Annotated in this window: 43 protein-coding genes and 1 tRNA gene (1 of these 44 running past the window's edge); 19 read left to right on the top strand and 25 right to left on the bottom strand. The window is 69.5% G+C overall.

Annotated features, from left to right (window positions below):
• Positions 1–14 precede the first annotated feature (14 nt).
• The 3 genes from VJ693_RS14185 to VJ693_RS14195 all read right to left on the bottom strand — a co-directional run bounded on the left by VJ693_RS14185 (position 15) and on the right by VJ693_RS14195 (position 3,943).
• Positions 15–1,781: an acyl-CoA synthetase gene (locus tag VJ693_RS14185; protein WP_324155106.1), complete on the bottom strand. Its 1,767-nt coding sequence runs from the start codon at positions 1,779–1,781 to the stop codon at positions 15–17.
• Between the two features lie 117 nt (positions 1,782–1,898).
• Complete coding sequence (locus VJ693_RS14190) at positions 1,899–3,407, bottom strand: hypothetical protein (RefSeq protein WP_324155107.1); 1,509 nt, start codon at positions 3,405–3,407, stop codon at positions 1,899–1,901.
• 41 nt (positions 3,408–3,448) lie between these two features.
• Positions 3,449–3,943 (bottom strand): GNAT family N-acetyltransferase, encoded by a 495-nt coding sequence (locus VJ693_RS14195; RefSeq protein ID WP_324155109.1) that lies wholly within the window; start codon positions 3,941–3,943, stop codon positions 3,449–3,451.
• A gap of 60 nt (positions 3,944–4,003) precedes the next feature.
• Here VJ693_RS14195 and VJ693_RS14200 point away from each other — a divergent pair, with 60 nt between their 5' ends.
• Positions 4,004–4,960, top strand: a complete 957-nt coding sequence (locus VJ693_RS14200; protein WP_324155110.1) for an alpha/beta hydrolase — start codon at positions 4,004–4,006, stop codon at positions 4,958–4,960.
• On the opposite strand, the gene VJ693_RS14205 is transcribed toward VJ693_RS14200, so the two are convergent.
• Genes VJ693_RS14205 through VJ693_RS14235 form a run of 7 tightly spaced genes read right to left on the bottom strand, consistent with a single transcriptional unit; the run spans position 4,961 to position 11,662 of the window.
• Positions 4,961–5,350 (bottom strand): response regulator transcription factor, encoded by a 390-nt coding sequence (locus VJ693_RS14205; protein ID WP_324155111.1) that lies wholly within the window; start codon positions 5,348–5,350, stop codon positions 4,961–4,963.
• An 8-nt stretch (positions 5,351–5,358) separates the two neighbouring features.
• Complete coding sequence (locus tag VJ693_RS14210) at positions 5,359–8,163, bottom strand: sensor histidine kinase (protein ID WP_324155112.1); 2,805 nt, start codon at positions 8,161–8,163, stop codon at positions 5,359–5,361.
• A complete protein-coding gene (locus tag VJ693_RS14215; RefSeq protein ID WP_324155113.1) occupies positions 8,163–8,378 on the bottom strand; it encodes a hypothetical protein in 216 nt (71 codons plus the stop codon). Before VJ693_RS14215 ends, VJ693_RS14210 begins: the two co-directional genes overlap by 1 nt.
• Before the next feature lie 4 nt (positions 8,379–8,382).
• Positions 8,383–8,640, bottom strand: a complete 258-nt coding sequence (locus VJ693_RS14220) for a DUF4212 domain-containing protein (protein ID WP_324155114.1) — start codon at positions 8,638–8,640, stop codon at positions 8,383–8,385.
• Positions 8,631–9,224, bottom strand: a complete 594-nt coding sequence (locus VJ693_RS14225; RefSeq protein WP_324155115.1) for a tetratricopeptide repeat protein — start codon at positions 9,222–9,224, stop codon at positions 8,631–8,633. The genes VJ693_RS14220 and VJ693_RS14225 overlap by 10 nt, the downstream gene beginning before the upstream one ends.
• A gap of 5 nt (positions 9,225–9,229) precedes the next feature.
• Positions 9,230–9,526 carry a hypothetical protein gene (locus VJ693_RS14230; protein ID WP_324155116.1) on the bottom strand — a complete coding sequence of 99 codons (297 nt, stop codon included), beginning with the start codon at positions 9,524–9,526 and terminating at the stop codon, positions 9,230–9,232.
• Between the two features lie 6 nt (positions 9,527–9,532).
• On the bottom strand, positions 9,533–11,662 hold the full coding sequence (locus tag VJ693_RS14235; protein ID WP_324155118.1) for a sodium:solute symporter family protein: 2,130 nt from the start codon (positions 11,660–11,662) through the stop codon (positions 9,533–9,535).
• A gap of 137 nt (positions 11,663–11,799) precedes the next feature.
• Between VJ693_RS14235 and prfB the strand changes: the two genes are divergently transcribed.
• The 3 genes from prfB to VJ693_RS14250 all read left to right on the top strand — a co-directional run bounded on the left by prfB (position 11,800) and on the right by VJ693_RS14250 (position 16,681).
• A protein-coding gene (gene prfB / locus VJ693_RS14240; RefSeq protein ID WP_324155119.1) for a peptide chain release factor 2 occupies positions 11,800–12,904 on the top strand; the annotation gives its coding sequence in 2 pieces (ribosomal slippage) (positions 11,800–11,880 and positions 11,882–12,904; 1,104 coding nt in all).
• Positions 12,905–12,967: 63 nt separating this feature from the next.
• Complete coding sequence (gene pepN, locus VJ693_RS14245; RefSeq protein WP_324155189.1) at positions 12,968–15,640, top strand: aminopeptidase N; 2,673 nt, start codon at positions 12,968–12,970, stop codon at positions 15,638–15,640.
• Positions 15,641–15,667: 27 nt separating this feature from the next.
• Positions 15,668–16,681 (top strand): class 1 fructose-bisphosphatase, encoded by a 1,014-nt coding sequence (locus tag VJ693_RS14250; protein WP_324155121.1) that lies wholly within the window; start codon positions 15,668–15,670, stop codon positions 16,679–16,681.
• 42 nt (positions 16,682–16,723) lie between these two features.
• Here VJ693_RS14250 and VJ693_RS14255 read toward each other — a convergent pair whose 3' ends face one another.
• From VJ693_RS14255 to VJ693_RS14270, 4 genes are read right to left on the bottom strand one after another with little or no spacing between them, the layout of a single operon-like run.
• Entirely contained in the window at positions 16,724–18,151 is a 1,428-nt protein-coding gene (locus VJ693_RS14255; protein ID WP_324155123.1) for a bifunctional serine/threonine-protein kinase/universal stress protein, read from the bottom strand.
• Positions 18,141–18,884, bottom strand: coding sequence for a metallophosphoesterase family protein (locus tag VJ693_RS14260; RefSeq protein ID WP_324155124.1), 744 nt, complete (start codon positions 18,882–18,884; stop codon positions 18,141–18,143). Before VJ693_RS14260 ends, VJ693_RS14255 begins: the two co-directional genes overlap by 11 nt.
• Before the next feature lie 42 nt (positions 18,885–18,926).
• Positions 18,927–20,600, bottom strand: a complete 1,674-nt coding sequence (locus VJ693_RS14265) for an MFS transporter (protein WP_414652282.1) — start codon at positions 20,598–20,600, stop codon at positions 18,927–18,929.
• A gap of 38 nt (positions 20,601–20,638) precedes the next feature.
• The gene (locus VJ693_RS14270) at positions 20,639–21,016 is read right to left on the bottom strand and encodes a response regulator (protein WP_324155126.1); all 378 of its coding nucleotides are present in this window, start codon (positions 21,014–21,016) and stop codon (positions 20,639–20,641) included.
• A gap of 130 nt (positions 21,017–21,146) precedes the next feature.
• On the opposite strand from VJ693_RS14270, the gene VJ693_RS14275 reads away from it, so the two are divergent.
• From VJ693_RS14275 to VJ693_RS14295, 5 genes are all read left to right on the top strand, one after another.
• Positions 21,147–21,860, top strand: coding sequence for a hypothetical protein (locus VJ693_RS14275; RefSeq protein WP_324155127.1), 714 nt, complete (start codon positions 21,147–21,149; stop codon positions 21,858–21,860).
• A gap of 42 nt (positions 21,861–21,902) precedes the next feature.
• On the top strand, positions 21,903–22,403 hold the full coding sequence (locus VJ693_RS14280) for an adenylyltransferase/cytidyltransferase family protein (RefSeq protein WP_324155128.1): 501 nt from the start codon (positions 21,903–21,905) through the stop codon (positions 22,401–22,403).
• A 105-nt stretch (positions 22,404–22,508) separates the two neighbouring features.
• Positions 22,509–23,120 carry a DUF1134 domain-containing protein gene (locus VJ693_RS14285; protein ID WP_324155129.1) on the top strand — a complete coding sequence of 204 codons (612 nt, stop codon included), beginning with the start codon at positions 22,509–22,511 and terminating at the stop codon, positions 23,118–23,120.
• 43 nt (positions 23,121–23,163) lie between these two features.
• Positions 23,164–23,239: transfer RNA gene (locus VJ693_RS14290), tRNA-Thr, on the top strand.
• A 184-nt stretch (positions 23,240–23,423) separates the two neighbouring features.
• A complete protein-coding gene (locus tag VJ693_RS14295) occupies positions 23,424–24,119 on the top strand; it encodes a hypothetical protein (RefSeq protein WP_324155131.1) in 696 nt (231 codons plus the stop codon).
• A 16-nt stretch (positions 24,120–24,135) separates the two neighbouring features.
• Here the strand turns inward: VJ693_RS14295 and VJ693_RS14300 are convergent, their stop codons facing one another.
• Positions 24,136–24,792: a UPF0149 family protein gene (locus VJ693_RS14300; RefSeq protein WP_324155132.1), complete on the bottom strand. Its 657-nt coding sequence runs from the start codon at positions 24,790–24,792 to the stop codon at positions 24,136–24,138.
• Positions 24,793–24,894: 102 nt separating this feature from the next.
• Between VJ693_RS14300 and VJ693_RS14305 the strand changes: the two genes are divergently transcribed.
• Positions 24,895–25,890, top strand: coding sequence for a Bug family tripartite tricarboxylate transporter substrate binding protein (locus tag VJ693_RS14305; RefSeq protein ID WP_324155134.1), 996 nt, complete (start codon positions 24,895–24,897; stop codon positions 25,888–25,890).
• Positions 25,891–26,032: 142 nt separating this feature from the next.
• Positions 26,033–26,584: a methylated-DNA--[protein]-cysteine S-methyltransferase gene (locus tag VJ693_RS14310; RefSeq protein ID WP_324155135.1), complete on the top strand. Its 552-nt coding sequence runs from the start codon at positions 26,033–26,035 to the stop codon at positions 26,582–26,584.
• 17 nt (positions 26,585–26,601) lie between these two features.
• Here the strand turns inward: VJ693_RS14310 and VJ693_RS14315 are convergent, their stop codons facing one another.
• Positions 26,602–27,207 carry a hypothetical protein gene (locus VJ693_RS14315; protein WP_324155136.1) on the bottom strand — a complete coding sequence of 202 codons (606 nt, stop codon included), beginning with the start codon at positions 27,205–27,207 and terminating at the stop codon, positions 26,602–26,604.
• Between the two features lie 175 nt (positions 27,208–27,382).
• On the opposite strand from VJ693_RS14315, the gene VJ693_RS14320 reads away from it, so the two are divergent.
• From VJ693_RS14320 to VJ693_RS14330, 3 genes are read left to right on the top strand one after another with little or no spacing between them, the layout of a single operon-like run.
• Positions 27,383–28,093: a BPSS1780 family membrane protein gene (locus tag VJ693_RS14320; RefSeq protein ID WP_324155137.1), complete on the top strand. Its 711-nt coding sequence runs from the start codon at positions 27,383–27,385 to the stop codon at positions 28,091–28,093.
• Positions 28,094–28,106: 13 nt separating this feature from the next.
• Positions 28,107–30,044 carry a B12-binding domain-containing radical SAM protein gene (locus VJ693_RS14325; RefSeq protein WP_324155139.1) on the top strand — a complete coding sequence of 646 codons (1,938 nt, stop codon included), beginning with the start codon at positions 28,107–28,109 and terminating at the stop codon, positions 30,042–30,044.
• A gap of 60 nt (positions 30,045–30,104) precedes the next feature.
• On the top strand, positions 30,105–33,170 hold the full coding sequence (locus tag VJ693_RS14330; RefSeq protein ID WP_324155140.1) for an ATP-binding protein: 3,066 nt from the start codon (positions 30,105–30,107) through the stop codon (positions 33,168–33,170).
• Here the strand turns inward: VJ693_RS14330 and VJ693_RS14335 are convergent.
• Positions 33,165–37,850, bottom strand: a complete 4,686-nt coding sequence (locus tag VJ693_RS14335; RefSeq protein ID WP_324155141.1) for a hypothetical protein — start codon at positions 37,848–37,850, stop codon at positions 33,165–33,167. The two genes, VJ693_RS14330 and VJ693_RS14335, sit on opposite strands and share 6 nt — an antisense overlap.
• 181 nt (positions 37,851–38,031) lie before the next feature.
• On the opposite strand from VJ693_RS14335, the gene gshA reads away from it, so the two are divergent.
• Positions 38,032–39,594 (top strand): glutamate--cysteine ligase, encoded by a 1,563-nt coding sequence (gene gshA / locus VJ693_RS14340; RefSeq protein WP_324155142.1) that lies wholly within the window; start codon positions 38,032–38,034, stop codon positions 39,592–39,594.
• A 58-nt stretch (positions 39,595–39,652) separates the two neighbouring features.
• Here the strand turns inward: gshA and VJ693_RS14345 are convergent, their stop codons facing one another.
• Both VJ693_RS14345 and VJ693_RS14350 read right to left on the bottom strand, forming a co-directional pair.
• Positions 39,653–40,885: an anion transporter gene (locus VJ693_RS14345; protein WP_324155143.1), complete on the bottom strand. Its 1,233-nt coding sequence runs from the start codon at positions 40,883–40,885 to the stop codon at positions 39,653–39,655.
• Between the two features lie 108 nt (positions 40,886–40,993).
• Positions 40,994–41,356: a PilZ domain-containing protein gene (locus VJ693_RS14350; RefSeq protein ID WP_324155144.1), complete on the bottom strand. Its 363-nt coding sequence runs from the start codon at positions 41,354–41,356 to the stop codon at positions 40,994–40,996.
• Positions 41,357–41,704: 348 nt separating this feature from the next.
• Between VJ693_RS14350 and VJ693_RS14355 the strand changes: the two genes are divergently transcribed.
• Entirely contained in the window at positions 41,705–44,758 is a 3,054-nt protein-coding gene (locus tag VJ693_RS14355; protein WP_324155145.1) for a ligand-binding sensor domain-containing protein, read from the top strand.
• Complete coding sequence (locus VJ693_RS14360; RefSeq protein ID WP_324155146.1) at positions 44,755–46,566, top strand: response regulator; 1,812 nt, start codon at positions 44,755–44,757, stop codon at positions 46,564–46,566. The genes VJ693_RS14355 and VJ693_RS14360 overlap by 4 nt, the downstream gene beginning before the upstream one ends.
• A gap of 31 nt (positions 46,567–46,597) precedes the next feature.
• On the opposite strand, the gene VJ693_RS14365 is transcribed toward VJ693_RS14360, so the two are convergent.
• The 6 genes from VJ693_RS14365 to VJ693_RS14390 form a co-directional block, all read right to left on the bottom strand.
• Positions 46,598–46,852, bottom strand: a complete 255-nt coding sequence (locus VJ693_RS14365) for a DUF1653 domain-containing protein (protein ID WP_324155147.1) — start codon at positions 46,850–46,852, stop codon at positions 46,598–46,600.
• A complete protein-coding gene (gene paaZ / locus VJ693_RS14370; RefSeq protein ID WP_324155148.1) occupies positions 46,849–48,897 on the bottom strand; it encodes a phenylacetic acid degradation bifunctional protein PaaZ in 2,049 nt (682 codons plus the stop codon). Before paaZ ends, VJ693_RS14365 begins: the two co-directional genes overlap by 4 nt.
• Positions 48,894–49,994, bottom strand: a complete 1,101-nt coding sequence (locus tag VJ693_RS14375) for an ABC transporter substrate-binding protein (RefSeq protein WP_324155192.1) — start codon at positions 49,992–49,994, stop codon at positions 48,894–48,896. Before VJ693_RS14375 ends, paaZ begins: the two co-directional genes overlap by 4 nt.
• A gap of 41 nt (positions 49,995–50,035) precedes the next feature.
• A complete protein-coding gene (locus tag VJ693_RS14380; RefSeq protein WP_324155149.1) occupies positions 50,036–50,707 on the bottom strand; it encodes a TetR/AcrR family transcriptional regulator in 672 nt (223 codons plus the stop codon).
• 600 nt (positions 50,708–51,307) lie between these two features.
• Positions 51,308–52,498, bottom strand: a complete 1,191-nt coding sequence (malE, locus tag VJ693_RS14385; protein ID WP_324155151.1) for a maltose/maltodextrin ABC transporter substrate-binding protein MalE — start codon at positions 52,496–52,498, stop codon at positions 51,308–51,310.
• Positions 52,495–53,601, bottom strand: coding sequence for a sn-glycerol-3-phosphate ABC transporter ATP-binding protein UgpC (locus tag VJ693_RS14390; protein ID WP_324155152.1), 1,107 nt, complete (start codon positions 53,599–53,601; stop codon positions 52,495–52,497). The genes malE and VJ693_RS14390 overlap by 4 nt, the downstream gene beginning before the upstream one ends.
• A gap of 376 nt (positions 53,602–53,977) precedes the next feature.
• Between VJ693_RS14390 and VJ693_RS14395 the strand changes: the two genes are divergently transcribed.
• Positions 53,978–56,443 carry a glycogen/starch/alpha-glucan phosphorylase gene (locus VJ693_RS14395; RefSeq protein ID WP_324155154.1) on the top strand — a complete coding sequence of 822 codons (2,466 nt, stop codon included), beginning with the start codon at positions 53,978–53,980 and terminating at the stop codon, positions 56,441–56,443.
• A 153-nt stretch (positions 56,444–56,596) separates the two neighbouring features.
• A protein-coding gene (gene glgB / locus VJ693_RS14400; protein ID WP_324155155.1) for a 1,4-alpha-glucan branching protein GlgB crosses the window boundary here: on the top strand, positions 56,597–57,671 show its 5' portion. It continues 1,106 nt past the right edge of the window; 1,075 of the gene's 2,181 nt are visible here — the first part of the coding sequence; the start codon lies at positions 56,597–56,599; its stop codon lies off the right edge, out of view.

Below are 57,671 nucleotides of genomic sequence, written 5' to 3' on the forward strand. Positions count from 1 at the left end.
GGAGATCAGCGGGTTCATGCTTCGGGTTTCCGGGCGCGGGCGCGCTCCTCTTCCTGCAGGCGCAGCACGCGGCGCTGCACCTTGCCGGTGGTCGTCATCGGCAGCGCGTCGATGAATTCGATGTCCTTCGGGTACTCGTACGGCGCGAGACGGCCGCGCACGTGCTGCTGCAGCGCATCGACCAGCGCCGCGTCGCCCGCGTACCCGGGTGCGAGCACCACGTAGGCCTTGACCACCGCGCCGCGCGCCGGGTCGGGCTTGGGCACCACCGCGGCATTGGCCACCGCCGGGTGCTTGACGAGGCAGTTCTCCACCTCGCTCGGACCGATGCGGTAGCCGGCGGCCTTGAACACGTCGTCGCTGCGCCCCTGGTACCAGAGGTAGCCATCGTCGTCCATCACCGCGGTGTCGCCGGTGCGGCACCAGCTGTCGTCGGGGTCGCCAGTGAACTTCGCGCGCGTGGCGTCGGCGTTCTTCCAGTAGCCGAGGAAGAAGACGGGATCGAGGTCGCCGTGGATGTCGCGCCGGTGCACGGCCACGTCGCCGGGCGTGCCGCGCGGACACTCGCGGCCGTCGTCGTCGATCACCGCGACACGGTGGCCCGGGTAGGCGCGGCCCATGCTGCCGGGGCGCGCCGGCCAGCCCGGCGCCGGGCGGCCGGCGGCATCGAGCGACTGGCCGCAGTTGCCGACGACGTAGTTGATCTCGGTCTGGCCGAACATCTCGTTGACGACCACGCCGAGCTCGTCGCGGCACCAGGCGAACACCGCGTCGCCCACGGCCTCGCCGGCGCTCATCACCGAGTGCAGGTTCAGGCGGTAGCGGCGCCGCGGCTGCGGCACCGCCTTCATCATCGCCTTCAGCGCGGTCGGGAACAGGAAGCTGTTGGTCACGCGGTGACCCTGCATCAGCTCGAACGCGCGCTCGGGCGCGAAGCGGCCCTGGAAGGCGACGATGGGCACGCCGAAGTACAGCGAGGGCAGCAGCGCGTCCATCAGCCCCCCGGTCCAGGCCCAGTCGGCCGGGCTCCAGAACACCGCGTCGGCGGGGACGCCGCCAGGGCCGAGCTTCTTCTTCGGCGGTTTGCCGCTGCCGCTGCGCAACCAGTTCTGGCTGCAGACGAATCCGGTCAGGTTGCCGATCAGCGCCCGGTGCGGGATCAGCGCACCCTTGGGCGGGCCGGTGGTGCCGCTGGTGTAGATCAGCACCGCCGGGTCGTCGGCCTTCGTGCGGCGGGCGGTGAAGGTAGCTGCCTCGCGCGCCAGCGCGGCGTCCCAGTCGATGTCGCCCCGCCCGGCCGCGCCGCCAACCGCGATCACCGTGGCCAGGCCCGGGCACTGGCCGCGCACCGCGAGCAGGTTGGCGATCGCCGATTCGTCGACGATCGCCACGCGGGCCTCGCTGTCGTTCAGCCGGTACTCGAGCGCATCCGGCCCGAACAGCATCGACAAGGGCATCGCGACCGCGCCGAGCTGGTACAAGGCAATGTTGGCCACCGCGGTCTCGGCGCGTTGCGGCATCACCACCGCAACGCGGTCGCCGGGCCCGACGCCGAGCCGCTTCAGCGCATTCGACAGCCGGTTGGCCGCGGCCTGCAGCTCGCCGTAGCGATGCAGCGTCAGCGACCCGTCTTCGCGCTCGGCGCGGATCGCCACCGCGCGGGGCCGCTCGCGCGCCCATCGGCCGCAGCACACTTCGGCGATGTTGAAGTGCGCCGGCACGCGCCAGCGAAATTGGCCATGCCAGATCGCATGGCGGTCGAATGCCTGCTTGTCGTTCATGGCCCGAGCGTAAGTCCCGGGGCCGCGCCGCCCCATTGGGCGTAGCCCTGCCTAGCGCTGGCGGCCGACAGGCATTGCCGGCAGAGGTGGGCAGGTCGCGCAGCTTGATGACAGCGCTCAATGAGGCAGGTCGCGCCTTGCGATGGTCCAAGTCAGCTTGCGCCGTTCCCTCGCCTCGCCGCACCAGCCGACACCGACCAAGGAAATCTCATCCGCGCCAGCGTCCAACTGAGTCGGGTTGTGCCAGCTGCATTCCAGATCCTCCTGCTCTCCCGTCGGTTCGAGCCGAACCGCCCAGTCCAGCGCGCCATCGCGGCGGTAGTGCGCGAAAGTCATTGGAGGCTTCTGAACGCCCGGATGCCACAGCGACCACATGTAGTAGCCGTCATGGGCTGCTTGGAAAGTCCAGCGGCCATAGCTTGATTGCTCGGCGTCGAACGAGATTCGCTTCATCTCTCGCGTTGACCAGTCGAGCGTCCAAGGTCCATAGGCTGCACGCCCGTTGCGCTTAGCGGCCTCGACAGCTGCTTGCCATGCAGGCAACCCGTCCGCCCCCAAATCGATGCTCGAGAGCGCTTCCGATGGGCCGACTTCCGATTGCAGTTTCACGCGCGCGGGCCGCTGAGGCGCAAGCGCATCGGGCTGCACCTGTGCCGGCACGGTGTGCATGCGAACGACCTGGGGTGATGCAGGTGCGTTCGTGGCATGCACCAAGCGGCCCGCCAGAACATTGCGAGGTTCTGAGCAACTGTTTCGTCGGCCCGGATCGCGACTCGGAAATTCATTGCTGTACGTCGTCACGAACCGGTCATCGGAATACTCGGTGGAAGATGTGAGGCCAGCCAGAATGCGGCCCGTCGCCCGGTCGACCAACTGCCAACGGTGAAATGGGGCGGTAGGTTGATCCGGTCCACTCAGTAACAACGCAAGTTCGGCCTCTGGCTGCGCCGGGAAAGTCACGGCCACGCAGGTATCGGGGAGAAACGGCGGCGTTCTGAACCATTCTGCAGCCCTGCTTCCATAGCGCTCGTCGGAGATACAGGCAGGATCGCTATCGGACGATAGGGACACGCGCACCAAACTGCCGCTTGGCCTGTCGATCGGCAGGCTGCCCCCCGCGCCGGAGCCGTCGGCATAGACCAAGAGGCGGCCGGTGTTGCCCGACTCGCGGAATCGAAATTCAATGAATCCGATGTCACGTTGCCCGAGCAGCCCACGCCACCCGTCCATCAGCACGCCCCTGCCGTCGTCGAGCAGGCCGCGAGCAGGCACGGACTCAGGGAGTCTGGCGAGTTCGCCTTTGCACATCTGTCGAGCAGCCATCCAGCGTGCCTTCTTTTCACTTTCAGCCTGCTTCTCGGTTGCAGCACGGTTGGTCCAATCCCACAGCGGAACGACCCACCCAGCTATGGCCAGCGGCACGATGACCCAACGAACAATGCCCCGGCCCTTGGCCAGGCCAACGATGGAAGCCGCGACGAGCAAGAGCAAGACGAGCGCGACACCACCGATGACAAGGTAGGCGATGGCATCGACGGCGCCGGTATAGACGGCCCCTCTCTGAGCGCGACGCGTGGCTCTCCTGAATGCAGCAGCGTGCAGTCGCAGCCTGACCTTCCTCTTCACTAATCCTCCCTTCTTGTCCGGCGTTTGGCGCAAACCAGTCTCTATGGCACAGCGCCGAAGCGGGCCAGCGCCTCGCCCGTCACCCGGCAGATGCGCCAATCCGGCATCACCGTCGCGCCCATCTTCTCGTAGAAGCGGATCGCGTTCTCGTTCCAGTCGAGCACGCTCCATTCGAAGCGGCCGCAGCCACGCTCGACGGCGATGCGGCCCAGGTGCTGCAGCAGCGCCTTGCCGATGCCGGCGCTGCGGTGCGCGGGCTGCACGTACAGGTCTTCCAGGTACAGCCCCGGCCGGGCGAGGAAGGTGGAGAAGTTGGTGAAGGTCAGCGCGAAGGCGACGACCTCACCGCCGGGCAGTTCGGCCACCCAGCACTCGGCCACGGGCTTCGGGCCGAAGAGGTGGGGCGCGAGCGTCTCGGGCGTCACCTGCAGCAGATGGGTCAGGTGCTCGAACTCGGCCAGCTCGCGGATCAGGCCGACGATGGATCCGGTGTCGCGCGGCTCGGCGGCGCGCAGGGTGAAAGGGGCAGCGGTCATGCGAACGATTCTGTCACCCCCGCGGCAGCGCAGCGGCGGGCCAGGCCCTACAGTGGCCGGATGAGCACGACCGCCGCCTACACCCCTCGCCGCCCCGGCACCGATCGTTTCGTGCCGGTGCGCGGGCTGGATTACCACGTGATCACCTGGGGCGATGCGTCGCTGGTCACACCCGAGCGGCCGGCGCTGTTCATGGTGCACGGCTGGATGGATGTGGGCGCCTCCTTCCAGTTCGTCGTCGACGCGCTGGCGGCGCTCGAAGGCGAGTCTCGCTACATCGTGGCGGCCGACTGGCGCGGCTTCGGGTTGACCCGCGTGCCACCGACCGACAGCTACTGGTTCGCCGACTATCTCGGCGACCTGGACGCGCTGCTGCACCACGCCGATCTCGGCCTGAACGGTGATGCGCCGCTCGACCTGCTCGGCCACAGCATGGGCGGCAACGTCGTGATGAGCTATGCCGGCGTGCGGCCCGAGCGCATCAGGCGGCTGGTGAACCTCGAAGGCTTCGGCCTGCCCGAGACCAGGCCGCACCATGCGCCCAAGCGGCTGCGCCAGTGGCTGGACGAGCTGCGCACCGAGGTGTCGCTGCGCGACTATGCGAGCGTCGAGGCGGTGGCCGAGCGGCTGCTGAAGAACAACCCGCGGCTCGATGCCGCGCACGCGGCCTGGCTCGCCCAGCACTGGGCCGAGGAACGCCCGGGCCAGGATGGCGAGAGCCGCTGGCACATCCTCGGCGACCCGGCCCACAAGCGCGCCAACCCGATCCTCTACCGCAAGGACGAGATCCTCGAGGCCTGGAAGCTGATCACCGCGCCGGTGCTGTGGGTCGAGGGCAACGAGACCGACGTGACCAAGTGGTGGGGCCACCGCTACCCGCGCGATGATTTCGAAGCCCGCCTCGCGGTGGTGCCGAAGGTCGCGCGGGTGCTGCTGACCGAATGCGGCCACATGTTGCACCACGACCAGCCGCAGCGGCTGGCGCAGCATGTCGCCGCCTTCCTGGATCAGCGCTGATCAGCCCGCGCCGGGTGCCGCCTCGTCGCCCAGCAGCGTACGCACCCGCGCCAGCAGCTCGCGCGTCGAGAACGGTTTGGTCACGTAGGCATCGGCGCCCAGCGCCAGGCCCTTGGCCACCTCGATCTCGCGGCCCTTGGCGCTGATGATCAGGATCCGCATGTGCAACCAGTCGCGGTGGGTGCGCACACGCTGGCAGACGTCGAAGCCGCTGACCCGCGGCAGCATCACGTCCAGCAGCACGAGGTCCGGCACGTCGCGGGCGATCGCATCGAGCGCCTCCTGCCCGTCGCGCGCCACCAGCACTCGGTAGCCGGCCTGCTCGAGCAGGTATTCGAGCGACAGGACGATGCTCGGCTCGTCGTCGGCGATCAAGATGGTCTTGGGCATCGGGATGCTCACCTCAGCGGCAGCGTGAACGAGAAGGTCGCCCCTTGCCCCGGCTGGCTTTCCACCCAGAGTTTGCCTCCGAAATGCTCGACGATCTGGCGGCTGATCGGCAAACCCAGGCCGGTACCCTGGGGCTTGCCGGTCAGCGGGTCGCCGACCTGGCGGAACTTCTCGAAGATCAGGTCCTGGTCGGCACCGGCGATGCCGGCCCCGTTGTCGCTCACGTCGACCTGCAGTGCGCCCGGCAGCACCTTCAGCGTGATGCCGATGCGGCCGGCCTCGCGGTCGCAGAACTTCACCGCGTTCGAGATCAGGTTCAGCATCACCTGCATCAGCCGGTCGCGGTCGGCGCGCACCGGCGGCGCATCGTCGGGCAGCGCCAGCGCCAGCGCCACGGCGTTCTCGCGCAGCAGCGCGCCGGTGGCCGACACGGCCTCCTCGATCAGTCCCTTCACGTCGACATCGGCCGGGTGCCACTCGGCCCCCCCGGATTCGAGCTTGGCCAGGTCCAGCACCTGGTTGATCAGCCGGGTCAGGCGCTCGCTTTCCTTCACGATGATGGAGACGAACTGGGTGCGCCTGGCCTCGGCCATCGCCGGGTCGGCCTGCAGCAACTCGGACAGTGCGCGGATCGAGGTCAGAGGCGTGCGCAGCTCGTGCGTCACGGTGGAGATGAAATCGTCCTTCAGCCGATCCAGCTCCTGCAGGCGGGCGTTGGCAGCGCGCAGCTCGGCGGTGGCGGCCTCGAGTTCGCGCGACTTCTGCTCGAGCTGGTGGCTGTAGGCGATGAGCTGCGAGGCCTCGTCCAGGATGTTGAGCACCTCGTCCATGCCCAGCGGCTCTTCCTTGACGACCGAAGCGAGCATCACCCGCGCCGACGAGGCGCCGATCGCGCCGGCCAGCAGGTTCTCGACAAACCGCAACAGCTCGGCATCGGGCACGATCCGGTCGATGGACGCCAGGCCGCCCACCTTCGCGTAATCGGCCAGCGCCTCGTCGGTGCGCGCGCTGCCGAGAAAGCGCGCGAGCAGCTGCCGCACCTCCTGCACCGAGGCACTGCCGCGCCAGGGCGCCGAGCGGGCCACGGCCATCCCGACCGCCCCCGGGGCCGGGCTGCTCCCGGCCCGCCCCCCGCGGGGGGTCGAGGAACTCGGGAACGGCACTTCGTTCCTCGAGAACACGTCGACGAACAGCACCGCCTGCGCCCGCTCGCGCAGGCCCTGCGTACCGGCCAGCGACACGGCCACGTAGCCGCCCACGTTGGCCAGCATGCTCCAGAACATCGCGTGGCTGATGTCGTCCAGGCCGGTCAGGCCGAACAGCGCCAGCGGCTTCAGCAGCGCGATGCCGAAGGGCCCTTCCCGGATGAACGAGATCGGCAGCCAGGCGGACTTGGCGAACGAGGGCAGCAGCAGCGTGTAGGCCCAGACCGCGAAGCCGAGCGACAGGCCGACCAGCGCGCCGCGCCGCGTGCCCTGCTTCCAGTACATGCCGCCCAGCATGGCCGGCGCGAACTGCGCCACCGCGGCGAACGAGACCAGCCCGATCGAGACCAGCGCGTAGGCCTCGCCGGCCGCCCGGTAGTACAGGTAGCCCAGCATCAGCAGCGCGACGATCGCGCCGCGGCGGATGCCCAGCAGCAGCCCGGTCAGGTCGCGCCGCTCGGCCAGCGCGAGTGCGCGCCAGCGCAGCAGCACCGGCATCACGAGGTCGTTGCAGATCATCGTCGACAGGGCGATGGTCTCGACGATCACCATGCCGGTGGCCGCCGACAGCCCGCCGATGAAGACGAACAGCGCCAGCGCCTCCTGCCGGTGGGCCATCGGCAGCGTCAGCACGAAGGTGTCGGCGTCGACCTGGCCGGGCGCGAACTGCAGCAACCCGGCGAAGGTGATCGGCAGCACGAAGACGTTGATCGCCAGCAGGTAGACCGGAAACAGCCAGATCGCCTTCGCGACATGGTCTTCGTTGACGTTCTCGACGACGCTGATCTGGAACTGGCGCGGCAGGAACAGGATGGACAGCATCGACAGGAACACCAGCGACGCCCAGGAGCCGTAGGTGCCGGCCGGCCCGCCGAGCGTGAGGATCTCGTTGAGCTTCGGCAGCGCGGCGGCGTGGGCGAAGAGATCGCCGAAGCCGTTGTAGAGCCCGAAGGTCACGAACACCCCGACCGCCAGGAAGGCCAGCAGCTTGACCAGCGATTCGAAGGCGATCGCCGCGACCATGCCCTCGTGGCGCTCGGTGGCCTCGAGGTGGCGGGTGCCGAACAGCAGCGTGAACGCCGCCAGCAGCAGGGCCACGTACAGCGCCGTGTCCTGCAGCAACGCCACGGCATGGCCCTTCGGCGGCATCACCACCTCGGGGTACTGCAGCAGGATCACGAAGCTGCTCGACACCGCCTTCAGTTGCAGCGCGATGTACGGGATGATGCCGATCACCGCGATCACGGTGACCAGCCCGCCGAGCAGCGCGCTCTTGCCGTAGCGCGCGGCGATGAAATCGGCGATCGAGGTGATGCGGTGGACCTTGCTGATGCGGATCATCTTGCGCAGCACCAGCCACCACAGCGCCGCCATCAGCGTGGGGCCGAGGTAGATCGGCAGGAAGCCCACGCCGCTGACCGCCGCGCGGCCGACGCTGCCGTAAAAGGTCCACGAGGTCGCGTAGACCGCCATCGACAGCGCATAGATCGTCGGGTTCGCGATGATCGAGCGGCCGGCGTCGGCGCGCTTGTCGCCCCAGTAGGCGATCGCGAACAGGATGCCCAGGTAGGCGAACGAGGTCAGCAGGATGACGCCGCCGAGCAGCATCAGCGTGGCCCCTTGCGCCCTGGGTCCCGCTCGACGACGAGGATCATCAGCACGACCAGCACCGCCCAGGCCGCGAACAGGTAGGCATACAGCACCGGCACGCCGAGCACCGTGCCGCCGACGTTGAACAGCGACAGCAGCGGGAACGAGAACAGCAGCAGGCCGAGCGCGAACAACGCCACCAGGCGTTGCGATTGTTCCGGGCGGATCGGCACCTCGTCACTCCTCCTCGGCAACGCCGTGCTCCTGGTCCAGCCGGTTCATGGCGCGGGCGTAGTACCAGATGATCACGACGTAGACGATCAGCGCCCCCTGGGCCGCGACCCAGAAGCTGAACGGCCAGCCAAGGAACGTGAAGTCGAGTTCCCGGGCGAAGTAGGCGACGACGAAGGTCACCACGAACCAGATGGCCAGCAAGACCGATGTGATCCTGAGGTTCCTGCGCCAGTAGCGCTTCTGCATCGGCGTCAGCTGCATCGTGTCTGCTCCGACCTCGGTGGCTGGCTCATTCCGGTTTCGCGCAGCAGCCGGGCCGCCACCTTGGGCTCGAAGCCCTGCAGGTGGCAGATGATCTTGCGCGCTTCGTCCGGAGCGTGCCGATCCATGTGCACCCGCGCCAGCTGGTACCAGCCGTAGGGGCTCATGGGCTGCAGTTCGGTGTTGCGCTGCAGGGCCTGCACGGCCTCGTCGTACCGGCCCTGGGCGATCAGCACGAGGCCGAGGCCGTACCAGGCGCGGTCGAGCCGCTCGTCGAGCGCGACGGCACGGCGCAGGGCGCTCTCGGCTTCGCCGTGGCGGCCGGCTTCCTGCAGCAGGTAGCCGAGGTTGAACCAGTCGGCCGCGCTGCGCGCCGGGTGGGCCGCGACCAGCGCCTGGGCATCGGCCATGGCCGCCTCGAGCGCACCACGCTGGCCGCGCAGGTGGGCTCGGCTGGCCAGCGCGTAGGCATCGCCTGGCCAGTGCGCGAGCATCGCATCGAACACCTGCTCGGCCCGCGCATGGCGGCCGAGCACCAGCCAGGCGATCGCCCGGCCCTTGTGCCACAGGTAGGCCGTGTTCACGCCGCTCACCGGCATGCCTGGGCCCCCGCTTGCAGGCACAGATTGATCTTGACCAGGGTCACGACCAGCCACATCGTCAGCAGGAAGACGAAAGTCGCCAGCGGCAGGTGCCGGTCGAGCACGATGCGCGGGGCGATCCGGCGCATGCCCTTGACGAAGGGCCCGGTCAGCACCTGGAACAGCCGGTAGAAGACATTGCTCTCACGGCCGGCGCCGGCCAGCAGGCCGAGCACGAACTGGCCGGCCAGCGCCAGCAGCGCGATCTCGATCACCAGCTTGAGGGACAGGACGATCAGCAACATGTCGGTCTAGCCGTCGTGATGGACACCCGGGTAACGCACGTGGTCGACCCATTCGTCGCTCGGCGCGGGCGGCCGCCGCGTCAGCAGGCTCACCAGCACGATGGTCGCCAGGCCCACCGGCACGCCGAACACGCCGGCCGACGTGGGCTGGATGCCCCACCACAATTCGACCGGACGCTCGACGTGGAAGACGCCCCGCATCCAGCTCTGGGTGATGGTCATGTAGTACAGCGTCACCAGCAACCCGGCCAGCATGCCGGCCGCCGCACCCGCCGCATTGGCCCGGCGCCAGAACACGCCCAGCACCAGCGCGGGAAAGAAGGCAGCGGCCGCCAGCGAGAACGCGGCCGAGACCAGGAACAGGATGTCGCCGGGCTTCTGCGCCGCGACGAACGCCGCCGCCAGCGCCACCGCCAGCAGCAGCACCTTGCTGATCAGGACCCGGCTGGCGCTGGAGGCGTTCGGGTCGATCATCTTGTAGTACAGGTCGTGCGACAGCGCGTTCGAGATGGTCAGCAGCAGGCCGTCGGCGGTGGACAGCGCCGCGGCCAGGCCACCGGCCGCCACCATGCCGGAGATGACGAAGGGCAGGCCCGCGATCTCGGGCATGGCCAGCACGATGATGTCGCCGCCGATGCGCATCTCGCCCAGTTGCAGCAGGCCGTCGCCGTTGATGTCGGTGGCCGACATCAACGTGGGGTCGACCCGCGCCCAGTTGCCGATCCAGGCCGGCAACTGGTCGAAAGGCGTGCCGACCAGCACCGTGAACACCTCGAACTTGACCAGCACCGCCAGCGCCGGGGCGGACAGGTAGAGCACCACGATGAACAGCAGCGACCAGGTCACCGACTCGCGTGCCTCGCGCACCGAGGGCGTCGTGTAGTAGCGCGTCAGGATGTGCGGCAGCGCCGCCGTGCCCAGCATCAGGCAGAACACGAGCGCCAGGAAGTTGCGCCGCGAATCGTCGAAGGCGTGGCGCTCGGCCTCGGTGCCGTCCGGGTTGCCGGCGAACGGCCGGGCATGCTCGGGCATGCCGGCCAATGGGTGGGCGCGCTCCTCGGTGATGCGCCGCTCGCGCGCCCAGTCGGCGGCGATCTGCGCCGGGTCGCGCTGCAGCGCCGCCAGGCGGCGCTCGGCCGCCTGCACATGGCGCAGCGGCGCGTTGGCCGCCATCAGCGCCTTGACCTCGCGTTCGGCCGCAGCGCGGTCCTCGGCCAGCGCAGCCGGCACGTCCAGCAGCTTGCCCGTCAGCTCGTCGGCCCGCGCGGCCAGCAGCGTGATCACCTCGCGCTCGCGCGGGTCGTCCTTCAGCTTGCGTTCGGCCTGCGCCACCTGCTCGAGCTGCGCCGCGTAGGCCAGCGGCGGCAGCGGGTTGCCGGTCTGTTTCAGGCCCAGCCAGACGACCGGCACGAGGTAGGCGATCACCAGCACCACGTACTGCGCGACCTGGGTCCAGGTGACCGCGCGCATGCCGCCGAGGAACGAGCACACCAGCACCCCGCCCAGCCCGAGAAAGACGCCGATCTCGAACGACGCCACGCCCGTCAACCGCGTCGTGATCAGCCCCACGCCGTAGATCTGCGCCACCACGTAGACGAACGAGCACAGCACCGTCGCGCCGACCGCGATGGCCCGCACCGGCTGGCTGCCGTAGCGCGCGCCGATGAAATCCGGCAGCGTGAACTGGCCGAACTTGCGCAGGTAGGGCGCGATCAGCAGGGCGATCAGGCAGTAGCCGCCCGTCCAGCCCAGCACGAAGGCCAGGCCGTCGTAGCCGGACAGGTACAGCGTGCCGGCCAGGCCGATGTAGGAGGCGGCGCTCATCCAGTCCGCCGCAGTCGCCATGCCGTTGTAGACCGCCGGCACGCGCCGGCCGGCGACGTAGTACTCGGTGGGGTCCGAGGTGCGGCAGACGATGCCGATCGCGGCGTAGATCACCACGGGCGCCGCCAGGAAGATGAAGCCGATCCACTTCTTCGGCAGGCCGATGTGCTCGAGCGCCAGCATCGTGCCGACGAACACGGCGAAGCACAGCGCGTACAGCAGGTAGATGCGGTTCAGCCGCCCACGAAAGGCCTGGCTGGCCAGCACCGACGGCGGAAGCGGGCGTGCCGGGCGCGGCCAACGCCAATTCATTGCTGTCCTTCGCTCGTCCGCATCGTCAGGCCGTGCCTCTTGTCGTGGTGGGCACGCCAGCGGGCCCTGCCGCCATTGTGCGTCCATGAGAAAATTGCCGGTTCGGGATTTTCACCCCCAAGAACTCGAGGCAACCCATGGACATCGAACGCATCAACGCCATCGGCAGCACGCTGGCAGACCTGTCCGAGCGCACCCAGGCGCTCAGGGGGTATCTTTGACTACGACCGCAAGGTCCTGCGGCTGAGGGAAGTCAACGCCACCCTCGAGAACCCCGACATCTGGAACGACCCCAAGCGGGCCCAGGAACTCGGCAAGGAGAAGAAGGCGCTCGATGAAGTCGTCGAGACCATCGACCACCTGACGGGCAACCTGTCGGACAACACCGAGTTGTTCGAGATGAGCAAGGCGGACGACGACATCGCGGGCCTCGAGGCCATCGAGGCCGAAGCCGCCGCCCTGCGCGAGATCGTCGAGAAGCTCGAGTTCCGCCGGATGTTCAGCAACCCGGCCGACCCGAGCAACTGCTTCATCGACATCCAGGCCGGCGCCGGCGGCACCGAGGCCTGCGACTGGGCCGGCATGCTGCTGCGCCAGTACCTCAAGTACTGCGAGCGCAAGGGCTTCAAGGTCACGATGGAAGACGAGACGCCCGGCGACGTGGCCGGCATCAAGAGCGCCACGATCAAGGTCGAGGGCGACTACGCCTTCGGCCACCTGCGCACCGAGACCGGCGTGCACCGCCTGGTGCGCAAGAGCCCGTTCGACTCGGCCGGCGGCCGCCACACGAGCTTCGCCTCGCTGTTCGTCTACCCCGAGATCGACGACTCGATCGAGATCGACATCAACCCGGCCGATGTGCGCACCGACACCTTCCGCGCGTCCGGCGCGGGCGGCCAGCACATCAACAAGACCGACTCGGCGGTGCGCCTGACGCACATCCCGACCGGCATCGTCGTGCAATGCCAGGACAGCCGCAGCCAGCACAGCAACCGCGACGTCGCCTGGCGGCGCCTGCGCTCGCGGCTGTACGACCACGAGATGCGCAAGCGCATGGAAGAGCAGCAGAAGCTCGAAGACACCAAGACCGACGTCGGCTGGGGCCATCAGATCCGCTCCTACGTGCTCGACCAGAGCCGCATCAAGGACCTGCGCACCAACGTCGAAATCTCCAACACCCAGAAGGTGCTGGACGGCGACCTCGATGCCTTCATCGCGGCCAGCCTGAAGCAGGGGCTCTGACCGCGATCCGGCCAGCCGCCCTCTCACGAACCACCCGAACGAAGAACAGGACCGCCCATCATGATGCGTGAAGGCGCTGCCCCCCTGGTCCGCCGCGAGGATTACCTCGCGCCGGCCTACTGGATCCGCCGCGTCGACCTGACGCTGGACCTCGATGCCGCGAAGACCATCGTCGCGAGCAAGCTCGCGATCGAACGCAACCCCGCGCAGGAGGTGCAGCCGCTGCGCCTGCACGGCGAAGACTTGAACCTGCTGCGCGTGCTGGTCGACGGCCAGAGCGTCTCGTTCCGCCACGAGGACGACATGCTGGTGATCGACGCGCCGGCGGCCGACACCTTCACGCTCGAGATCCGCAACACGATCTGCCCGGAGAAGAACACCCAGCTGAGCGGCCTGTACGCCTCCGGCTCGGGCCTGTTCACCCAGTGCGAGGCCGAGGGCTTCCGCCGCATCACCTACTTCCTCGACCGGCCGGACGTGATGGCCATCTACACCGTCACGCTGCGTGGCGACAGGAAGAAGTACCCGGTGCTGCTGAGCAACGGCAACCTGGTCGAGCAAGGCGAACTGGAGGCCGGCCGCCACTTCGCCAAGTGGCACGACCCGTTCCCGAAGCCGAGCTATCTGTTCGCGGTGGTGGCGGCCGATCTCGTCGCGCGCGAGCAGTGGGTGCGCACGCGCGGCGGCAAGGACCACCTGCTGCAGGTCTACGTCAAGCGCGGCGACCTCGACAAGACCGAGCACGCGATGAACTCGCTGGTCGCCTCGGTGGTGTGGGACGAAGCCCGTTTCAAGCTGGCCCTGGACCTGGATCGCTTCATGATCGTCGCGGTCGACGACTTCAACATGGGCGCGATGGAGAACAAGGGCCTGAACCTGTTCAACACCAAGTTCGTGCTGGCCAGCGCCGCCACCGCCACCGATGGCGACTTCGACGGCATCGAGAGCGTGGTCGGTCACGAGTATTTCCACAACTGGACCGGCAACCGCATCACCTGCCGCGACTGGTTCCAGCTCTCGCTGAAGGAGGGCCTCACGGTCTTCCGCGACCAGGAATTCTCGATGGACATGGCCGGCTCGGCTTCGGCCCGCGCCGTGCGCCGCATCGCCGACGTGCGCGTGCTGCGCGAGCGCCAGTTCCCCGAAGATGCCGGCCCGATGGCCCACCCGGTGCGCCCCGACACCTACCGGGCGATCGACAACTTCTACACCGCGACCGTCTACGAAAAGGGCGCCGAGGTCGTGCGCATGATGCACACGCTCGTGGGCCGTGACGGCTTCGCGCGTGGCATGACGCTGTACTTCCAGCGCCACGATGGCCAGGCCGTGACCTGCGACGACTTCGCCCAGGCCATCGCCGACGCCAACCCCGGCAGCACGCTGGCAAACCACCTCGAGCTGTTCAAGCGCTGGTACGCGCAGGCCGGCACGCCGCGCGTCTCGGCGCGAGGCCGCTACGACGCGGCCGCCGGCAGCTACACGCTGACGCTCACGCAGTCGAACGCGCCTTCGGCCGGCCAGCCGGTCAAGCTGCCCCACCTGCTGCCGGTCGCGCTCGGCCTGGTCGGCCGTGACGGCCGCCCGCTGCCGCTGCAGCTCGAAGGCGAGGCGGTGCCGGCCGGCACCGAGCGCGTGCTGGTGATGACCGAGGCCGAGCAGGCATTCGTCTTCACCGGGCTGGATCAGGAGCCCGTGCCGTCGCTGCTGCGCGGCTTCTCGGCCCCCGTGGTCCTCGACGACGGCCTGTCGGACGCCGAGCGCCTGGTGCTGCTGGCGCACGACACCGATGCCTTCAATCGCTGGGAAGCCGCCCAGCGTCTCGGCCTGGCCCGCATCATTGCCGCGCTGGAGGGCACCGGGCGCCCGGTGCTCGACGACGCCTTCGTCGACGCGATGCGCCGCCTGCTGCGCGACGAATCGCTCGATGCGTCGTTCAGGGAACTCGCGCTGACGCTGCCGTCGGAAGGTTACGTGGCCGAGCAGGTCGGCCCGGTGGATCCGCAGCGCATCCACACGGTGCGCGAGGCCCTGGTCGACGACCTGGCCGCGCGGCTGCAGGCCGATTGGGCCTGGGCCTACGACGCGCACCAGGTCAAGGGCGGCTACCGGCCCGATGCCGAGCAGAGCGGCAAGCGCGCGCTGGCCAACCTCGCGCTGGCGATGCTGGTGCGCCATGCGGCAGCCACGGCCGATACGGTCTGGCCCGGCCGCGCCTACCAGCGCTTCAAGGACGCCTCGAACATGACCGACCGCCTCGGCGCGCTCGAGGCCCTGGTCAACGCCCATGCCGAGCTGGCCGCGCCGGCGCTCGAACGCTTCCACGCCCTGTTCAAGAGCGACGCGCTGGTGCTCGACAAGTGGTTCATGCTGCAGGCCCGCGCACCCGAGCGCGACGGCCGCGTCTTCGCCCGCGTGAAGCAGCTGATGAAGCACCCGGATTTCACGCTCGCCAACCCGAACCGGGCGCGTGCGCTGCTGTTCTCGCTGGCGATGTTCAACCCGGCGGCCTTCCACCGCACCGACGCGGCCGGCTACGTCTTCTGGGCCGAGAAGGTGGTCGAACTCGACGCGATCAACCCGCAGATCGCCTCGCGCTTCGCCCGCGGGCTGGACCGCTGGCGGGCGCTGGCCGAGCCGTACCGCTCGGCCGCCCGCGAGGCGATCGCGCGCGTGGCCGCCAAGACCGACCTGTCGGGCGACACGGCCGAGATCGTCCAGCGCGCGCTGCAAGACTGACCTTCCCAGGAACGAAAGCCCCGCCTCATGAGTTCACGGATCTCCCTCACCCAGTACCTCGTCGAGCAGCAGCGCGAACACGGTCACATCCCGGCGCAGTTGCGCCTGCTGATCGAGGTCGTCGCACGCGCCTGCAAGCGCATCGCGATCTCGGTCAACAAGGGCGCGCTCGGCGACGTGCTGGGCTCGGCCGGCAGCGAGAACGTGCAGGGTGAGGTGCAGAAGAAGCTCGACGTGATCAGCAACGAGGTGCTGATCGAGGCCAACGAATGGGGCGGCCACCTGGCGGCGATGGCGTCGGAGGAGATGGATTCGATCCACGTCGTGCCGAACCGCTACCCGCAGGGCGAGTACCTGCTGCTGTTCGACCCGCTCGACGGCTCGTCGAACATCGACGTCAACGTCTCGATCGGCACGATCTTCTCGGTGCTGCGCAAGGTGAACAACCAGCGCGGCATCAGCGAGGAGGATTTCCTGCAGCCCGGCAAGCAGCAGGCCGCGGCCGGCTATTGCGTCTACGGCCCGCAGACCACGCTGGTGCTGACCGTCGGCCGCGGTGTCGCGATGTTCACGCTCGACCGCGAGCAGGGCTCGTGGGTGCTGACCGCCGAGGATGTCCAGATCCCCGAGGACACCAAGGAGTTCGCGATCAACATGTCGAACCTGCGCCACTGGGATGCCCCGGTCAAGCGCTACATCGACGAGTGCCTGGCCGGCAAGGAAGGCCCGCGCGGCAAGGACTTCAACATGCGCTGGGTGGCCAGCATGGTGGCCGACGTGCACCGCATCCTCACCCGCGGCGGCGTCTTCATGTACCCTTGGGACAAGCGCGAGCCCGACAAGCCCGGCAAGCTGCGCCTGATGTACGAGGCCAACCCGATGGCCTTCCTCGTCGAGCAGGCCGGCGGCAAGGCCACCAATGGGCGCCAGCGCATCATGGACCTGACGCCCACCAAGCTGCACGAGCGCGTCAGCGTCGTGCTCGGCTCGAGGAACGAAGTCGAGCTCGTGACCTCGTACCACCACGACGCGGCCGCCTGACGAAGGCGCGGTGCCGTCGCCGCCCGCGGCGGCACCGCCGGCTCATTCGACGGGGCTCTCGGCGCCCGCCCGCGGCCGCACGACCGTCACGCTGCACGAAGCCTCGGCCATCACCTGCGTCGCGATGCGGCCCCGCCACGGCGTCAGGCCGCGCGACAGCGGCGCCCCGATGAGGATCTGGTCGACCTTGTTGACCCTGGCGTAGTCGATCAGCGCGGCCGCCGGCGCGTTCGACTCGATCACGTGGAAGGTCAGCCGATCTTCAGGCAATTGCAGCGGCTTGGCCCAGTGCCTCAGCTGCACGAGGTGGCGGATGTGCACGCTGGTGGCGGCGTCCTCGATGCGCTCGGCGCCCAGCGCCGGCTCCGGCGGGGTCACCGTGACGCAGGCGATGCGGCACTGGTTCTCGGCCGCCACCAGCCGGCGCGTGGCATCGCGCAAGGCCTCGAACACCGCCTCGTCGGTGTGCGTGGTCGCGATGGCGACGACCACGATGGGTGCGGCGTTGACCTGCACCGAGGGGGGCGGGCACGGCCCTGGCTCGAAGCCCGCGGCCCACAGCCAGCGGCGCAGGCGCACGCGCCAGCCCGCGGGCCGCAGGCGCCGCCCGCGCTCGGTGATCGCCACCTGGTCGTGATGGCTGAGGTCGAACGCGATCTGCGCCGCGGAGGCGTAGCGGTCCACCGCCTGGACCGACAGGCAGCGCAGCGTGATCTCCTGCAGCCACTCCGGCGTCGTGGGCACCAGCGCGCGCGGGGGCACGGGGTCGCGTGACAGGCGCTGGCGCAGGCGGCGTATCGACTTCGGCAGGCCGAAGGGCAGGCGCCCGGTCGTCAGCTCGTAGAGGATCGCGCCGAGCGCATAGACGTCGCTGCGCGGGTCGCAGCGCACGCCCATGATCTGCTCCGGCGCCATGTAGGGCCAGTTGCCCACCGGCATGCGGAACTCCTCGGCCAGCAGGTCGGGGAAGCGGCTGTGGTGCGCGAGCCCGAAGTCGATCAGCACGGCGCTGCCGTCGGGGCGCATCAGCACATTGGCCGGCTTCAGGTCCAGGTGCACCACGTCCTGCTTGTGCAATTCGTGCAGCGCGGCGGCCACGGCCGCACCCAGGCGGGCCACTTCCTGCGCAGGCAGCGGCGCGCGCGCCACCCAGTCCTCGAGCGGCGGCCCCTCCACGTACTCCATCACCAGATACGGCCGCGTCTCCACGTCGCCAGTGCAGACGAGCGTGGGCACGTGCGGCCCCGAGAGCACGCCCAGCACCATGCGCTCGACCTCGAAGCTGATGACGTTGGACGCCGACTCGCCGATGCCCAGCCGCGGGATCTTCATGATCAGCGGCAGCGGGCCCCGGGGCCCGACGAGACGATGCACCGCCGCCATTCCGCCGAGGTGCAGCCTTCTGCCGAGCCGGAAGCCGTCGACCTCGTCTCCCTCGCGCAGCGGCTCGCCAGTGGGGCTATTGGCCATGCTCGAGGCGCCACGCCAGCCGTTCGGGCAGGCCGGCAGCACGGATCTTCCCCGCTGCCGTGGCGTAGTCGTAGGCCACGCGAAAGAAGGTCATGCGGGCCCGGGCCAGGTCGACCAGGGCGTAGCAGGCAGCGGGATTGCCGTCGCGCGGCTGCCCGGCCGAGCCGACGATGGCCAACCAGCGACGGTGCCGCCCGATCGGGATCGGCGTGCCGGGCGCCGGCTCGAACGGCAGCGGCCGGCCGCCGGCGCCGATGTAGTACAGCACCTGCTCGTGCACATGGCCGCAGAAGGTGTAGACGGCCCTTGCCGCGCGCATGCTCGCCTGGGCCTGGACCTCGCTGGTGACGTAGTCCCAGCGTTCGGGGCTGGCGGCACTCGCGTGCACGAAGACGCTGTCGTCCTCGCGCACCAGCAGCGGCAAGGCGTCGAGAAAGGCGCGCTGCCGGTCGCTCAGGCGCACGCGCGTCCAGTCGATCGCGGCCTGTGCGCTCCCGGCCATCGGATCGACCGGGCGGCCGAGCACGGCGGCGTCGTGGTTGCCCAGCACCACGACAGCGCCTTGCGCCGCGTGCTGTGCGATCACGTCGATGACGGCGCCGGGGTCGGCGCCATAGCCGACCAGGTCGCCCAGGAATGCGAAGCGCTGCGCACCCTGCGACTGCGCGTGCGCCAGGCACGCCGTGAGCGCTTCGAGGTTGCTGTGGATGTCCGCGAGGAGTGCCAGCTTCATCGCCATGCCGTGAGGCGCCATGCCCCACGGCACTCTAGCGCTTCAGCTGCCGTGGTGGATGTCGCGATCCTTGGTCTCAGGCAGGAAGAACGTGCCCAGCACCGCCGTCATCAGCGCCACCACGATCGGATACCACAGGCCGAAGTAGATGTCGCCGGTAGCGGCCACCATGGCGAAGGCCGTGGTCGGCAGAAAGCCGCCGAACCAGCCGTTGCCGATGTGATACGGCAGCGACATCGACGTGTAGCGGATCCGCGTGGGGAACAACTCCACCAGCCACGCCGCGATCGGCCCGTAGACCATCGTCACGTAGATGACGAGGATCGTCAGCAGCGCCAGGACCATCGGGAAGTTGATCTTGGCGGGGTCGGCCTTGGCAGGGTAGCCCGCGGCCTTGACCGCCTCATTGACGGCCTTGTCGAACTCGGCCGCCTTGGCCTTGAATTCGGCCGGCGGCAGCGCCGTGCCCTCGAACGCGGGGATGACCGTTTCGCTGCCGATCTTGATCGAGGCCACCGTGCCTGCCGGCGCCAGCTCGTTGCGATAGTTGATCGCACGCTTGGCCATCGCGCTCTTGGCGATGTCGCACGAGCTGGTGAATTTCGCCTTGCCCACCGGGTCGAACTGGAACGAGCACTGGCTCGGGTCGGCCACCACGACGACCGGGTTCTTGGCCTGTGCCTCGAAGATGGCCGGGTTGGCGAATTCGGTCAGCCCCTTGAAGATCGGGAAGTAGGTCACCGCGGCCAGCAGGCAGCCGACCATGATGATCGGCTTGCGGCCGATCTTGTCGGACAGCCAGCCGAAGACGAGGAAGAACGGCGTGCCGATGACCAGGGACCCGGCGATCAGCAGGTTGGCCGTGGTGGCGTCGACCTTCAGCGTCTGCAGCAGGAAGAACAGCGCATAGAACTGGCCCGTGTACCACACCACCGCCTGCCCGGCGGTGCCGCCGAGCAGGATCAGGATGACGATCTTCAGGTTCGGCCAGCGCAGGAACGACTCGGTCAGCGGCGCGCGCGAGGCCTTGCCCTCTTCCTTCATCTTCCGGAAGATCGGCGATTCGTTGAGCTGCAGCCGAATGTAGACCGAGATCGCCAGCAGCAGGATCGACAGCAGGAAGGGCACACGCCAGCCCCATTCGTCGAATTCCTTGCCCAGCGCCAGGCGACAGCCGAGGATGACCAGCAGCGACAGGAACAGGCCCAGGGTCGCCGTGGTCTGGATGTAGCTCGTGTAGTAGCCGCGCTTGCCCTGCGGGGCATGCTCGGCCACGTAGGTCGCGGCGCCGCCGTACTCGCCGCCCAGCGCCAGGCCCTGCAGCAGGCGCAGCGAGATCAGGATGACCGGTGCGGCCACCCCGATGGACGCGTAGCTGGGCAGCATGCCGACGATGGCGGTCGACAGGCCCATGATGAGGATCGTGATCAGGAAGGTGTACTTGCGGCCGATCATGTCGCCCAGGCGGCCGAAGATGATCGCGCCGAAGGGGCGCACCGCGAAGCCGGCGGCAAACGCCAGCAGCGCGAAGATGAAGGAGGTCGTCTCGTTGACGCCTGCAAAGAACTGCTTGCTGATGATCGCCGCAAGCGACCCGTAGAGATAGAAGTCGTACCACTCGAAGACTGTGCCGAGCGACGATGCGAAGATGACTCTGCGCTCGTCCTTGGTCATTCCCCGCGGCGCACCGGCCGCCAAGGTGGTTGCATCTGCCATGGAATCTCCTCAGGTTGTCTGAACGGTTGTTGGAACGATCACCTCTCGCCCACCAGCAACTCCCGCACGGTGGTCATCAGCTCGCGCGTCGAGAACGGCTTGGTGACATACGCATCGGCGCCGAGCGCCAAGCCCTTGCTGATCTCGATGTCGCGGCCCTTCGCGGTCAGCATGACGATGCGGACACCGCGTCCGCCGTCGGTCTCGCGAACCCTCTTGCACACTTCGAAGCCATTCATGCCCGGCAGCATCACGTCCAGAAGGATCAGGTCGGGCAGCGCTTCCTGCACCGCCGCGAGGGCTTCGTTGCCATCGCGTGCGACCCTGACTCGGTAGCCCTCGCTCTCGAGCAGATACTCCAGCGAAACGACGATGCTGGGCTCGTCGTCGGCAACGAGTATGGTCTTCTCATCCATCTCATCCGGACTTTCTTTCGCGAAGCCTTACACGTTTCTGACGAAGCAGCAACTGCCCGGGCAAGCCCGCTCCGGGCAAACCCTGGGTAGCTTGCGGCGGCGGCTCGAGCAGGCGCCCGACAATGCGACGATGAGCACGGACTACGTCTACTGGACCTTCACCGCCGCGGCGCAGTGCGTGTCGACCTTCGTCGCGCTGCTGCTGACCGGTTATGCGCTGGTGCTGGCGCAGATCGAGGCAGCACGCGAACGCGACGATTCGCTGCAGGAGCTGCACACGGTGCTGCGCGCCAGCTACCACGCGCGCTTGACGGTGCTGGCCTGGCTCACCGCACTGGCCGTGCTGCTGAGCCTGCTGGTGGTCTGGGTCAACCGCTCGGACCACACGGCGCCGCCGTGGATGATGAGTTTCGCGGCGCTGGCCGACATCGTCGCGATGGTGGCCGGGCTGGCCTTCGTCGTCACGATCATCGACCCCCGGCGCTACCAGAAGGCCGCCGAGCGCGAGCTCGAACACCAGCAGGTCGCCGCCCAGCCGGGCACCGTCACCTCGGCGGAGGTGTTCTTCAAGGCCTTCCGCCAGCTCGAACGCGCGCTGCGTGACCAGATCAAGCGCCAGGGCCTGGGCGCCGAGCCCGGCGACGACGGCAAGGGCCCCAGCAGCGTGCGCCAGATGGCCGCGGCGCTGCTCGACAACGGCTCGATCGGCGAAGACTTCCACGCCGAGCTGCTGCAGGTGGCCAAGTACCGCAACCTGCTGTTCCACGGCCACGTGAAGCAGGCCGACACCGGCATGGTCGAGCGCACCACGCGCGACGCGGCGCTGGTGCGCCAGCTCGCCTGAAGCCCCGGCGCCGGATCGGCACGGATCGGCACAATGGGCGGCATGACGACCGCCGCACCCGAACCGCTCGACCGCTTCGACCCCGCCCGCAAGCTGCTGAGCCAGGACGAAGCCGCGGCGCGCTACGGCGCGCAGCCCGGCACCGTGTTCACCAATGGCGTGTTCGACGTGCTGCACCGCGGCCACGTGGCCTGCCTCGCGGCGGCACGCGCCTTGGGCGAGCGCCTCATCGTCGGCGTGAATTCCGACGCCTCGGCGCGCCGGCTCGGCAAGGGCCCCGACCGGCCGCTGAACCGCGAGCAGGACCGCGCGTTCCTGCTGGCCGGCCTCGAAAGCGTGGATGCGGTCGTGCTGTTCGACGAGGACACCCCGCTGGCGGTGCTGGCCAAGCTCAAGCCCGCCCTGTACGTGAAGGGCGGCGACTACGACATGGCGCAACTCGCCGAGACGCCGCTGGTGCAGAGCTGGGGGGGCCGCTCGCTCGCCCTGCCCTTCATCGACGGGTACTCGACGACGGCCCTGGTCCGGCGGATCCGGGCGTAGGCGCCGCCCTACACGAGACTGCGCCATCGGGCGACAGACACCATGCATCCCGCGCGTTATGGTCTCGTCGCATCGGCGCAGCACGCGCCCGTCGAAAGGATGGCCATGTTCACGAACGATGATTCCCGCGGCGCCCGGCACGCCCACGATCCCGCCCGCCGCCGCCTGATGGGCGGCCTGGGTGCCGGCGCACTGGCCAGTGCGCTGCCGGCCTGGGCTGCCGCGCCCGAAGACGACACCTACGACCAGGAATCGACACTGCGCGCCGCGACCGAGTTCTTCGGCCAGACCACCGAGGGCCTGGCCAAGGTCATCGAGAAGGCATTCCGCGAGCAGGGCCGGCCCAACGGCTACATCCGGGGCGAAGAGGTCTCGGGCGCGCTCACTGTCGGCCTGCGATACGGCGAAGGGGAGTTGACGATGAAGCGCGGCGCCGCCACCAAGGTCTACTGGGCCGGCCCGTCGGTCGGCTTCGACGCCGGCGCCAACGCGTCCAAGGTGTTCGTGCTGGTCTACAAGCTGCCGGGCGTCGATGCGATCTTCAAGCGCTATCCCGGCGTGGACGGCAGCCTCTACTTCGTGGGCGGCGTCGGCATCAACTACCAGCGGCTGGACGGGGTGACGCTGGCGCCGATCCGCCTCGGCGTGGGCCTGCGCACCGGCGCGAGCGTCGGCTACCTGCACTACCGGCGAGAGAAATCCCTGAACCCGCTCTGACCCCCGGCACCGGCGAAATCGCTCTGCTAGAATGCGCGCTTTCGCCGGTGTAGCTCAGTTGGTAGAGCAGCGCATTCGTAATGCGAAGGTCGGGAGTTCGACTCTCTTCACCGGCACCAAACACAAGAATAAACGGGTCAGTCCCCTGCGGGGCTGGCCCGTTTTGCTTGTGTCGTGCAGTGCCACCGTGTAAAGCCCGCCCGGATTGCCAATCAGCGCACGGTTGGCGGCCCTTGGCGGGCCGCGCACGACTCAAGCCACGGCCGCGGGTGGCGAAGATGCGGCAACAGGAGTCTTGTTGCCGTGTACTGGAAACCCGTTCTTGCCTGCGCCCTGGCGCTGGGAGCCTCGGCCGCAAGGGCCGGGGCGGCCGATCTCACCGATACCGAGCAGCGCTGGCTCAAGGGCGCCTGGCCGGTGATCGCCTTCGCCGAGCAGCAGAAGCTGCCGCTGGACATCGTCGTGCAGCCGCAGCCCACCCCGGGCAAGGCCCCGCTGGCGCTGGGCTTCGTCGACGGGCGCTGCAAGCTCGTGCTGTCGATGCGCGGCAATCCCGAGGCCGAGGCCACGCTGGGCCGCATCGAGCCGCGCTGGCTCGGGCCCACGCTCGAGCTGATGGCCGCGCACGAGCTCGGCCACTGCCGGCGCTACCTGGACGGCGCCTGGCGCGGCCTGCCAGCCGGTTTCGTCACCGCGGCGCCCGCCGGCCTGAGCCCCGAGCTGCGTGAAGCCTGGCTGGACATGAAGGCAACGCGGCGCGAAGAAGGCTACGGCGACCTCGTCGGCCTGGCATGGACGCGCCAGCACCACCCCGAGGCCTACGCCCCGCTGCATGCCTGGCTGCTGGGCGAGCGTTCGCGCGACCTGCAGCCTGGCAGCCACCACGACACCCTGGCCTGGGTGCGGCTCGCCGGGGACGGCGCGGCGCTCGCGGCAGGGCCGTCGATCTTCGGTGCCGCGGCCGTGCTGTGGCAGACCGGGCTGAAGGCCGACAACTGACGCTGCCGGGGCCGGCTCAGGCCGCCCCGCCGGCCCCGCCAGCAGCGCCCGGAACCGCCGTTCGGCGCGCCTGCATCGCGAGAACGCCTTCGACCACCTCGCGCGCCAACGCGTCGCGCTCGGCCGGGTCGGCCAGCGCGGCGGCCTCATCGGAGCCGGGCGCCGGATCGGCCTCGCCGCCGAGCAGCGCGATGGTGTGCAGCGCCGGCCCGAGTTCGGCGTCGGCCTGCCAGGCGCGCCACGCGTCGGGCTGCAGGTCGATCGCCTGCAGGAAGCCGGTGCACCAGTCCTGCGCGTCGATCCATTCCTCGCCGTTCGCCTCGACGATGCTGAACAGCGGCTCCCACAGCCGCGGCTGGTCGCGCAGCACGCAGGCGATCGACTGCAGGTGGCGCAGCGCGAACAGGGTGGTCCGCTTGCGCTGACGGTTGCTCGCGAAGGGCTGGCCATCGGGGCCGTCGCCGCCCCAGATCAGCGGCAGCCAGTCGGCGCTCGGCCACTGGTCCAGCCACTCGGGCGGGGCGAGCAGCATCGCGGTCAGGTAGCCGTCAACGCCCTCGACGTTCATCGCGCCGTCGGTCGGCAGGGCCTGCAGCAGCTCGTCGAAGGCCTGCAGCTCGTCGTCGGTCAGCGGCGAGTTGTTCGAGGCGCGGTCGAATTGGGGATAGGTCATGGCATGGGGCCCGGGGCTGGGGCGCCGATTGTGGCGCACGGGGTGGGCAGGTTACGCTGTCGCCTTCATCCCGAACAGTACCGAGCGAGGAGAAGCCCCGTCATGCCCAGCCTGCCCCGTTTCAGCCGCCGCCGCGGCCTCGTTGCCACCCTGGCCCTGGTCGCCGCGTCGGCCTTCACCGGCCTCGCGCAGGGCCAGCCGCTGACCGGCAAGACGGTGAAGATCCTGGTCGGCTTCCCGCCCGGCGGCGGCACCGATGCGATCGCCCGCGTGCTGGCCGAGAGCCTGAAGGACGAGCTCGGCGCGACGGTGATCGTCGAGAACAAGCCCGGCGCCGGTGGCCAGCTCGCCGCGCAGGCGCTGAAGGCCGCCGCGCCGGACGGCACCACCGTGTTCCTCAGCCACGACCATTCGATCTCGATCCTGCCGCAGGTCGTCAAGGCGCCCGGCTTCGACCCGGCGACCGATTTCGTGCCGGTGGCCGGCTTCGCGACCTTCGTCAACGCGTTTGCGCTCTCGGGCGGCACGCCGGGCAAGTCGTTCAACGACTACGTCGCCTGGGTCCGCTCGGCCGGCGGCAAGGGCGCCGTCGGCGTGCCGGCGCCAGCCTCGGTGCCCGAATTCCTCGTCAAGGTGATCGGCGAGAAGTACAAGCTCGATCTGGTGGCCGCGCCCTACCGCGGCAGCGCGCCGATGATGTCCGACATGCTGGGCAACCAGATCGCCGCCGGCGTCGGCTCGGTGCCCGACTTCATCGAGAACCACCGCAGCGGCAAGCTGCGCATGGTGGCGGTGCTCGGCGGCGCGCGCCAGGCCGCGCTGCCGGACGTGCCGACCTTCGCCGAGCTCGGCCTGGCCGGCTTCGAGGACGTGCCCTACTACGGCGTCTTCGCGCCGGCCGGCACGCCGAAGGCGGCGCTCGACCAGTTCTCGGCCGCGCTGGCCAAGGTGATCGCCAAGCCCGCGGTGCACGACCGCCTGACGACCATGGGCCTGACGGTCGGCCACATGAGCGGCGAGCAGCTCGGCGCGCGTGAACGCGCCTACACCGCCACCTGGGCCAAGATCATCAAGGCGACCGGCTTCGTTCCCCAGTGAACGTTGCCCCCACGCCCCCTTCCGGGGGCTGCCCCCCGTGGGGGCTCGCGCAGCGGACCGGCAAAGCCGGATCCGCGCACGCCGCTTGATTGGGTTTGCGGTCCTCGTCGCGAGCGGCCGAATGCGAGGTCAGGGAGACGAGGTGAGGGCCGGCTTCGCGTTCATCGACACCCCGGCGGGCCTGGTCGGCCTGGCGTGGAACGACGCGCTGGCCGTCTGCGGCGGGCAGCTGCCCGAGGCCACGCCGGAGCTGACCCGTCGGCGCATGCAGCAGCGCTACGCGCACCTGGCCGAAGTCGAGCCGCCGCCGGCGATGGCCGACGTGTTCCGGCGCCTGGCCGCCGCGCTGCAAGGCGCGCCGGACACGCTGGAGGACGTGCCGCTGGCCGATGCCGACGTGCCCGAGTTTCACCGCCGGGTCTACGCGCTGGCCCGGCGAATTCCGCCGGGGCAGACCCGCAGCTACGGCGAGCTCGCCGCCGAGCTGGGCGGCCCGGCGGTCGCCCGCGCCGTCGGCCAGGCCCTGGCGCGCAACCACTACGCCCCGCTGGTGCCCTGCCACCGCGTGATGGCCGCCCGCGGCCAGGCCGGCGGCTTCTCCGGCCCGGGCGGGTTGCACGCCAAGTTGATGCTGCTGCAGCTCGAGGGCGCCGCGCTGGGTGGCGCATCGGCGCAGCAACCGGGCCTGTTCTGACCCGGGCGGGCGAACCGTCAGGGCCCCGGCACGGTCTCGCGCAGCTCGACCCGGTCGACGTAGAACACGCCGCCGTTCGGGTCCTGGTTGTAGATGACCATCGTGTCGGTGGCGCCGGTCGAATCGGTGCACACGCGCAGCTCTTCCCATTCGCCGTGCTTGGTGCTCCAGCTCACCGGGCCGGTGTTGCCGGCGCTGGACTGCATGGCGACCTGGCCCTTGCTGACCTTGACCCAGGCCGAGAACATGTAGGTTTTGCCCGGCACGGCGGGAATGCTCTGGAAGACGCCGCCTTCGTTGCCGCCGGCCTGGAACTTCAGCATCAGGCTGCCCTTGGCGTAGGGGGCGTTCGAGGGCACCAATGTCGAGCAGACCTTGTCGCCGTCGTTGCTGCTGTGCATCGTCCAGTTCGCGGCGGCCGAATCGGTGGAGCCCGAGCGCGGCGTCCAGCAGGTGGTGGTGCCGACCGGCACGCCCGCCTGGGCGTTCTCGAAGTTGGCGTTCAAGGCGGTGTTGCCGGTCACGAAGCCGATCGGCGGGCAGTAGATCGACGCCGGCGAGGTGGCCTGCGCGCTGGCGGCCAGGGCCAGCAGGCCGGTGGCGATGAGATGGCTGTGGTTCATGGGGTGACTCCCGGTGCTGCAAGGGGTGCCGGGCGCGGTGGCCCGGCGGCGCCAGTGTGGGCGCGGGCGCGGTGAGCGCCCATCCCGGGCGCTAGGGGATCGATGCATGTCCGGTTCGGCCATCGAATTACGGCCTGAAACCGGCTATCGTGCTGCCCTTCACAAGGAGGTGGACATGGATTCGAAGAGCGTGGATGCCGGCCGCGGCGTGAACTGGTGGACCGACAGCTGGGCCCTGTTCATGAAGAACCCGGGCATGTGGATCGTGCTGGGCCTGGTGGTGATCGTGATCGGCGTGGTGCTGAACTTCGTGCCGTTCATCGGCGGCCTGGCCTTCGCGCTGGTGATGCCGGCCTTCATCGGCAGCTGGATGCTGGCCGCGCGCAAGCTCGAGGGCGGCGGCACGCTGGAGGTAGGCGACCTGTTCCTCGGCTTCCAGGGCCAGCAACTCACGCCGCTGCTGGTGCTGGGCGCGCTGTCGCTGGCCGCGTCGGCGGTGGTGTTCGTCATCATGGGGGTGTTCGGCTTCGGCGCGGTGATGGGCATGGGCGTCGGCGCCGGCATGCACAGCGGCATGGGCGCGCTCGCGGCCATGGGCGCCGGTTTGATCGGCCTGCTGGTCGGGCTCGCGCTGTTCGTGCCGATCACGATGGCCTTCTGGTTCGCGCCGGCGCTGGTGGTGTTCGACGGCGTGGCGCCGGTGGATGCCATCAAGGCCAGCTTCGCCGCCTGCCTGCGCAACGTCATGCCCTTCCTGGTCTACGGCGTGCTCGGCCTGGTGGCGAGCGTGATCGCGTCGATCCCGTTCGGCCTGGGCTGGATCGTGCTGCTGCCGCTGATGGGGCTCACGGTCTACCTGTCGTACCGCGACATCTACGGCCGCTGACGGCCCCCATGCCATGGCCACGACGGGTGTGAGCGCGCTGCGGGTGTTGTCGGTGATCCCGCCGATGACGCAGCTGAACACGCCCTACCCGTCCACGGCCTACCTGACCGGCTTCCTGCGCTCGCGCGGCGTCCCCGCGGTGCAGGAGGACCTGGCGCTGGCGCTGGTGCTGCGCCTGCTGACCCCCGAGGGGTTGGCGCTGCTGCGCGACGAGGCCGCCGCGCTGCCGCCGGCGCGGCAGACCGCGCAGACCCGCCAGTTCGCCGACGAGTACCCGCGCTATCTCGCGACGGTGGGGCGTGTCATCGCCTTCCTGCAAGGCCGCGATGCGACGCTCGCCCACCGCATCGCGACCCGCGCCTTCCTGCCCGAGGGCGAGCGCTTCCGTTCGCTCGAGATCTACGGCGAGCTCTACCCCGAAGACGCCGACCCACTCGGCTGGGCCTTCGGCGTGCTCGGGCTGCAGGACCGCGCGCGCCACCTCGCCACGCTGTACCTGAACGACCTGGCCGACGTGCTGCGCGATGCCGTCGACCCGCGATTCGAGTTCGTGCGCTACGCCGAATCGCTGGCAACCAGCCAGCCCAGCTTCGACCCGCTGGCCGGGGCGCTGGCCGCGCCGCCGAACCTGATCGACCGCACGCTGCAGGCGCTGACGCACGAGGCGCTCGAACGCCATCGCCCGCAGGTCGTGCTGCTGTCGGTGCCGTTCCCCGGCGCGGTGTACGCCGCCCTGCGCATCGCGCAAGCGATCAAGGCCAGCGACCCCGCCATCGTCACGGTGCTCGGCGGCGGCTTCGTCAACACCGAGCTGCGCGAGCTGGCCGAACCGCGCCTGTTCGAGGCCATCGATTACGTGACGCTCGACGCCGGCGAGCGCCCGCTGCTGGCGCTGCTGGAGCACCTGGCCGGCGAGCGCGCGGCCTCGCGCCTGGTGCGCACCTTCCACCGCGACGCCGCCACCGGCCAGGTCCAGTACACGAACTGGCCCGAGCCCGACGTGCCGTTCGACGAGATCGGCACGCCCACCTGGGACGGCCTGCCGCTGGGCGACTACCTGTCGCTGCTGGACATGCTCAACCCGATGAACCGGCTGTGGAGCGACGGGCGCTGGAACAAGCTCACCGTCGCCCAGGGCTGCTACTGGAAGAAGTGCAGCTTCTGCGACACCAGCCTCGACTACATCTCGCGCTACGAGGCCGCCTCGGCCGCCACGCTGGTCGACCGCATCGAGCGCATCGTCGACGAGACCGGCCAGACCGGCTTCCACTTCGTCGACGAGGCCGCGCCGCCCAAGGCGCTGCGCGCGCTGGCCGAGGAGCTGCAGCGCCGCCGCGTCGAGATCTCGTGGTGGGGCAACATCCGCTTCGAGAAGACCTTTACCCCGGCGCTGGCCGAGGCGTTGGCCGACAGCGGCTGCATCGCGATTTCGGGCGGGCTGGAGGTCGCCTCCGACCGGCTGCTGGCACTGATGAAGAAGGGCGTCTCGGTCGAGCAGGTGGCGCGCGTCACCAAGGGCTTCGCCGACGCCGGCATCCTGGTGCACGCCTACCTGATGTACGGCTTCCCGACCCAGACGGTGCAGGACACGGTCGATGCGCTGGAATACGTGCGCCAGCTGTTCGAGAACGGCTGCATCCACTCGGGCTTCTTCCACCGCTTCGCCTGCACCGTGCACTCGCCCGTCGGCAAGAACCCCGGCGACTACGGCATCACGCTGCTGCCGCTGCCCGACAGCCCCTTCGCGAAGAACGACGTCGGCTTCATCGACCCGACCGGCACCGACCACGACGCGCTGGGCCGCGGGCTGAAGAAGGCGATCTACAACTACATGCACGGCATCGGCCTGGACGAGGACGTGCGCGCCTGGTTCACCGAAGTGCGCGGCAAGGTGCCGCGGCCGACGGTGGCGCGACGGCGGATAGCGTCTGCCCTGGCCACGGCCGGCTGACGCGCCTACACTGGCCGCGGAGCCAGCCCATGCAGTGGCCGACATGGCCGAGGGAGCTGTATGCAGGTCACTCGCGAGCCCACCGAAATCGCCGGCATCGGCCGCCGCCGCTACCTGACGGTGCTCTTCACCGATCTGTCCGGCTCCACCCAGCTCGGTGACCTGCTGCAAGCCGAGCACTACGCCGCGATGCTGGGCGCCCTGCGCGCGCTGTGCCGCGACATCGTGCCGCGCCACGGTGGCCGCATCGCCCGGCTGCAGGGCGACGGCATGCTGGCCATCTTCGGTTATCCCGATCCCCACGAGGACGACGGCCGCCGCGCAATCGAGGCGGCGCTCGATTTGCACCAGGCCATCGGGCGTGTCGCGGTCGACGGCAGCGTCGTGCGTGCCGGCACGCTGGGCCTGCACTCGGGCGTCCACGCCGGCCTGGTGTTCGTTTCCGACGGCGACGTCGAACGCGGCCGCTTCGAGCTGCTCGGCAGCGTGCCCAACATCGCGTTCCGCCTGGCGGATGTGGCCCGCCGCGGCGAGATCGTGGTCAGCGAAGAGACCCTGGGGCCGCAGATGCACTTCTTCTCGCTCGGCGAGCGCGAATGGATCACGCCGCGCGGCCGCAAGCAGGCCCTGCCGGCCTACCGCATCCTGGGCCGTGCCGCGCTCCAGCGGCGCTACGAAGCGCGCCGGCAGCGTGGCCTGGCCCCCTTCGTCGGGCGCCAGTCGGAGCTGTCGGCGCTGCTGGCAGCGTTGCGCGGGGCCGCTGGCGGCCGGCCGGCCTGCGTCGCCGTCTGCGGCGGCCCCGGCGTCGGCAAGACCCGCCTGATCGAGGAATTCGTCCGCCAACCCGAGTTGCAGGGTTGGCGGGTGCTGATGGGCCACTGCGAGAGCTACCTCGGTGCCGAGCCGCTGCAGCCCTTCCTCCAGATGCTGCGCGGCCTGCTCGGGCTGCCGCTCGCGTCACCGGGGTCGGCCCTGCCCGCTTCACCGGTGCTGGACGCGCTCGGCGCACTGGGCGACGAAGGCCGCGCCGCACGCGACGCGCTGGCGCGGGCCGTCCCGCTGGTGCAGCCGGGCACCGGCCGGCTGGCGCCAGCCGGCGGCGGCGCCATGACGATCTTGCGCGACGCCTTCGACGCCTGTGCGGCACTGCAACCGCTGCTGCTGGTGCTGGACGACTGGCAGTGGGCCGACGAAGCCAGCCAGCACACGCTGGATGCGCTGCGCTCGCTGGGCCGGCCGCTCCTGGTGCTGCTCGCGGTTCGCAGCGGCGGCGACACGGTGCTGGACGCCGGCACCACCGCGCTGGCGTTGTCGCCGCTCGCTCTGCCCGAAGCGCAGGCGGCCATGCGCCACCTGCTGCCGCGGGCAGACCCCTTCCTGGTCGCCCAGATCCACCAGCACGCCGGCGGCAACCCCCTGTTCATCGAGGAGCTGTGCCACATCGCCCACGATGCCGCCGAGCGCCATGCGCCCGAGCCTTCGCCGGGCGGCGCGGCCTGGCTCAGTGCCCTGATTGCCTCGCGCGTCGCGCGCTTGTCGGCGGACCAGCTGGGCCTCGTGCAGGCTGCCGCGGTCATCGGCAACGCCTTTCCGGCCTGGCTGCTCGAGCGGCTGTGCAGCATCGAGGCTGGCGGCCCGCAGATCATGCGGCTGGCGGAGCTGGACCTGATCTTTCCGGCCGAACAACCGGGCTGGCTGCGCTTCAAGCACGGCGTCACGCGGGACGTGGTCTATGAAGGCATCGCGCTCGAGCAACGCACCGCGCTGCACCGCCGCGTGGCCGAGGCGCTGGCGCCGGCCGCCGGCAAGACGCCGCCGGAGGAGTTCGTCGAGACCCTCGCCTACCACTGCGGCGCCGGCGCGCTGCACGAAGACGCCGCCCGCTACGCCGAATGGGCCGGCGACAAGGCGGCCGCCGCGGCCGCGCTGGACCGGGCCCGCAGCCAGTACACCGCGGCGCTGCAGGCGCTGGATGCGCTGGAGCCGCACACCGACGCGCAATGCCTGCGCTGGTGCGCGGTGGCCGAGAAGCTGGGCATGGCCTGCGTCTTCGACCCCCTGGCGCTCGGCGACGGCCTCGGCCTGTTCGAACGCGGGCTGGCGCTGGCCCGGGCCGGCGGCTCGGTGCCGGCCATCGCCCGCGCCGAATACTGGATGGGCTACCTGCTGTACGCCCGGGGCATCGCACGGCCCTCACGGGTCCACTGCGAGGCCTCGCTCGCGCTGGCCGCCGAACTCGGCGACGAGCGCCTGGCCGCGCAGGTGCGCGCGACGCTCGGGCAGGTGCTGCACGCCGCCGGCGACTACGCCCGCGCCCTGCCCCTGCTCGACAGCGCGATCGACAGCAAGCGCCGCCAGCGCCGGCCCGGCAGCAGCGTGGCCGTGGGCTCGGCCTATGCGCTGGCCTGCAAGGGCGCGCTGCTCGGCGACCAGGGCCGTTTCGACCTCGCCGACGAGTGTTTTGCCGAAGCCATGGAACTGCTCGGCGACACGCCGCACCAGGTGGCCAGCTCGGTGCGCAACTGGATCAGTTGCTGCTGGCAATGGCAAGGCCGGTGGGAAGAAGCGGCCGCGATGGCCGAGACCTCGGTCGGCGTGGCCGAGCGGGTCAGGAGCCGCCAGCTGCTGGCGATGAGCCGGGCCCTGCGCGGCCACGCCCGCTGGGTGCTCCACGGCCGCGACGACGACCTGCAGGCCATGCGCGACTCGATCGCGTGGATCGAGGAACGGCGCGGCGGGCTGGTGACCTCGTTGAACTACGGCCATCTGGTCGACGCCTGCGCCAGCCGGGGCCTGCAGGCCGAGGCACGGCGACACGCGGCGCGGCTGCTGCTACGTGCCCGGCAGCGCGACCACCTCGGCCAGGCGGAAGGCTGCCGGGCGCTGGCGCGCATCACCGGCGAGCCGGCGCGGGCGGATCGCTGGCTGGCCCAGGCTGATCGGGCCGCAGACGCCCGCGGCGCCGCACACGAGCACGCCAAGACGGCGCTGTGCCGCGCCGAGCTGGCCCGGGCGCAGGACCGCCCCGCCGATGCCGCCGCCTGGCTGGACCGGGCCGCCGCCGGCTTCGAGCGCCTGGGCATGGCCTGGCACCTGGCTCAAGCCCGCGCACTGCGGGGTTCATGACGCGTACAGGCGCGTGCTGAGCAGGTAGTTGTCCAGCCAGTCGGACACCCGCGCGGCCAGCTTGGCGAAGCCGCCTGCGGTGGGGTGCAGCTCGTTGGCCCAGTCCAGCTGGTAGCCGGCGCCGCGGTCCAAGGTGCCGCGCAGATCGATGTGCCCCACCGGCCACCCCCCTTGCGTGAGCTCGTTGGCCACCCTGTCCTGCATGACGTTCAGGCAATCGATCAAGTCCTGCATGACGGCCTTGCGTTCAACGAGCTTGCCGTAGTGCAGCCGTGTCGCCAGCACGGGGTACAGCCACGAGATGCTGCTCTTGGCCACGCCGACGAGGTTGCGACCGTCGGGCACCGGGTAGTCGTAGCCGTGGATGAAGATCGGCACGGGGGCATCGACCATCGACCGGCAGATGGCGATGTAGTGCCCGATGAGCGTCTTCAGATCGGCAGCCATGTTCACGCCGACGGTCGCCTCCACCACGTCCGTGACGAGCCATTGCGTGCCCTGGACCTTCGACCGCTCGTGGACGAGCGGAAGCAGCTTCTCCTGCACCACGTCGTTGCCCCCCGCGGACAGCAGGATGAACCGAGGTGGCCGGCCGAGCGCCACCATGCGGCGCAGCTTGGCGGTGAAGGCATCGATCTGCGGACGGCAGAGCAGGTCCTTCAAGCTGTCGCCCGCCTGTGCGAGGCTCTCGGCACGGTATTGGTGGTTCTGCTCGAGCATCCCCAGCAGGCTCGCCACGGGGCCGGAATCGGGACGGGCGATGTCGTCGAACCAGGAATCGCCTTCTGCCAGCAGCCAGCCCTGGGCCGGCGCCTGCCCGGCTTGCTTGATCCGGTGCATCTGGGCATCGGCGTCGCGATCGACCAGCGGCTTCGGCGGGGCGGCCACCGGCGGCGCCGGGAACGTCGGGCCTTCGAAGTTCACCGCCAGGCGGGCGGGGCTGGGCCGCATCGGCAAGGCGGTGCCCAGCAACCCGGCCAGCGTGCCGAGCAAGGCGCCCATCGCGGCCATGTAGCCCGGGCAGGCATGGGTCGGCTCGCCGGCCGGCTGCACGGCTGCCTTGCGGTGGCCGCCGAAGACCGCCGACAGGTCGGCAGCCGAGCCGCCGGCCAGCTGGGCGTGCGTGCAGGCGACCTGCGACACCACCACCTTGTCGCCCCGCCTGACCTCGACGCCGCCGAGCAATGTGTCGGTGGTGGCCGTGCGCCAGATCAGCTCGGGCGACGGGCGCAGGCGCATCGCATCGGCCAGCGGACCGAGCAGCACGCGCCGCGCCGAGTTCAGATCGATGGGGACGGCCAGCTCCAGCAGTTGCTGCCGCAGTCGCCAGAAGCTGCCATCGCGCAGCCACTCGTCCATCACGCGGCCGAGGTTGCCCTCCAGGGTCGGCAGCATCCCCATCAGCACGCCCACGAGATAGCGCGCCACCTGATCGACGTCGAAGTCGGCGGCGAACTGCGCGAACACGACCTTCGGGATCGGTGCCTGCGTGCGCGGGCGGCCCGAGCGCCGCGGCAGGGTGCCGGCATCGTGGTGCCGCTGCACCAGGGCCCGCATGGCTTCGGTCAGGCGTCGCCCGACCGCCTGGCCCCTGGCGACGACGAAGTCGCCCGGGTGCGGCTGGAAGATATAGCGCGACGGCGGCATGAAGTGCCCGGGGTAGCGGGGCACGGTGTGGAAGTCGAGATCCCAGCGCTGCGCACCCGGCAGGAACTCGGGCGGCTCCAGGCCGAACCATTCCTGGCACAGGCGCTGCAGGGCTTCGTCGGTGACCTCGCGCAGGTTCAGGTTCAACTCCCAGCGCGGCCGGTTCGTCTGCCCGGCCAGCCCCCGCTCCTCGGCCGTCATCCGGGCCAGCGTGGCCGACACCGCCGCGAAACAGAGCTCGAAGCCCTCTGCGCTCGTGAGGGCCATGATGGCCTGGTTGGTGGCCTTGACCTTCGGATCGGCCGGGCCGGCGGTGTCCGGATCCTGGCCCAGGAAGATCTCGCCGATGGACGCCGCCATGCGCTCGCGGTAGCCGCCAACGCTGTAGCAGGCGGGCTCGCTCAGGACCTGCCGGGCCAGCTCCGGTCGCGTCACCAGGACGCCGTAGGGGCTGCGCAGCACGCCGTCGAGCGGGACCGCGGCCGCCCCCGGGCGGACGAGCTGGCGCCCGCCTTCGCCGCGCATGGCGGCCCACAGGTCGGCCGACTGGAATTTCTCGACCGCCTCGGCATCCTCGAGCGCGGCCTTCCAGTCGTCGATCTCCTTGGCGCTGGCGTGGCGCGGATCAGACCAGGGCAGCGCCGCCAGCAGCTCCAGCCCGCGCTGCGCCGACCAGACCGGCCCGCCGGCGCCCAGGGCGGCGTTGCCGAGCCGGTCGAGCGACGAGATCGAGGGGGCGAACAGATAGGCACCCCATTCGACCTGGACGAACGGGCGCGGGTCGCACAGCGGCTGCTCGGCCCCGTCCAGCGCGATGCTGACGACCCGGCCCCCGTCCTCGAAGCGGAAGAAGCGCTTCTGCCCGTTCGGCGCCACGCCGATGAAGGGGTCGCTCTGCCCGGAGTAGCCGCCCGAGCTGTTGCCGCCGGTCAGCCAGCGTTGCACCACCTCGAACTGTTCGCCGATGCGGGCGTTGTAGGCCATGAAGACCAGGCCGCGCTCGGCCTGGTTTCGCTTTGGATCCGGCGCGGGGCTGCGGTCGTAGGTGGGCCCGTAACTCATGCCGCGGCGGGCCAGGCGCGGGAAGCGCTCGCCGGGCGGCATCGGCAGCTCCTCGTCGCCGAGCGGGCGCGGGTTCGCGCGCCTCACGTGCGAATGGAAGGGGCAGGCCCGGCCCATCGGGTCGTCGCCGAAGTCGAAGTCGTTGCCGCCCCGGCCGGGCACCAGGGGTTGCCCGTCCTGCGCGCGGCCCATCATCCGCTCCAGAAGCTGCTTCTCGCCGAGCGAGATACCGGCGGGCAGGTTCTGCACGGCACTGGACAGGGCCTCGTCCAGCGCGGCGACGTCTTGCCGCAGCTTGCGGACGACCAGGAAACTGCCGTTCTTCAGCAAGGGCGGCACCGGCGCGTCGGCGGCGAAATCGGCCTGGTTGTCGTAGCCCAGCAGGAGCTCGCCCAGGTGGACCTGGTTGTCGTAGACGTGCGGCACCGGCGTCGGCGCGATCGACGGATCGCTTTCGCCATCGGCGAAGCCGAAGTGCTCGCGCACCTTCGATGCGCCGTTCACGGTCATGCGGTGCCGGCGCATCGGCTCGATGCTCACGATGTGCACGTCGCCGTGCACGGCGTCGAGCGCCGCGAGCCCGGCGCCGATGGCGTGCAGCTTGTCCGTCACCCAGTCATCGTCGGGCCGCTCGAGGTCAACCTGGGCCAGGCGAGCCCGGAACTGGACCACGGCATGGACGGTGGCCAGGTCCACCCGTTCCCCGTCGCTGCCCGGCGAGGGCGCCGTGGGCCTGGTCAGCCCGTTCCAGCGCGGCGGCCTTCGCCAGCGCCGCGGGTGGTTGTGGCGAAAGTCGCCGAGCATGCTCGCGCGGGCCTCCATGCCCTGGCGAAACTCGAGCGGAAGCGTCTCCAGCTCGGCCTCGCCCAGCCCCAGCGCGCGCAGGCCCTCGTATGTGAAAGCCACGTTGACGTAGGCTTGCGAGGCCCCCGGGGCCACGTCCGACGGCGTGACGCAGGCGCGCAGATGGCGGAGCAGCGCGGCGGCGCCCGCGCGGCTGTCCACGCGCAGCAGCGCCAGGCAGCCATGGGTCACGTCGGCATAACCGCCGACGATGCCGGCCTGCACGTCGTGCTTGTCGTAAGCCGGCTCGGCTGCGGGCAGCGCCGGCACCCTGCGCGGCGGCTCGTCCGGGGTCAGCAGCCAGGCCAGTTGCTCGTCGAAGCGCTTCATGCCGGTGTGCATGACCACGTCGGCCAGGTGGCTGCGCTCGGCCAGGCCGATGAACTCGCGCAGCAGCTCGCGCGCGGCGCGCTTCAGGCAGCGGCCATCGGGCGTGCCGGGTGGGTACAAGCTGGTCAGGCGGTGCACGAACGACAGCGATTGCAGGGCCTGGCGCCCGGTCTCGATCAGCGCTGCCGGCGACGTGTGGCGGGCGGCATCCCAGGCCTGGTCCTCGGCGCTGCGCACCGTCTGCCGCGTGGCGGCAACATCCATGGCTTCGGACGCGGGGCGGCGCCGGTGCAGGGCCTCCTCCTTGCGCAACGCATGCACATCGTCCACCGTCAGGCCGGGCATGCCGTAGTAGAAGCAGGTCTCGCGCTGGACCTTGTCGACCCAGGCCGCCCAGGCCTCATAGGGGCTCTCGGCGGCCAGGACGTAGCCTTCGGTGTTGCAGAAGATCGCGTCCAGCAACGCACCGACCCGCTGCCACAGCACGCGGATGTAGGCCTCCCAGGTGCCGTCGAAGCTGACGGCCAGCAAGACCTTGTCCTCGGGCTCGAACACGGTGACCCGCACCGAATGGATCTTGCCCACCCGCTCGACCGCGTCCGAGAACGGACGCAGCAAGGCGAACTCGTGCGAGGTGGCCCGCCCGACGCTCAGGGCCTCGAGCAGGCGCTTGATGCGCGTCTTGTAGGTCACGGCCTCCAGCGAACCGGGGACCAACCCGGGGCAGATCGGGGCCAGCAGGGTGAGATCACTGGTTCCGACGAGGCTCCTGGACTTGACGATCAGTTCCTTGCGCATGGGCCCTCCCTTGTGCAGCCGAGCGATTCTGTGGCGCCGCCGCGGCCGCCGGCATCCCACAGGCTGATGAGCGCTGCAGCGTGGCGCCGACTCGCCTATAGTGCCCCTCCCGGCGCCTGGTCGGCGCTAGCACAACCCGGCAATCCCCCACGTCACGCTTCGGTCTTTCACCTGCCTTCCAATGGCACACCCCGACGACACCACCACCGACGCCGTGAGCCCCTTGAACACGCGACTGCAGGCCCTGTCCGCCGAGCGCCTGCGCGGCATCCGGCGCGGCATCGAGAAGGAAAGCCTGCGCGCGCTGCCCGGCGGCTCGCTGGCGCAGACGCCGCACCCGCTGGCCCTCGGCTCGGCGCTGACGCACCCGCGCATCACCACCGACTTCAGCGAATCCCAGCTCGAGCTGATCACCGGCGCCCACCGCAGCGTGGCCGCGTGCCTGGCCGAGCTGGGCGAGATCCACCAGGCGGTTTTCCATGCGTTCCAGGACGAGCATGCCGACGAGCGCCTGTGGGTGTCGAGCATGCCGTGTTGCCTGCCCGCCGAGGCCGACATCCCGATCGGCCAGTATGGCCACTCGAACGTCGGCCGCGCGAAGACGGTCTACCGCACCGGCCTGTCGCACCGCTACGGTCGCCGGATGCAGACCATCTCGGGCATCCACTACAACTGGTCGATTCCCGGAGCGACGAACGACGACTACTTCGGCCTGATCCGCAACTTCCGCCGCCAGAGCTTCCTGCTGCTGTGGCTGTTCGGCGCCTCACCGGCCGTGTGCTCGAGCTTCGTCGACGGGCTGCCGCACGGGCTGCAGCCGCTGGGCGCCGGCACGCTGCACCTGCCGCACGCCACCTCGCTGCGCATGGGCCGGCTGGGCTACCAGAGCGATGCGCAGTCGCGCCTGGCGGTGAGCTACAACGGCCTGGCCGGCTACGGCGGCTCGCTGCAGGCCGCGCTGACCCAGCCCTACCCGGCCTACGAGGCCATCGGCCTGCGCGACGACGACGGCAACTGGAAGCAGCTGTCGACCCACCTGCTGCAGATCGAGAACGAGTTCTACGGCACGATCCGCCCGAAGCGCACCATCCACACCGGCGAGCGGCCGCTGCACGCGCTGCGCGAGCGTGGTGTCGAGTACGTCGAGGTCCGCTGCATGGACCTGGATCCGTTCGAGACGACCGGCATCGGTGAGACGACCGCGCACTTCCTCGATGTCTTCCTGCTGCACTGCCTGCTCTCAGACAGCCCGCCCGACAGCCCGGAAGAGATCGCCGCGCTCGGCCGCAACCAGCACCTGACCGCCGCCCGTGGCCGCGAACCCGGCCTGAAGCTCGAGCGCGACGGCCGCGCCGTGCTGCTGGTCGACTGGGCCGCCGAGATCGTCGAGCAATGTGCGCCGATCGCGCGTGCGCTGGACGAGTTGCATGGCGGCAGCGCCCACCGCGATGCGCTGGGCGCCGCACAACGCGCGCTGGCCGTGCCGGCCACCCTGCCCTCGGCCCGCGTGATCGAGGTGATGCAGCGCGAACACGCCGGCCAGTTCGTGCCCTTCGTCGACACCCGCTCGGCACTGGCGCGCGAGCAGATCCTGGGCCGCCCGCTGCCCGACCCCGACGCGCCCAGGCGCTGGGCCGCTGAAGCAGCCGAGTCGCTGGTCGAGCAGCGCCAGATGGAACAGGCCGATACGCTGAACTTCGAGGAATTCCTGGCCGACTACCTGTCGCCGGCGAAGCTGGGGTGAAAGCGAGGCGCGCGGCCAGCGCAGATCAATCGGCGGGCAATACCCGTCGATGCGTGAATCAGCCGTGCATGCGCCACCACAGATAGAGCGCTGTCACAGTCATGGTGGCAATCGTCACCGGCACGCCGATGCGGGCGTGCTGCCGCCAGTCGATGACGACGCCACGTCGCGCGGCTGCGTCGACGACGATGATGTTGGCGATGCTGCCGACGATGAACAGGTTGCCGGCGAAGGTGCTCGCCAACGCCAGCAACGGGCCCGCGAACGGGTGATGCGCGACAGGCAGGAGCAGCATCACCGCGGGAACGTTGGAGACGATGTTGGACAGCACGAAGGCCGCCCCGAACAGCGGTGCCGGCTGATCCAGGCGAAGGCCCAGCGCCCCCGAGTCAGCCACCAGCCGCGCCGGGACACCGGTGCGCTGCAGCGCGTCGTTGACGACAAAAAGACCCATGAAGAGCACGAGCAGTTCCCAGTCGACCAGGCCCAGCATCCTGCTCGAGTGCAGCCGGCGGCTCATCAGCAGCACACCGGCGCCGGCCAGCGCGACGACCTCTCTCGGCCAAGGCGCGAACAGAAACGACAGGAGGATCGCGAGCGCCACCACCAGTCCCTTCGCGGTTTGCCAACGATCCAGGGCCCGCCCCGCGGACTCGGGCTGGGCCTCTGGCGGTGCGCCGCCCGCAAGTTTCCAACGCCCCTGGACGCGAGCCGCGATCAACGCCCATGTCAGCACGAGCCCAGCGAGGACTGGCGCGGCCGCTTCGGCGGCATAGCCGGCAAAAGGAAGGTGCAGTGTCTGTCCGATGAGCATGTTCTGCGGATTGCCGATCAGCGTTGCGGCCGAGCCGATATTGGCGGCGCAGGCGAGCCCGAGCAGGAACGGAACCGGGTCCAGGCTGCGGCGCACACAGGCGTCGACCAGGACGGGTGCGACGGCCAGGCAGACGATGTCGTTGCTGAAGACCGCGGACAGCATCGCCACGACCGCGATCAACACGCCCAGCAGCAGCGGCGGCGAGATGGGCAGCGCCGAGAGGCGAGCGGTGACCCAGTCGTAGAAACCGCCGAGGCGCATTTGCGCGGACACGACCATGAAGGAGAACAGCAGCAGCAGCGTCGGCAGATCGATCGAGCGCGCCGCCTCCTCGACCGAGACAGCTTCGGTGGCGATCACTGCGATCGCACCGAGCAACGCAATGCCGGTGCGATCGAGCTGCAGGAACGGCAGCCCGCCCAGGATCATCCCCAGATACACCAAGCCGAAAATCGCCAGGACGGTCGTGGTCATGAACGCATTGTCGGGCGGGCTCGTGGGCAGCATTGAAACGCGGGTTGCGAACCAGCGGTTGAAGGCAGCGCTGAGCGACTGCGGGCCTGCCGGTAGAAACCCGCTTGGCTACGCGAGAAACTGCTCGATCAAGCGGACGTCCTCTGCTGAAACGTTCGTCAGTGCAAGGCCCACCTTGAATCCGTGAGCGCGGCTGCGCATTCCATGCACGACAGATGCATGCAAGCGAAGTGTGTGGCCGCGGCCATCGCCTGGCAGGGTGAACACGACGTAGCACTGGGCCTTGGCAGGCAGGGCCTCATCGACTTCGATCGCCAGGCCTCCCACGCCGATATCGATGGTGCGGACTGTCAGCTGCTTGCCAGCCACCACCATTCCGGCCGGGACACATAACGGCTTGCGGATACCTCTTCGCCGATCCAGCGCGTCCGCGATGGCAGCTTTGATCGCTTCGCGCCTGTCATCAGTCATTGGGTCGCTCGTCCAAGTCGATTGTTGAACCGCTGCACGGAAGGTGGCCACCGCCGCGACGCCGGGTCCTGGAGGGATCTGGCGTCATGTTTTCGGCAGGTCGTCGTACAGTTTGAGAAGCAGGATGGGTGCTGGACCTGGCGGTCATTCGTCTCGAGTGGGCTCCGCGAATTATCCATGGAGGCGTGGTGCGCGGCGGGAAGGTGGCCGACTCGAAGCGATGTCCGCTTGATCTGGTTCCTGATCAATCCACCCGACGGTGGGCCTTTCGGGATACGCTGCCAGCGTGCCGCAAGCGACAAAGGATTTCCCGTGAGTCAACTGGAAGGCCAACGTCGAAGACGCCTCATGCCAGGCCTGCTCCTGGCATCGGCACTGCTCACCTCACCGCCTCCCGCCGTCGCGCTCGATCCGCCCCTGCAGATCGCCCAGTACGCGCACACCTCGTGGACGGCCCGGGACGGAGCCTTGCTGGGCCTCGTCTTCGCCATGGCGCAGACGCACGACGGCTACCTGTGGATCGCCGGGTCGTTCGGCCTGTTCCGCTTCGACGGACTTCGTTTCGTTCCCTGGCAACCCCCGAAGGGCCCATCGCTGCCCAGCAATCCCTACGCCCTGCTGGTGTCCCGCGACGGAACGCTCTGGATTGGCACCTTCGATGGCCTTGTCAGCTGGAATGGCAGCGAACTGACCCGGTATCCGCAGATCGACAACGGGTTCGTGACGTCGTTGTTCGAGGATCGCGACGGAACGATCTGGGCCGGCCTGCTCGCGAATCGGGGGCGGCTGTGCGCCGTTCGGGCAGGGCAAGTCCAGTGCTTCATGCCGGATGGCGGGTTCGGCCAGTTCGTCTGGAGCCTGGCCGAGGACAGCGCCGGGAGCCTGTGGGCGGGTGCGGACTCCGGCCTCTGGCGATGGAAACCCGGGACACCCCAACGATTCGAGACGCCCGGAATGCGCGTGGGCGACTTGACCACGACCGTCGACGGACAGCTCCTGATCGGTGTCCGCGGCGCAGGGATCAAGCGGATCGCTGGCGACAAGCTCGTGCCCTATCCAATGCGCAGCGCTGCCAAGCCCGATGAGTTGCTCCCTGACCGCGATGTCAAATCGAACAAGTTGCTGCGGGACCGTGAAGGCGGTCTCTGGATCGGATCCGAAGGTCTGGGACTCATCCATCTGCAAGATGGCAAGGCGGACGCGTTCACCCGGGCAGATGGCCTCTCAGGCAACATTGCCTGCAGTCTTTTCGAGGATCGCGAGGGCAACATCTGGTACGGCAGCGAGAAGGGCGTGGACCGTTTCCGAAAGCTGCCGGTCACCACCATTTCGACGCAACAGGGGCTGCCCAACGAAGGAACGAAGTCCGTGCTGGCCACCACGGACGGCAGCGTCTGGGTGGCGACGAACGATGGACTGGCCCGGTGGAAGGATGGCAGACCGACCGTCTACAAGGAACGCGACGGGCTGCCTGATGCCGGCGTGCAGTCCCTGCATCAGGACGCCGCCGGACGACTCTGGGTGAGCACGGGCCGCGGCCTCGCCTACCTCGCGAACGACCGCTTTGTCGCCGTCAGCGGCGTGCCCGGCAAGGAGATCTACTCCATCACGGGGAACGTGGCAGATGACCTCTGGCTGTCGGGCAACGAAGGCCTTGCGCGACTGCACGAGGGCCGATTCGTCGAGAACATCCCATGGACCGCGCTCGGTCGCTGGCAACAAGCCAAGGTCATCGTCGCCGATCGAGGCGGCTTGTGGCTGGCCTTCTGGCAGGACGGCGGGGTGCTGTATTTCAAGGACGGGAAGGTCCAGACGACCTACACGTCCGCGCAAGGGCTGGGCGCGGGCCACGTCGCCGGTCTCCGGCTCGATGCCGACGGGGCGGTGTGGGCGGCCACGGAAGAGGGCGGCCTCAGCCGGATCAAGGATGGCCGCGTCACCACGCTCACGGTCGGCAACGGCCTGCCCTGCAACACGATTCACTGGTCGATCTCGGACGACAACGGGTCGCTGTGGATGTACACGGCCTGCGGCCTCGTGCGGGTCATGCGTGACGACCTGGCTGCCTGGATCGCCGACCCGAGCCACAGGATCGTCCCGAAGCTCTGGGGCGCCGCGGATGGTGTCCCGCTCTCGGCCTTCTCGCAGGCCTACTTCAATCCACCTGTGGCGAAAGGCCCGGATGGAAGGCTCTGGTTCGTGTCGGGCGCTGACGTTCAGGTGATAGCCCCCGATCACCTTCCATTCAACCCACTGCCTCCGCCGGTTCACATCGAGACGCTCGTCGCCGACCAGAAGCCCTATGCGGTCGCGAATGGCCTTCGTCTGCCCCCGCTGGTCCGCGACATGACGATCGAGTTCGCCGCGCTGAGCCTCGTCGATCCGAAGAACACGCGTTTCCGCTACAGGCTCGAAGGGCACGACATCGATTGGCAGGAGGCCATCGACAGGCGCCAGGCGACCTATACGAATCTGCCGCCGGGAAACTATCGCTTCCACGTGAAGGCGGCCAACGACAGCGGCGTGTGGAATGAGGATGGCGCGCAGCTCGAGTTCTCGATCCTGCCGGCCTTCTACCAGACGACCTGGTTTCGCCTGGCCGGCGCGGCCCTGCTGATCGGCCTGGCATGGAGCGGTTTTCAACTCTGGCTCCACATGCGCATCCGGCGGCTGCATCGGCAGTTCGAGGCGACGCTGGAGGCGCGCGTCGCCGAACGCACGCGCATCGCCCGCGACCTGCACGACACCCTGTTGCAGCGTTTCCACGGGCTGCTGCTGCAGTTCCAGGCCGCGTTCAACTTCCTGCCCGATCGCCCGCGCGAATCGAAGCAGGTCCTCGCAAGCGCCATCGACCAGGTGGCCGAGGCGATCACGGAGGGCCGCGACACCGTGCAAGGTTTGCGGACCTCGACCCTGGAGACGAACAGCCTCGCGGACGCCTTGCGGGCGCTCGCCGAGGATCTCGCGAACGAGAGCGGCCATGCGGCATCGGCGCATGTCGAAGTGCAGGGCACGCCGCAGGCTCTGCATCCGCTCGTGCGCGACGAGACCTTCCGCATCGCCGGCGAGGCGCTGCGCAACGCCTTCCACCACGCCGATGCGAAGCAGATCGAAGTCGAGATCCGCTACGACGCGCGGCAGCTTCGCGTGCGGGTGCGCGACGACGGCAAGGGGATAGCCCCGGAGGTGCTGCGCACGGGCGAGAAGGAAGGGCACTTCGGGTTGAGCGGGATGCGGGAACGCGCCGAGCTGGTCGGCGGCAAGCTCAGAGTCCGCAGCGGCCTGGATACGGGAACCGAAGTGGAATTCAGTGCCCCCGGTTCGCAGGCGTACAGTAGGCCATCACCGGCCCGATCGTGGCTCATCCACAAGAAGGTCGCGCCCAGCGAGATCGGCAAATGACCGGAAGTCTGCCCCGCATCCAGGTTCTCTGTGTCGACGATCACCTGATCGTGCGGCAGGGCATTGCGACGCTGCTCTCGGTGGAGCCTGACATGGCCCTCGTGGCGGAAGCGGCGAACGGACGCGAAGCGATCCAGCAGTTCCGCGCGCACCGCCCGGACGTCACGCTCATGGATCTGCAAATGCCCGGGATGAGCGGGGTCGACGCGATCAGCGCGATCCGGGCCGAGTTTCCCGACGCGCGGATCATCGTGCTCACCACCTATGCCGGCGATGCCCAGGCGCAGCGCGCGTTCCAGGCCGGCGCCCGCGGCTACCTTCTGAAGAACGCATTGCACAAGGAGCTGCTCGACGCCATCCGCGCCGTGCACGCCGGCCGCAAGGCGCTTCCCTCGGAAGGGTCGTTCGAGCTGGCCGGTCAGATCACGGACGAGGCCCTCACGCCAGCAGAGATCAGCGTCCTGCGGTTCATCGCGCAGGGCAACGCGTACCCGGAGATTGCCAAGGCGCTCGCGCTCAGCGAAGAGACGGTCGAAGGCCAGGTGCGAAGCATCCTGTCCAAGCTGGACACCCAGGATCGCACGCATGCCGCGACGACCGAACTCAAGCGCGGGATGGTCCAGACCGAGCGCGCTGCCCGGCATGCCGCCGAGGCGGCCAACCGCGCGAAGAGCGAGTTCCTCGCCGGCATGAGCCACGAGTTGCGCACACCGTTGAATGCAGTGCTCGGCTATGCGCAACTGCTGAGCATGGAGGGCGGCCTGAGCGCGCGGCAGGCGCGCGGCCTGAACACCATTCACAAGAGCGGTGAGCACCTGCTGGCGCTGATCAACGACATCCTCGATCTGGCGCGCATCGAGGCCGGCCGCACGGAGCTGAATCCTGCGCCGGTGAACCTGTCCGACCTCCTTCAGACGGTGGTGAACCTCATGCGGGTGAAAGCCGATGAGAAGCGTCTGGCCTTCGTGTTCGATGCCGGGGCGGGCTTGCCCGAGGCCGTGCTGGCCGACGAGCGCCGGCTGAGCCAGGTGCTGCTGAACCTGCTGGGCAATGCCATCAAGTTCACCGACAACGGCACGGTCACGTTGCGCGCCTGCGGCGAGCCGAAGGGCCCGGCGCAGGTTCTGCTGCGACTGGATGTCGAGGACACCGGCGTCGGCATGCGCCCCGACGACATGGAACGCATCTTCGAGCCCTTCGAGCAGGTGGGCGACGTGCAGCGCCGCAGCGGCGGCACCGGGCTGGGCCTCGCGATCACCCGGGCGCTGGTCAACGACATGGGCGGACAGGTGCAGGTGAGCAGCGAGCTCGGCCTCGGCAGCCGGTTCCGCGTGGAGCTGCCGCTGCCGGTGGTGCAGCCGGCGCAGGCCACCCCCCGGCAGGTGCCCGGCGTGGCGCGCTACCCGGGCCCGCCGCGGCGGGTGCTGGTGGTCGACGACGTGGCGGAGAACCGCGCGCTGTTGTGCGACTTCCTCACCAACGCCGGATTCGAAGTGGCGCAGGCCAGCGATGGCAGCGAGCTGTTGGCGGCCGCGAGGAGCTTCCGGCCGGACCTGATCCTGATGGACAGCGTGATGCCGTCGGTGGACGGCGTGGAGGCCACGCGCCGGCTGCGGCGCGATGCCGCTCTGGCCGCGGTGCCGGTGATCGCGCTCTCGGCCTCGGCCACCGCCGAGCACCGTGCCGCCTGCCTGCAGGCCGGCGTCAACGTGTTCCTGACCAAGCCCGTGTCCCTGGAGGCGCTGCAGGCCCATATCGGACAGCAGCTCGGTCTGCAATGGATCGAGCCGACCGCAGGCGCTGACTGAAGCGGGGCCGCCCCAGCCTCGCGAAGCGCGTTCAGCAGACGCGCGCGAATCGCGGCACGCGCCGGCCGCCCACCTCGACCTCGCCGAAGAACATCGCATGCGGCCGGACCCACAGGCCGGTCGTGTTGTACAGCGGCCGGTAGACGACCAGCGGCTCCAGCGTTTCGCTGTGGCGGGCCACGCCGATGACCTCGTACTCGCCGCCCTTGTAGTGGCGGTAGCGGCCGGCCGGCGTGACGGGCAGCGGCGGCAGGTCGCCGTCGCTGCCGTCCTGGCCTGCGGTCATGCCGCGGCAGCTCGCTTGGCCACCAGCGTCAGGATGTCGTAGCTGGCGACCAGTTCGCCGTTCTGGTTGGTGACCTCGACGTCCCAGGCGACCACGCCCTGCCCCACGCCCTTGTCGTCGACCTTCATGCGGTCGATCTTGCGCTTGGCGGTCAGCCGGGCCTGGATCGTGTCGCCGATGGCCACCGGCTTGACGAAACGCAGCGTGTCCAGCCCGTAGTTCGCCAGCACCGGCCCGGGCGCCGGGCTGACGAACAGGCCCGCCGCGGCCGAGAGCACGAAGTAGCCGTGCGCGATGCGCTGGCCGAACTGCGTGTCCTTCGCGGCGATCTCGTCGAAGTGCATGTAGAAGTAGTCGCCCGAGACGCCGCCGAAGTTGACGATGTCGGCCTCGCTCACGGTGCGGCGGTGCGTCAGCAGGCTCTCGCCGATCTGCAGCTCCTCGAAGTGGCGGCGGAACGGATGCACCTCGGTCTCGATGCGCGCCGCGCCGCGCACGTACTCGCCGGTCACCGCGGCCAGCATGGTCGGCGAGCCCTGCACCGCCGTGCGCTGCAGGTAGTGCTTGACGGCGCGAATGCCGCCGAGCTCCTCGCCGCCGCCGGCACGGCCGGGGCCGCCGTGCTTGAGCATCGGCAGCGGGCTGCCGTGGCCGGTGGATTCGGGCGCGGCCTCGCGGTCGAGCACCAGCAACCGGCCGTGGTGGGCCGCCGCGACGGGGATCGCCTGGGCGGCGATCGCCGGCGTCTTGGTGATCAGCGAGCCGACCAGGCTGCCCTTGCCGCGCGCGGCCAGCGCGAGTGCCTCGTCGAAATCGTCGTAGGGCATCAGCGTGCTGACCGGGCCGAAGGCCTCGATGTCGTGCACCGCGTCGTTGGTCATCGGGTGAGCGGCCAGCAGCAGCGTCGGCGGGAAGAACGCACCTTCGGCCGTGCCGGCGCCTTGCGGCACGAAGCCCTCGCCGCCACAGACCACTTCCGCGCCCTGGCGCAGCAGCGCGACGCGTTCGGCCACGTCGGCCTGCTGGGCGTGCGACGCCAGCGCCCCCATCTTCACGCCTTCGAACGCCGGATCGCCGACCACCGTCTTGGCCAGCCGCGCTTTCAGCGCCGCCGCGACCGCATCGACATGCCGGCGCGGCACGATCGCGCGCCGGATCGCCGTGCACTTCTGGCCGGCCTTGACGGTCATCTCGCGCGCCACCTCCTTGACGAAGAGATCGAACTCCTCGTCGCCGGGCTGCACGTCGGGCGCGAGGATCGCGCAGTTCAGCGAATCGGCTTCGGCGTTGAACGGGACCGACTGGCGGATCAGGTTCGGGTGGACGCGCAGCTTGGCCGCGGTGTCGGCCGAGCCGGTGAAAGTGACCACGTCGCTGCCCCGCAGGCGGTCGAGCAGGTCGCCGGTGCCCCCGATCACGAGTTGCAGGCTGCCCGGCGGGAGGATGCCGGACTCTTCCACCAGCCGCACCATCGCCTCGGTCAGGTAGCTGGTCGCCGTGGCGGGCTTGCCGATGCAGGGCATGCCGGCGAGGAAGGTCGGCGCGAACTTCTCGAGCAGGCCCCAGATCGGAAAGTTGAAGGCGTTGATGTGCACCGCCACGCCCTGGCGCGGCACGAGGATGTGGGTGCCGGCGAAGCCGCCCTTCTTGCTCAGCGGGACCACCGGCCCTTCGTGGACCAGGTTGCCGCTCGGCAGCTCGGCCGAGCCCATGCTGGCGTAGGCGAAGAGCGTGCCGGTGCCGCCTTCGATGTCGATCCAGCTGTCGGCGCGCGTGGCACCGGTGTGGGCCGAGATCGCGTAGAGCTGCTCCTTGCGCTCGTTCAGGTACTTGGCCAAGGCCTTCAGCCGCGCGGCCCGCTGCTGGAAGTTCAGCGCCAGCAGCCCCGGCAGGCCGGTGCCGCGCGCATAGGCCAGCGCCTCGCCGAAATCGATGGCCTCGGCATGCGTGCGGGCGACCGGCTGGCCGTTCACGGCGCTGCGCAGGGTCTGCGCCGCCTCGCGGCCGACCCAGCGGCCGCCGATGAAACTCTGAAGCTGCATCATGGTTGGTATTTCCAGGCGCCCTTGTCGATCTTGACCATCACACGAGCGCGCTGATCCAGGCCGAGGTGGTCGCTGGGCGACATCGTGAAGATGCCGTGCGCGCCGGGCATTTCCTTGACCTGCTCGAGGGCGTCGCGCAGCGCAGCGCGGAACTCGGGCGTGCCGGGCTTGGCCTTCTTTAGCGCGGTGGGCACGGCGGCGGCCATCAGCAGGCCGGCATCCCAGGCGTGGGCACCGAAGGTCGAGACCGAGCCCTTGCCGTAGGCGGCCTCGTACTTGGCGACGTACTCCGAGGCCGACTTCTTCACCGGGTGGCCGGCGGGCAGCTGGTTGGCCACCAGCACCGGGCCGCTGGGCAGCAGCGTGCCCTCGACGTTCTTGCCGCCGACGCGCAGGAAGTCGTTGTTCGCGACGCCGTGCGTCTGGTAGACCTTGCCGGTGTAGCCGCGCTCGACCAGCGCCGCGGCCGGCAGCGCGGCCGGCGTGCCAGAGCCGGCGATCAGCACGGCATCGGGGTGGGTGCCGACGATCTTCAGCACCTGCGCGGTCACCGACTGGTCGGTGCGGGCGTAGCGCTCGTTCGCGACGATCTGGATGCCCTTGATGCCGGCGGCCTTGCTGAACTCGCCGTACCAGCCTTCGCCGTAGGCATCGGCAAAGCCGATGAAGCCAACCGTCTTGATCTTCGCATCGGCCATGTGCGAGGCGATCGCGAGCGACATCATGATGTCGTTCTGCGGCGTCTTGAAGACCCAGCGCTTCTTCGCGTCGACCGGCTCGACGATGCGGGCCGATGCCGCCATCGAGATCATCGGCACCTGGGCTTCGGCCACGGCATCGATCATCGCCAGCGAGTTCGGCGTGGTGGTGGAGCCGAGGATGACGTCGACCTTGTCTTCGGCGATCAGGCGGCGGGTGTTGGCCACGGCCTTGGTCGTGTCGGACGCGTCGTCGAGCACGATGTAGTTGATCTTCTGCCCGGCGATCGTCGTCGGCATGATGGCGATGGTGTTCTTCTCGGGGATACCCAGCGACGCGGCCGGGCCAGTGGAGGACACGGTGACGCCGACGTTGATGTCGGCCAGCGCGGCGCCCATGGCCAGCAGGCCGGCAACGGCAACCAGGGTCTTCAATGTTTTCACAGGGCTGTCTCCTTACGTGGTGTCTTCTTGCGGGGAACGGGGGAACTCGATGCCGGAGCATCCGGCAGGCTGACGGCACCGACGCCGCCGAAGAACAGGTCGGCCACCATCGGGGCCATCTGCTCGTAGGTGAGTCGCTGGCCGTCCTCGGCCGGCTTGAGCCAGGTGAACATCCAGTTGATCATGCCAAACAAGAGCATGGTCAAGGGCTTGTGCAGCTCGGCCGGCTTCAGCGCCGGCCGCACCGCGGCCACCGCATTGGCAAAGGCGCCGACGACCCGGCGCTCGATGCCCAGCACGGAGGCGCGCTCGGCGTCATCGAGGAACTTCACGTCCTCGGTCAGCACGCGGTGCTCGTTCTGCGCGTTCGAGTACTCGCGCACGAAGCGAACGATCAGCTCGCGCAGGCGCGGCTCGGGCTCGAGGTTCAGCGCGAGCACTTCGTCGACCACGGCATCCAGCCGCTTCACGTGCGCTTCGGCCACCAGGGCCAGCAGCGCATGCTTGTCACGCACGTAGTGGTACAGCGCGGCCTTGGAGAGCTCGCATGCGGCGGCCACCTGGTTCATCGAGGTGGCGGTGTAGCCCTGTTGAGCAAACAGGGCTGCCGCCTTCGCGAGGATCTGATCGCGCTGGTCGTCGTAGCCGGCGGAGCGGGGGCGGGCCATGTCAGTTTCTCGTTCTGGTGCGGTTGGCGTTGCGGCCGGGGGCCGGCAGGCGGCGGGGCTCATGAGTCCGCGCCCTCGCCTGCGGCGAGGGTGCCCTGCAGTGCTCGCGTTCGTGGCCGCCGTCGAACTCACTTCGCTCACTGCGTTCGCTTCGTTCAGACAATCGCCGGCGAGTCAGTCTACGAGGCTCGCAGCGCTCGCTGCCACGAACGCTGCGCGCTTCGGCGCTCCCTAAATCGCCCCACCGCCTGCCGGCCCCCGGCCGATTCAACCGTTGGAGTGACTGCGACGCTTCGAATACAGGTGCGGTGCGATCGCTCAGACCGTTGCAGGCTGGGAGCCGGTACCCGCTCGGGCGATTTAGGCAGCGCCGAGGAGCGCAGGGCTTGTGGCAGCGCGCGTCAGCGCGCCTCGTAAACACTCTCACTGGCGATTGTTCGAGCACAGCGAACGCAGTGAGCGGAGCGAGTTCGACAGTGGCCACAAGCCCGAGCACCACAGGGAACCCTCGGCCCTCGGGCCGAGGGCGCGGACTCATGAGCCCGAGCGGGTACCGGCTCCCAGCCCGCCCCAACCACGACAGAACAATCACCGCCCCCATCAATTCACCACCATCCGCGCCGCCGCACCATCCAAGGCATCCTTCGGCGACTGCCGCCCATTCGTGATGGCTTCCAAGGCCGCATCCATCGCCGGGAAGAAGCGCTGCATCTCCGGAATGTTCGGGATCGGCTCGCCGGCCCGCGCGTTCTCCATCGTCGTGCGGATCGCCGGGTCGTTCGACAGCTCGGCGAAGTAGACCTTGTTGGCTGGGGTGCCCAGCGAGACGTCGGCCGAGATGGTCTTCAGGCTGTCGACTTTCAGCAGATGGTTCTCGATGAACTCGCGTGCCACGTCCTTGACCGAGCTCGGCGCCGTGATCATGCAGCCGAGCACGCCGACGAATGGCTTGGCCGGGTGGCCGGCGACGCCCGGTACTGCGGCCACACCGAAATCGATGCCGGCCTTCTTCGCGTTGTCCCAGGCCCACGGGCCGGTGATCATCATCGCGACCTCGCCGCGCGCGAAGGTGGCTTCCATTTCGGAGTAGCGCGCCCCTTTGGGCATGTGGCCTTCCTTGATCAGGCGATCCAGCATCTCGGCGCCCTTGAGTGCGCCGGCGCTGTTCACGCCGACGGTCTTCGGGTCGTAGTCGCCTGCGGGCGTCCTGCCAAAGACGAAGCCGCCCGGGCCGGCCAGCATCGGCCAGGTGAAGAAGGACTTGTTGTAGTCCCACAGCACCGCGTGCTTGCCGGCCTTCTGTAGCTGCGCGTCGAGGGTGATCAACTCCTCGAAGCTCGCGGGCGGCGTCTTCACCAGCGCCTTGTTGTAGATGAGACCGATCGCCTCGATCGACAGCGGGTACGCCCAGGCCTTGCCCTGGTAGGTGACCGCGCTCCAGGCCGAATCCTCGATCTCGTCGCGCACGCGCTTGGGCGGATGCACCGGCACGATCAGGCCGGATTTCGCCCATTCGCCGACGCGGTCGTGCGGCCAGCAGAAGATGTCCGGCCCCTTGCCGGCACCGGCCGCGGCCTGGAACTTGTCCGGCGCGCCCTCGGGGTGCTGCACCGTTACTTGCACGCCGGTCTCGGCGGCGAAGGCATCGCCGACCTTCTGCAGGCCGTTGTAGCCCTTGTCGCCGTTGATCCAGACCAGCAGCTTCAGCGGCGCGCCACCGTCGCCGGCTTTCGGGGCGCAGGCAGCCAACAGGGCAGCGACAGCCAGCGCCGGCAAGCGCGCCGACTTCATGCCCGGCCTGCCTCGGCGTGGCGTGGGAACGCCAGGCCCCGCGCATCGAAGAGGTAGGCGCGCTCTTCCGGCACCGTCAGCGTCAGAACCTGGTTCGGCCGCGGGTGCGAGCGGCCGTCCAGCTCGCAGGTCAGCGTGTCTTCGCTGCCGGGGTAATCGGCATAGGCGTAGGTCGTGCCGCCGAGCGATTCGACGAAGGTCACCTTGGCGTCGATGGTGTTCGTGTTGCCGCCTTCCCTCAGGTGCTCTGGCCGCACGCCCAGCTTGACCGGCGCGCCGGGTTGCGCATGCGTGGCATCGACCGCGCAGCGCAGCGTCGCGCCACTGGCCAGTTTCACAGTGGCACCGAGCGCATCGGCGGCGACCAGCGTGCCGTCGAGGATGTTCATTTCCGGCGAGCCGATGAACTTGGCGACGAAGAGGTTGCAGGGGTGCTCGTACAGCCCCAGCGGCGTGCCGACCTGCTCGATCCGGCCGGCCGAGAGCACGACGATGCGGTCGGCCAGCGTCATCGCCTCGACCTGGTCGTGCGTCACGTAGACCATCGTCGTCTTCAGCTCGTCGTGCAGCTTGGCGAATTCGTAGCGCATGCGCACGCGCAAGGCGGTGTCGAGGTTGGACAGCGGCTCGTCGAACAGGAAGACCTCGGGCTTGCGCACGATCGCACGGCCGATCGCCACGCGCTGGCGCTGGCCGCCGGAGAGATCCTTCGGCTTGCGCTCGAGCAGGTGCTCGATGTTGAGGATCTTCGCTGCCTGGCGCACGAGCCGGTCGACCTCGTCCTTCGGCATCTTCGCGAGCTTCAATCCGAACGCCATGTTGTCGTACAGGTTCATGTGCGGGTACAGCGCATAGCTCTGGAAGACCATCGCGATGCCGCGCTCGGCCGGCGGCACGTCGTTGACCACGCGGCCGCCGATTGAGAGCTGGCCGCCGGTGATGTCTTCGAGCCCGGCAATCACCCGCAGCAGCGTGGACTTGCCGCAGCCCGAGGGCCCGACGAAGACCATGAACTCGCCGTCGCGGATGTCGAGATCCACCCCATGCAGGATCGTCGTGGCGCCATAGGCCTTGGCCACGCCTTGCAGCTTCACGTCCGCCACTTCTGCCTTGCCTTTCGTGCCCGGGCGGTCCGCTTCGCGTCGGCCGGGGCTTGTCTCATGTCATGGGCTTGCCTGCGGTGGCATGGCCTGCGCTGTCGTGCCGCGGGCGCCACCATCCCGCCCGCCGGTACGGTGGGCTTCGATGTAGAGAATATACATTTGTGGCTTCGGAAGTACAACCGAAGTTCATCGATTGACGCTCACTTGTAATCAATGAAATCAACGGCTTAGACGTAAACTCGGGTTTTCCATGTGTAGTCAAACTACAAAGATGCGTTCGGATAGCCGATACTTTCCAACAGGCTCATGCGGCTGGCTCGGCCATGCCTGAACCGCCGGCCCTCCAACACGGAAACCGACTGAAGTGAACACGACCATGACCGCCCCGCCCCGCCATTCTTCTGCGGCCAACGCCGACGATAGCGACGGTGCACTGCGCGCCGCGTTTCGCGCGGCCTTCGAGCGTGAACTCGGCCTGTCCACGCAAGGCGCCACCGCGGAGGCCGCGCTGCGTGCCGCTGCCGCGGCGTGCCGCGACCTGCTGGCCGAGCGTTGGGCGCGCACGCAAGAGGAGGACGCCGGCCCCGATGGCCAGCGCGTGTCGCGCCGGGTGCACTACCTTTCGATGGAGTTCCTGATGGGCCGCGCGCTCGGCAACGCGCTGGCTGCACTCGGCCTCGAAGCCGAGTTGCGGGACAGCCTGGCTGCGCGCGGCCATTCGCTGCCCGAGGTGCTCGAGCGCGAGCATGACGCCGCGCTCGGCAACGGCGGCCTGGGTCGGCTCGCCGCCTGCTTCCTTGACGCCTTGGCCGAGCAGGGCTTGCCGGCGTTCGGCTACGGCCTGCGCTACCGCTACGGCATGTTCGCGCAGGCGATCGAGGGCGGCCGCCAGGTCGAGCAGCCCGACGACTGGATGAAGCTCGGCGAGCCCTGGGAACTGCCGCGCCCCGAGCTGCGCTACCCGGTGGGCTTCGGCGGCCAGGTGGTGATCGGTGCCGACCAGCGCCACCACTGGCAGCCGGCCGAGCGCCTGGTCGCGCAGGCCTTCGACTTCATCGTGCCGGCGCACCACAGCGGCCATGTCGCCACGCTGCGCCAGTGGCAGGCCCGCGCGGCCGAGCCGATCGACTTCGCCGCCTTCTGCGAGGGGGACCATGCCGGCGCCGCGCGCCACCTCGTGGCCGCCGACGCGCTGAACTGGGTGCTCTACCCGGACGATTCCACCGACGCCGGCCGCGCGTTGCGCCTGAAGCAGGAGGCCTTCCTCGTCAGCGCGTCGCTGCAGGACCTGATCGCCCGCCATCTGCGCGAGGGCCAGCCGCTGGCCACTCTGGGCGCGCGCAACGCGATCCACCTGAACGACACCCACCCGGCGCTGGCCCCGGCTGAGCTGATGCGCCTGCTGCTCGACGAGCATCATCTGCCGTGGGACGAAGCCTGGGGCATCACGACCCGCGCCGTTTCGTACACCAACCACACGCTGATGCCCGAGGCGCTCGAGACCTGGCCGGTCGCGCTGTTCGAACAGCTGCTGCCGCGCCACCTCGAGATCGTCTACGAGATCAACCACCACTTCCTCGAGGAGGTGCGTGCCCGCTTCCCGGGCGACGAGGCCCGCGCCGCGCGCATGTCGTTGATCGACGAGGGCGGCGCGCACCACGGCGAGCGCCGCGTGCGCATGGCGGCGCTCGCCATCGTCGCCTCGCACAGGGTCAACGGCGTGTCGGTGCTGCACTCCGAGCTGATGGTGCAGACCATCTTCGCCGACTACGCGGCGCTGTGGCCCGAGCGCTTTCACAACGTGACCAACGGCGTCACGCCGCGGCGCTGGCTGGCGCAGGCCAACCCGGGCCTGTCCGCTTTGCTCGACACCCACATCGGCACCGCCTGGCGCAGGGACCTCGGCCAGCTCGCGGCGCTGAATACCCAGGCGGCCGACGTCGCCCTTGGCGCCGAGTTCATGGCCGTCAAGCGCGCCAACAAGCAGCGCCTGGCCGAGCGCATCAAGCGCGAACTCGGTCTGGTGGTCGATGTGGACAGCCTGTTCGACGTGCAGATCAAGCGCATCCACGAGTACAAGCGCCAGTTGCTGAACCTGCTGCACGTGGTGGCGCGCTGGCAGGCGATCGTCGACGACCCGCAAGCGGACTGGGTGCCCCGCACGGTCGTCATCGCCGGCAAGGCGGCCTCGGCCTACCAGGCCGCCAAGCTGATCATCCGGCTCGCGCACGACATCGCCGCGACGATCAACGACGACCCGCGCGTGGCCGGGCGGCTCAAGCTCGCCTTCCTGCCGAACTACGGCGTGAGCCTGGCCGAGACCATCCTGCCGGCGGCCGACCTGTCCGAGCAGATCTCCACCGCCGGCACGGAGGCCTCGGGCACCGGCAACATGAAATTCGCGCTCAACGGCGCCATCACGATCGGCACCTGGGACGGCGCCAACATCGAGATGGCCGAAGCCATGGGCATCGAGAACATGTTCGTCTTCGGCCTGCGCGCGGATGCCGTGGCGAAGAAGCTGGCCGAGGGCTACCGCCCGGCCGACCAGGTGCGCGACAACCGGCAGCTGCAGCGCGTGATCAGCGCCATCGCCAGCGGCACCTTCTCGCCCGGCGAGCCGGGCCGCTACCGGCCGCTGACCGACCACCTAATGGCGGTCGACAAGTACCTGCTGCTGGCCGACTTCGCCGACTACGTCGCGACGCAGGCCCGTGTGGATGCGCTGTACCGCGACCGAGGCGCGTGGGCCGAGCGCGCGCTGCGCAATGTCGCCGGCATGGGCTGGTTCTCGGCCGACCGCACGATCCGCGAGTACGTCGAGCGCGTCTGGCAAGCATGAGGCCCCCACGCTCCCTTCCGGTCGCTGCCCCCGGGGCCACGAAGGGGCCCTTCGGACCCCAGGGGCTCGCGTCGGGCGGACCGGCGAAGCCGGATCCGCGCACGCCGCTTGATGGGCGGCTGGATCGCAATGGCCTTGGTTGAAAATCAGCCGATGCTTCCTGATACCCATGTCCAGGCCCTGCTCGCGGCGCGCCACGCCGACCCCTTCTCGGTGCTGGGCCTGCACCCCGAAGATGATGGCCAGCTCTGGCTGCGCGTGTGCTGGCCGAAGGTCGCCGCGATCGACCTGCTCGATGCCAAGACCGGCCGCAAGCTGCTCGCGCTGACCTTGCGTGACCCGGACGGCTTCTTCGAGGCTCCGATCCCGCGCCGCAAGCAGCGCTTCGCCTACCGGCTGCGCCTGTACGACCCGCAAGGCCAGGTGCTGGCGGAGGTGGCCGATGCCTACGCCTTCGGCAAGCAGCTCGCCGACGCGGAGCTGAAGCTGCTCGCCGATGGGCGCCACCCGCGGCCCTACACGGTGCTCGGCGCGCATGCGACCGCGCAGCAGGGCGTGGCGGGGGTGCGCTTCGCGGTCTGGGCGCCGAATGCCAAGCGAGTCAGCGTGGTCGGCGATTTCAACCAGTGGGACGGCCGGCGCCACCCGATGCGCTATCGCCACGAGGCGGGCGTGTGGGAGATCTTCGTCCCGCACGTGATCGAGGGCGACCTCTACAAGTTCGAGCTGCTGTCGCGCGACGGCGCGCTGCTGCCGCTGAAGGCCGACCCGTATGCGCGCGCCGCGCAGCTGCGGCCGGAGACGGCGAGCAAGGTCGCGCCGCTGCCGCCGGTGCGTGCGCTGCCCGAGGCCCGTGGCGATGCCAACCGCCGCCACGCGCCGATCTCGATCTACGAGGTGCACCTGCCTTCGTGGCGTCGCGTCGGCCAGGGGGCCTTCCCGAGCTGGGACGATCTCGCGGCGGCGCTGCCCGACTACGCGCTCGAGATGGGCTTCACCCACCTGGAGCTGCTGCCGATCACCGAGCACCCGTTCGACGGCTCCTGGGGCTACCAGACGCTGGGCCTGTACGCGGCGAGCGCCCGCTTCGGCCCGCCGGAGGGCCTGGCCCGCTTCGTCGACGCCTGTCATGCGCGCGGCCTGGGCGTGCTGCTGGACTGGGTGCCGGCGCACTTTCCGTCCGACGCGCACGGCCTGGCGCAGTTCGACGGCACCGCGCTGTACGAGT

Source organism: Ideonella sp. (genome assembly GCF_035254525.1).
Classification (GTDB): Bacteria; Pseudomonadota; Gammaproteobacteria; order Burkholderiales; family Burkholderiaceae_C; genus Ideonella.

Coding starts and splice junctions, on each gene's coding strand:
- VJ693_RS14255 (WP_324155123.1), bottom strand. CDS start 18,151: ATGGCCAATAGCCCCACTGGCGAGCCGCTGCGCGAGGGAGACGAGGTC.
- VJ693_RS14375 (WP_324155192.1), bottom strand. CDS start 49,994: ATGGGCGCCGCGCTGGCCGACATCAACGTCGGCGTCACCGTGTCCTCC.
- pepN (WP_324155189.1), top strand. CDS start 12,968: ATGCGTGAAGGCGCTGCCCCCCTGGTCCGCCGCGAGGATTACCTCGCG.
- VJ693_RS14230 (WP_324155116.1), bottom strand. CDS start 9,526: ATGTTGCTGATCGTCCTGTCCCTCAAGCTGGTGATCGAGATCGCGCTG.
- VJ693_RS14205 (WP_324155111.1), bottom strand. CDS start 5,350: ATGCCCAAGACCATCTTGATCGCCGACGACGAGCCGAGCATCGTCCTG.
- paaZ (WP_324155148.1), bottom strand. CDS start 48,897: ATGATGCAGCTTCAGAGTTTCATCGGCGGCCGCTGGGTCGGCCGCGAG.
- VJ693_RS14300 (WP_324155132.1), bottom strand. CDS start 24,792: ATGACCTATCCCCAATTCGACCGCGCCTCGAACAACTCGCCGCTGACC.
- VJ693_RS14350 (WP_324155144.1), bottom strand. CDS start 41,356: ATGACTGATGACAGGCGCGAAGCGATCAAAGCTGCCATCGCGGACGCG.
- VJ693_RS14325 (WP_324155139.1), top strand. CDS start 28,107: ATGGCCACGACGGGTGTGAGCGCGCTGCGGGTGTTGTCGGTGATCCCG.
- VJ693_RS14285 (WP_324155129.1), top strand. CDS start 22,509: ATGTTCACGAACGATGATTCCCGCGGCGCCCGGCACGCCCACGATCCC.
- VJ693_RS14260 (WP_324155124.1), bottom strand. CDS start 18,884: ATGAAGCTGGCACTCCTCGCGGACATCCACAGCAACCTCGAAGCGCTC.
- VJ693_RS14265 (WP_414652282.1), bottom strand. CDS start 20,600: ATGGCAGATGCAACCACCTTGGCGGCCGGTGCGCCGCGGGGAATGACC.
- gshA (WP_324155142.1), top strand. CDS start 38,032: ATGGCACACCCCGACGACACCACCACCGACGCCGTGAGCCCCTTGAAC.
- VJ693_RS14250 (WP_324155121.1), top strand. CDS start 15,668: ATGAGTTCACGGATCTCCCTCACCCAGTACCTCGTCGAGCAGCAGCGC.
- VJ693_RS14235 (WP_324155118.1), bottom strand. CDS start 11,662: ATGAATTGGCGTTGGCCGCGCCCGGCACGCCCGCTTCCGCCGTCGGTG.
- VJ693_RS14320 (WP_324155137.1), top strand. CDS start 27,383: ATGGATTCGAAGAGCGTGGATGCCGGCCGCGGCGTGAACTGGTGGACC.
- VJ693_RS14380 (WP_324155149.1), bottom strand. CDS start 50,707: ATGGCCCGCCCCCGCTCCGCCGGCTACGACGACCAGCGCGATCAGATC.
- VJ693_RS14185 (WP_324155106.1), bottom strand. CDS start 1,781: ATGAACGACAAGCAGGCATTCGACCGCCATGCGATCTGGCATGGCCAA.
- VJ693_RS14330 (WP_324155140.1), top strand. CDS start 30,105: ATGCAGGTCACTCGCGAGCCCACCGAAATCGCCGGCATCGGCCGCCGC.
- VJ693_RS14360 (WP_324155146.1), top strand. CDS start 44,755: ATGACCGGAAGTCTGCCCCGCATCCAGGTTCTCTGTGTCGACGATCAC.
- VJ693_RS14365 (WP_324155147.1), bottom strand. CDS start 46,852: ATGACCGCAGGCCAGGACGGCAGCGACGGCGACCTGCCGCCGCTGCCC.
- VJ693_RS14345 (WP_324155143.1), bottom strand. CDS start 40,885: ATGACCACGACCGTCCTGGCGATTTTCGGCTTGGTGTATCTGGGGATG.
- VJ693_RS14315 (WP_324155136.1), bottom strand. CDS start 27,207: ATGAACCACAGCCATCTCATCGCCACCGGCCTGCTGGCCCTGGCCGCC.
- VJ693_RS14200 (WP_324155110.1), top strand. CDS start 4,004: ATGAGCACGACCGCCGCCTACACCCCTCGCCGCCCCGGCACCGATCGT.
- VJ693_RS14275 (WP_324155127.1), top strand. CDS start 21,147: ATGAGCACGGACTACGTCTACTGGACCTTCACCGCCGCGGCGCAGTGC.
- VJ693_RS14195 (WP_324155109.1), bottom strand. CDS start 3,943: ATGACCGCTGCCCCTTTCACCCTGCGCGCCGCCGAGCCGCGCGACACC.
- VJ693_RS14280 (WP_324155128.1), top strand. CDS start 21,903: ATGACGACCGCCGCACCCGAACCGCTCGACCGCTTCGACCCCGCCCGC.
- VJ693_RS14395 (WP_324155154.1), top strand. CDS start 53,978: ATGACCGCCCCGCCCCGCCATTCTTCTGCGGCCAACGCCGACGATAGC.
- malE (WP_324155151.1), bottom strand. CDS start 52,498: ATGAAGTCGGCGCGCTTGCCGGCGCTGGCTGTCGCTGCCCTGTTGGCT.
- VJ693_RS14220 (WP_324155114.1), bottom strand. CDS start 8,640: ATGCAGCTGACGCCGATGCAGAAGCGCTACTGGCGCAGGAACCTCAGG.
- VJ693_RS14210 (WP_324155112.1), bottom strand. CDS start 8,163: ATGCTGCTCGGCGGCGTCATCCTGCTGACCTCGTTCGCCTACCTGGGC.
- VJ693_RS14305 (WP_324155134.1), top strand. CDS start 24,895: ATGCCCAGCCTGCCCCGTTTCAGCCGCCGCCGCGGCCTCGTTGCCACC.
- VJ693_RS14270 (WP_324155126.1), bottom strand. CDS start 21,016: ATGGATGAGAAGACCATACTCGTTGCCGACGACGAGCCCAGCATCGTC.
- VJ693_RS14335 (WP_324155141.1), bottom strand. CDS start 37,850: ATGCGCAAGGAACTGATCGTCAAGTCCAGGAGCCTCGTCGGAACCAGT.
- VJ693_RS14355 (WP_324155145.1), top strand. CDS start 41,705: ATGCCAGGCCTGCTCCTGGCATCGGCACTGCTCACCTCACCGCCTCCC.